The sequence below is a fragment of the Arenibacter sp. S6351L genome, from assembly GCF_023016025.1.
In the GTDB taxonomy this organism is placed as follows: Bacteria; Bacteroidota; Bacteroidia; order Flavobacteriales; family Flavobacteriaceae; genus Arenibacter; species Arenibacter algicola_B.
Window position 1 is genome coordinate 57,672 of sequence record NZ_JALKBB010000010.1, and the last position, 57,671, is coordinate 115,342.

At 40.0% G+C, this 57,671-nt stretch carries 43 protein-coding genes (2 of these 43 cut by a window edge); 11 read left to right on the plus strand and 32 right to left on the minus strand.

Annotation, left to right across the window (positions count from 1 at the left end; translation table 11 throughout):
• The 5 genes from MWU82_RS10430 to MWU82_RS10445 form a co-directional block, all read left to right on the plus strand.
• Positions 1–1,546, plus strand: partial view of a sensor histidine kinase gene (locus MWU82_RS10430; protein ID WP_247096317.1) — the 3' portion only. 1,511 nt of this gene lie to the left of the window's left edge; 1,546 of the gene's 3,057 nt are visible here — the last part of the coding sequence; its start codon lies off the left edge, out of view; it ends in the stop codon at positions 1,544–1,546.
• Between the two features lie 71 nt (positions 1,547–1,617).
• Positions 1,618–2,250 (plus strand): response regulator transcription factor, encoded by a 633-nt coding sequence (locus MWU82_RS10435; RefSeq protein ID WP_215946888.1) that lies wholly within the window; start codon positions 1,618–1,620, stop codon positions 2,248–2,250.
• A 124-nt stretch (positions 2,251–2,374) separates the two neighbouring features.
• The gene (locus MWU82_RS10440; protein ID WP_247096318.1) at positions 2,375–4,456 is read left to right on the plus strand and encodes a hypothetical protein; all 2,082 of its coding nucleotides are present in this window, start codon (positions 2,375–2,377) and stop codon (positions 4,454–4,456) included.
• Between the two features lie 191 nt (positions 4,457–4,647).
• On the plus strand, positions 4,648–4,773 hold the full coding sequence (locus MWU82_RS24275; protein ID WP_281502424.1) for a hypothetical protein: 126 nt from the start codon (positions 4,648–4,650) through the stop codon (positions 4,771–4,773).
• 156 nt (positions 4,774–4,929) lie between these two features.
• A complete protein-coding gene (locus MWU82_RS10445) occupies positions 4,930–5,652 on the plus strand; it encodes a head GIN domain-containing protein (protein ID WP_215946886.1) in 723 nt (240 codons plus the stop codon).
• Between the two features lie 167 nt (positions 5,653–5,819).
• Here the strand turns inward: MWU82_RS10445 and MWU82_RS10450 are convergent, their stop codons facing one another.
• Together MWU82_RS10450 and MWU82_RS10455 are read right to left on the minus strand one after the other, a co-directional pair.
• Positions 5,820–7,058: a PAS domain-containing sensor histidine kinase gene (locus MWU82_RS10450; protein ID WP_247096319.1), complete on the minus strand. Its 1,239-nt coding sequence runs from the start codon at positions 7,056–7,058 to the stop codon at positions 5,820–5,822.
• Positions 7,059–7,712: 654 nt separating this feature from the next.
• A complete protein-coding gene (locus MWU82_RS10455; protein ID WP_215946884.1) occupies positions 7,713–7,970 on the minus strand; it encodes a hypothetical protein in 258 nt (85 codons plus the stop codon).
• 107 nt (positions 7,971–8,077) lie between these two features.
• On the opposite strand from MWU82_RS10455, the gene MWU82_RS10460 reads away from it, so the two are divergent.
• On the plus strand, positions 8,078–8,821 hold the full coding sequence (locus MWU82_RS10460; RefSeq protein ID WP_247096320.1) for an SOS response-associated peptidase family protein: 744 nt from the start codon (positions 8,078–8,080) through the stop codon (positions 8,819–8,821).
• A 3-nt stretch (positions 8,822–8,824) separates the two neighbouring features.
• Here the strand turns inward: MWU82_RS10460 and MWU82_RS10465 are convergent, their stop codons facing one another.
• The 9 genes from MWU82_RS10465 to MWU82_RS10505 form a co-directional block, all read right to left on the minus strand.
• The gene (locus tag MWU82_RS10465; RefSeq protein WP_247096321.1) at positions 8,825–9,832 is read right to left on the minus strand and encodes a phosphotriesterase; all 1,008 of its coding nucleotides are present in this window, start codon (positions 9,830–9,832) and stop codon (positions 8,825–8,827) included.
• 35 nt (positions 9,833–9,867) lie between these two features.
• Positions 9,868–10,725 carry a sugar phosphate isomerase/epimerase gene (locus MWU82_RS10470; protein WP_247096322.1) on the minus strand — a complete coding sequence of 286 codons (858 nt, stop codon included), beginning with the start codon at positions 10,723–10,725 and terminating at the stop codon, positions 9,868–9,870.
• A 62-nt stretch (positions 10,726–10,787) separates the two neighbouring features.
• Positions 10,788–11,321, minus strand: a complete 534-nt coding sequence (locus MWU82_RS10475) for a GNAT family N-acetyltransferase (protein WP_247096323.1) — start codon at positions 11,319–11,321, stop codon at positions 10,788–10,790.
• A gap of 152 nt (positions 11,322–11,473) precedes the next feature.
• A complete protein-coding gene (locus MWU82_RS10480; RefSeq protein WP_247096324.1) occupies positions 11,474–13,696 on the minus strand; it encodes a multicopper oxidase domain-containing protein in 2,223 nt (740 codons plus the stop codon).
• Positions 13,697–13,703: 7 nt separating this feature from the next.
• Positions 13,704–14,555, minus strand: a complete 852-nt coding sequence (locus tag MWU82_RS10485; protein WP_247096325.1) for a DUF3347 domain-containing protein — start codon at positions 14,553–14,555, stop codon at positions 13,704–13,706.
• A gap of 126 nt (positions 14,556–14,681) precedes the next feature.
• The gene (locus MWU82_RS10490; protein ID WP_247096326.1) at positions 14,682–15,053 is read right to left on the minus strand and encodes a hypothetical protein; all 372 of its coding nucleotides are present in this window, start codon (positions 15,051–15,053) and stop codon (positions 14,682–14,684) included.
• A gap of 137 nt (positions 15,054–15,190) precedes the next feature.
• Positions 15,191–15,607, minus strand: a complete 417-nt coding sequence (locus MWU82_RS10495; protein WP_247096327.1) for an SRPBCC family protein — start codon at positions 15,605–15,607, stop codon at positions 15,191–15,193.
• A gap of 221 nt (positions 15,608–15,828) precedes the next feature.
• Entirely contained in the window at positions 15,829–17,328 is a 1,500-nt protein-coding gene (locus MWU82_RS10500; RefSeq protein WP_247096328.1) for a YfcC family protein, read from the minus strand.
• 75 nt (positions 17,329–17,403) lie between these two features.
• Positions 17,404–18,246 carry a class I SAM-dependent methyltransferase gene (locus tag MWU82_RS10505; protein WP_247096329.1) on the minus strand — a complete coding sequence of 281 codons (843 nt, stop codon included), beginning with the start codon at positions 18,244–18,246 and terminating at the stop codon, positions 17,404–17,406.
• A 436-nt stretch (positions 18,247–18,682) separates the two neighbouring features.
• On the opposite strand from MWU82_RS10505, the gene katG reads away from it, so the two are divergent.
• Entirely contained in the window at positions 18,683–20,941 is a 2,259-nt protein-coding gene (katG, locus tag MWU82_RS10510; protein WP_247096330.1) for a catalase/peroxidase HPI, read from the plus strand.
• Positions 20,942–21,080: 139 nt separating this feature from the next.
• Here katG and MWU82_RS10515 read toward each other — a convergent pair whose 3' ends face one another.
• The 7 genes from MWU82_RS10515 to rhaM all read right to left on the minus strand — a co-directional run bounded on the left by MWU82_RS10515 (position 21,081) and on the right by rhaM (position 30,929).
• On the minus strand, positions 21,081–23,609 hold the full coding sequence (locus MWU82_RS10515; protein ID WP_247096331.1) for a phospholipase C, phosphocholine-specific: 2,529 nt from the start codon (positions 23,607–23,609) through the stop codon (positions 21,081–21,083).
• Positions 23,610–23,796: 187 nt separating this feature from the next.
• Complete coding sequence (locus tag MWU82_RS10520) at positions 23,797–26,082, minus strand: glycoside hydrolase family 20 protein (RefSeq protein WP_247096332.1); 2,286 nt, start codon at positions 26,080–26,082, stop codon at positions 23,797–23,799.
• Positions 26,083–26,288: 206 nt separating this feature from the next.
• Positions 26,289–26,969, minus strand: a complete 681-nt coding sequence (locus MWU82_RS10525) for an FAD-binding oxidoreductase (protein WP_215946871.1) — start codon at positions 26,967–26,969, stop codon at positions 26,289–26,291.
• 195 nt (positions 26,970–27,164) lie between these two features.
• Positions 27,165–27,881: a VIT family protein gene (locus MWU82_RS10530; protein WP_215946870.1), complete on the minus strand. Its 717-nt coding sequence runs from the start codon at positions 27,879–27,881 to the stop codon at positions 27,165–27,167.
• Positions 27,882–28,094: 213 nt separating this feature from the next.
• Positions 28,095–29,111 carry an L-glyceraldehyde 3-phosphate reductase gene (gene mgrA / locus MWU82_RS10535; RefSeq protein ID WP_215946869.1) on the minus strand — a complete coding sequence of 339 codons (1,017 nt, stop codon included), beginning with the start codon at positions 29,109–29,111 and terminating at the stop codon, positions 28,095–28,097.
• A gap of 268 nt (positions 29,112–29,379) precedes the next feature.
• Complete coding sequence (fbp, locus tag MWU82_RS10540) at positions 29,380–30,393, minus strand: class 1 fructose-bisphosphatase (protein WP_215946868.1); 1,014 nt, start codon at positions 30,391–30,393, stop codon at positions 29,380–29,382.
• A 221-nt stretch (positions 30,394–30,614) separates the two neighbouring features.
• Positions 30,615–30,929, minus strand: a complete 315-nt coding sequence (rhaM, locus tag MWU82_RS10545) for an L-rhamnose mutarotase (RefSeq protein WP_215946867.1) — start codon at positions 30,927–30,929, stop codon at positions 30,615–30,617.
• Positions 30,930–31,314: 385 nt separating this feature from the next.
• Between rhaM and MWU82_RS10550 the strand changes: the two genes are divergently transcribed.
• A complete protein-coding gene (locus tag MWU82_RS10550) occupies positions 31,315–32,766 on the plus strand; it encodes a sulfatase (protein WP_247096333.1) in 1,452 nt (483 codons plus the stop codon).
• A gap of 126 nt (positions 32,767–32,892) precedes the next feature.
• Here MWU82_RS10550 and MWU82_RS10555 read toward each other — a convergent pair whose 3' ends face one another.
• The 6 genes from MWU82_RS10555 to MWU82_RS10580 all read right to left on the minus strand — a co-directional run bounded on the left by MWU82_RS10555 (position 32,893) and on the right by MWU82_RS10580 (position 42,209).
• On the minus strand, positions 32,893–33,792 hold the full coding sequence (locus MWU82_RS10555; RefSeq protein WP_215946865.1) for a dihydrodipicolinate synthase family protein: 900 nt from the start codon (positions 33,790–33,792) through the stop codon (positions 32,893–32,895).
• A gap of 222 nt (positions 33,793–34,014) precedes the next feature.
• The gene (locus MWU82_RS10560) at positions 34,015–36,006 is read right to left on the minus strand and encodes a beta-galactosidase (protein ID WP_247096334.1); all 1,992 of its coding nucleotides are present in this window, start codon (positions 36,004–36,006) and stop codon (positions 34,015–34,017) included.
• Positions 36,007–36,464: 458 nt separating this feature from the next.
• Complete coding sequence (locus MWU82_RS10565) at positions 36,465–37,865, minus strand: aminopeptidase P family protein (protein ID WP_247096335.1); 1,401 nt, start codon at positions 37,863–37,865, stop codon at positions 36,465–36,467.
• Positions 37,866–37,949: 84 nt separating this feature from the next.
• Positions 37,950–40,187, minus strand: coding sequence for a S9 family peptidase (locus MWU82_RS10570; protein ID WP_247096336.1), 2,238 nt, complete (start codon positions 40,185–40,187; stop codon positions 37,950–37,952).
• A 233-nt stretch (positions 40,188–40,420) separates the two neighbouring features.
• On the minus strand, positions 40,421–41,287 hold the full coding sequence (locus MWU82_RS10575; protein WP_247096337.1) for an AraC family transcriptional regulator: 867 nt from the start codon (positions 41,285–41,287) through the stop codon (positions 40,421–40,423).
• A 40-nt stretch (positions 41,288–41,327) separates the two neighbouring features.
• Complete coding sequence (locus MWU82_RS10580) at positions 41,328–42,209, minus strand: AraC family transcriptional regulator (RefSeq protein WP_247096338.1); 882 nt, start codon at positions 42,207–42,209, stop codon at positions 41,328–41,330.
• A 220-nt stretch (positions 42,210–42,429) separates the two neighbouring features.
• On the opposite strand from MWU82_RS10580, the gene MWU82_RS10585 reads away from it, so the two are divergent.
• Together MWU82_RS10585 and MWU82_RS10590 are read left to right on the plus strand one after the other, a co-directional pair.
• On the plus strand, positions 42,430–44,016 hold the full coding sequence (locus MWU82_RS10585; RefSeq protein WP_247096339.1) for an L-serine ammonia-lyase, iron-sulfur-dependent, subunit alpha: 1,587 nt from the start codon (positions 42,430–42,432) through the stop codon (positions 44,014–44,016).
• A gap of 529 nt (positions 44,017–44,545) precedes the next feature.
• Entirely contained in the window at positions 44,546–45,454 is a 909-nt protein-coding gene (locus MWU82_RS10590) for a carboxypeptidase-like regulatory domain-containing protein (RefSeq protein ID WP_247096340.1), read from the plus strand.
• 92 nt (positions 45,455–45,546) lie between these two features.
• On the opposite strand, the gene MWU82_RS10595 is transcribed toward MWU82_RS10590, so the two are convergent.
• From MWU82_RS10595 to MWU82_RS10610, 4 genes are all read right to left on the minus strand, one after another.
• Positions 45,547–47,400 carry an arylsulfatase gene (locus MWU82_RS10595; protein ID WP_247096341.1) on the minus strand — a complete coding sequence of 618 codons (1,854 nt, stop codon included), beginning with the start codon at positions 47,398–47,400 and terminating at the stop codon, positions 45,547–45,549.
• An 83-nt stretch (positions 47,401–47,483) separates the two neighbouring features.
• Positions 47,484–48,722: an ROK family transcriptional regulator gene (locus MWU82_RS10600; protein ID WP_247096342.1), complete on the minus strand. Its 1,239-nt coding sequence runs from the start codon at positions 48,720–48,722 to the stop codon at positions 47,484–47,486.
• Between the two features lie 534 nt (positions 48,723–49,256).
• Entirely contained in the window at positions 49,257–49,748 is a 492-nt protein-coding gene (locus MWU82_RS10605; protein WP_247096343.1) for a DUF4440 domain-containing protein, read from the minus strand.
• Between the two features lie 234 nt (positions 49,749–49,982).
• Positions 49,983–51,557: a sulfatase gene (locus MWU82_RS10610; protein ID WP_247096344.1), complete on the minus strand. Its 1,575-nt coding sequence runs from the start codon at positions 51,555–51,557 to the stop codon at positions 49,983–49,985.
• 424 nt (positions 51,558–51,981) lie between these two features.
• On the opposite strand from MWU82_RS10610, the gene MWU82_RS10615 reads away from it, so the two are divergent.
• Complete coding sequence (locus tag MWU82_RS10615; protein WP_215946815.1) at positions 51,982–52,704, plus strand: head GIN domain-containing protein; 723 nt, start codon at positions 51,982–51,984, stop codon at positions 52,702–52,704.
• A gap of 169 nt (positions 52,705–52,873) precedes the next feature.
• Here MWU82_RS10615 and MWU82_RS10620 read toward each other — a convergent pair whose 3' ends face one another.
• The 4 genes from MWU82_RS10620 to MWU82_RS10635 form a co-directional block, all read right to left on the minus strand.
• Positions 52,874–54,280, minus strand: coding sequence for a hypothetical protein (locus MWU82_RS10620; RefSeq protein ID WP_247096345.1), 1,407 nt, complete (start codon positions 54,278–54,280; stop codon positions 52,874–52,876).
• 119 nt (positions 54,281–54,399) lie between these two features.
• Complete coding sequence (locus MWU82_RS10625; RefSeq protein WP_215946813.1) at positions 54,400–55,773, minus strand: FGGY family carbohydrate kinase; 1,374 nt, start codon at positions 55,771–55,773, stop codon at positions 54,400–54,402.
• Positions 55,774–55,782: 9 nt separating this feature from the next.
• A complete protein-coding gene (locus MWU82_RS10630; protein WP_247096346.1) occupies positions 55,783–57,063 on the minus strand; it encodes a TIM barrel protein in 1,281 nt (426 codons plus the stop codon).
• 88 nt (positions 57,064–57,151) lie between these two features.
• A protein-coding gene (locus MWU82_RS10635) for a bifunctional aldolase/short-chain dehydrogenase (protein WP_247096347.1) crosses the window boundary here: on the minus strand, positions 57,152–57,671 show its end. Its footprint extends 1,586 nt past the window's final position; the window shows 520 of its 2,106 coding nt (coding positions 1,587–2,106); the start codon falls outside the window, past its right edge; it ends in the stop codon at positions 57,152–57,154.

Here is a 57,671-nt window from a genome sequence, read left to right on the forward strand (position 1 = left end):
CATCATTTACAGACTCTACGTAGATCGGCAGGGACGCTTATGGGTAGGAACCCATAAGCAAGGCGTATATGTCCTTGATGTGGACACCAACGAAATCCTTTTTCATTTCAACACAGAGTTCAGCGACAGTTATGGGATAATGGACAATACCATTTCTGATATCCAGCAATATAACGACAGTATATTTATGGTAGGTACCGAGGCTTTGAACATTCTCAACATCAATACCGCTGAGGTAAAAAAGATAACTTCTTACGAAGGACTCTATGGGTCAAGGGTTTTGCAGTTAATGATGGATAGGGAAGGAATAGCATGGATGATAACCAGCAATGGCCTTAGCAGTTATAATTATGATAAGAACATAATAAGTTCCTATAGCAACCTTCATGGCGTTATCTATGCAGAAAAGACCTATAGCGCCAAATGGATGATGCAAAACGGAGAGATATGGTTTGGCGGTGAGGATGTGGTTTTTGGCTTTTCGCCCGAAAAACTAAATTATAAACAAAAGCCTCCCAAGGTAAATATTACAGATTTTAAGCTCTTCAATACCTATATGCCTCTGGATTCCATTATGGCTCAAAAGGAAATTGTATTCAATCATTATCAAAATTCGTTTACTTTCTATTTTTCCGCCCTGAGCTTTTCCCAACAAAGAAAGTTACAATACTACTATCGCATTCCCGGTGTGAACAAAGACTGGGTAAAAGCCGAAAGGGATATGGCTGCCACCTATACCACAATGCCCTCCGGAAAATATACTTTTCAAGTAAAATGTATGAACCTCCAAGGACTGGAGCCGGACGAAATTACTAGTATCGACTTTAGGATACGCCCCCCCTTCTATCGTACCTGGTGGTTTATTGCATTGGCCTTATGTGCCGGGATAGGCATGGCGTATTTTATCTACAGACTTAAGGTTAATCGCATATTGGCGGTTGAAAATTTGAGGAACAAAGTGGCCAGGGACCTGCATGATGATATGGGCTCTACCCTGAGCACTATAAACATTCTTAGTTCCATGGCCAAGAGCAAAATGAATAGTGATACCGTAACCAGTAGTAACTACCTCTCCAAGATTACCGACAACAGTCAAAGAATGATGGAAGCTATGGATGATATTGTCTGGAGCATTAAACCGGACAACGATAACATGCACAGAGTTATTGCTAGAATGAGGGAATACGCTACCGGCATCTTGGAAGCTAAGGACATAGAGTTCGATTTTCAGGTAGAGGATAAAATAAACGATTTAAAACTGGACATGGAAGCTCGGCGAGACCTCTTTCTTATTTTCAAGGAAGCTATCAATAACGTCGCCAAGTACTCCCGTGCAAAGCGCGCGGAAGTGCAACTAACCCTTAAGGATAAGTGGCTACAAATGCAGATCATGGACAACGGGATTGGGTTTGAGATGGAAAAGGTCGACAACGGCAATGGTCTGGACAATATGGTTAAAAGGGCATCCAAAATGAAAGGAAAACTAAAAATTGACAGTAATCCAGATCTTGGCACCGAAATTTGTTTGACCGTTCCTGTGCGTTAGAGGGCATTTTAACATATTTATGTGATTTTGTCCTATAGATTTCCTGTCTAACTTTACAAAAAGAGACAATTATGATTAGGGTATTAATATATGAGGATAATCCCCAATTTCGAGAAGGACTCACCATGTTGGTCAATGGTAGTGATGGGTTTTCCGTTTTGGCATCGTACAAAAATTGCAACAATGTTTCCGAGGAAGTGGAAAAATGGTCGCCCGATGTCATTTTGATGGATATCAATATGCCAGGAACCGATGGCCTGGAAGGATTAAAGAAAATAAGGGAAGTAAACGCCGAAGTCAAGGTACTGATGCTTACCGTGTTTGACGACAATAAAAATGTTTTTGAGGCACTTAGGAACGGGGCCAATGGATATTTACTCAAGAAGACCCCACCCGCAAAATTATTGGAATACATACAAGATGCCACTTTGGGCGGAGCTCCCATGACCTCCTCCATAGCTACACAAGTGCTTAAAATGTTCCAGGTTATACCCCAGACCAAGAATCAGGACTATTGTTTAAGTGAAAGGGAAACAGAGGTATTGCAACTTCTTGTAGATGGCTATAGCTACAAAATGATTGCATCGGAACTTTTTATAGCTATTGATACCGTTCGATCGCATATCAAAAAAATATACGAAAAACTGCATGTAAACAGCAAGAGCGAAGCCGTTGCCAAGGCCTTTAAGGATAAGTTGCTATAACATATTTCCTTCAAACCCCATAAAAAAATCTTCGAATTTCACATACATATGCGATTGTAGGAACTACGGTAGCACACTTCCTTTGTCCTGAAAAAATTTGAAACTATAACTCAATATCAGGATAATGAAAACAAAACTAATTTTACTTTCAATCTTCTTCTTAATGTTCATTGGATGCTCCGATGACGACTACACAGAAATTCCTTCCAACACTTTGGAGGCAGACGCTTTTAGTGAGAATCAAGGAGATATTTACACCGGTCAAGCTGTTGTCCTCAACGGTTCCAAGTCCATGGACAAGGCAGGAAAACCTTTTCAATACCTATGGAGATTTAAGGCCAAACCCAGTGGTAGTTTAACCGAACTTACGGAAGAAACCACGGCCAAGCCAAAATTTACTCCGGATAAGGCGGGAAACTATTCCGTGGAACTAAAGGTTTTCAATACCGAATTCTATGATACGGACGAATTGACAATTGTGGTAAAGGAGGATGAAAACCCACCTGTGCAAGAAACTATACTCATTTCAGAAAATATCACGGAACGTCGCCACTTGGCCAATGTCTTTGACGACCCTAATAAATTTGATTATTTGGTAACAGGCGATATTCATATAACTGCATTACTTACCATAGATCCAAACGTGGTCATTGCCTTTGATGAAAATACGGCAATTTACATTGACAATCCCGGGGCTATTATGACGACTGCAGCCGCCAGTTCATTTACCACCTTTACGGGTAAGAACAAGGTTCCGGGATATTGGAAGGGATTAATTATAAATTCCAATAATCCTTTGAATAAATTGGACCGGGTAACCATTGAATACGCGGGCGGCGCCATTGCCCAAGGAATGGAAGTTGCTACCAGTTTGGGTATCGCCAATGAGGGGCCCGGCCACCTTAACTTGGTTTCCTCCATTATCCAACATAGTGCTGCCTATGCCATGGCCGTTGAAGTTGGAGCTAAGTGGAATACAGAATCCTTTAATGTATACAGGAACAACAAAAAGATAATTAGAGTACCAGCTTCACAACTTGGAGTGGTATCCAGCTTGTCCGAATTCCACAATAATGAAGTAAACGTAATCGAGGTCATTGGTGACCGAATTTATGATACCGAAGAAACCATTTGGAGCAATTTGTACAATAGTACGGGCGATCTAAAATATATTGTAGAAGGAAAAATAGAGGTTGTTTCCGGCCTTAGGATCTTGGAAGGTCTGGAATTGTACATGGATAGGGATTCGGAGATAAATATCACTAGCAGGGGTTATTTGGTAGCTCTTGGCAGCAATCAATATCCTATTAAATTCCGCGGAAAGGAATCCTTGGACGGAGGGTATTGGAAAGGTATATCCATAATGTCCAACGACATGAAAAACGAATTGGACAATGTTGAAATACACGATGCCGGAAGCGAAATCATGGACGGATTGCAGCACAAGACTGCCATTGGATTGGGAGGGGCCAATGAGGCTAAATTAAAGTTGTTCAGCTCCAAAATTGTGGGCAGTGGTGGCAATGGGATTTACGTTGAAAATGGAGCCGAAATTGTTCATATAGACCAAATTAAGTTTCGCGAAAACCTAGGTCCGGCCATTACTATGGCTGCCAACCAAGTAAAAAAACTAACCAATGCCACAGGGATGGAGTTTATAGGCAATGGCCATAATGGGGTTGAAATTTTTGGATCTGCTTTGTTCGACCCTAATGTTGAGACCACTTGGCCGGCCCTACACTTTAATGCCAGCTATTTGGTGAGCGGTAATTTAGCAATCCAATCGGGATTAAAAATACTTCCTGGAGCGGTTTTCAAATTTGCCGAGGACAAGATGTTTGGAGTCTTTCCCTATGGATATTTAATTGCCCAGGGTACCGCAAATAATAAGATCGTCTTTACCGGAGCCACAACTACCAAAGGATTTTGGAACGGGATCCGAATTCAATCGGATAGCGCTAAAAACCTAATGGACCATACAGAAGTACTTTATGCCGGAAAAACTGAAATTCCAGGGGTTTCCAAAATAGCGAGTATTGGCCTGGATGGGGATTACATGGCAAATTTAACCATTAAAAATTCGAAAATTGCGCATGGTCATGGCTACGGAATTGCGTTTGAAAACCGTAACACCTCCATCAACTCGGATTTTAACATGGTAAACCTTTTTGAAGACCTAAGCCTTGGAGACATTTCCCTGCCCTAGAAGATTAAATTGGGCATAACATATCATTATAATTTTTGTCCATAGTTTATTAAAAAAGAATACTGATCAAAGATGTGATTAAAGGTCTAATCGGAACAGGGGAACCAATCAACTTCCACATAATTATGCGATTGTGGCCAGTTGATCTTCAAACGATCTTTGTTACCATTATTAATCAAAAAAATATAGTCATGAAAGCATTTGATAATTACCGAAGAATACCTTCAGAATCCAATAAACATGTCTTCTTTTCACAAATGAAATATGGAAAAAGAAGTCAATGGCTGGCCTTTAGACGCTTTACGGCAAGCCAATAAAAAAGAATATGCCACGGCATCTTAAAAAATCTCTAAAACAAATGAAAAATGAAAAATCTAGGTATTGAATTTTACAGAAGATGTATATATGTCATCTACACAATTTTTCTCATCTATTTACTATTAACAGCAAACAAATAATTAAACAAAAAAACAATGGGTACAACATCAAAAATAATTTTTCCAATTGCCTTTGCCATATTATTAATGTCCTGCGAAAAGGACACTATAACCGCTTCCGAGGATATAACTACCAAGGACCACGAAATCTCTGGCTACTCTTCCCTAGAGGTAAACGATAATTTTAAGGTCTATATAAACTTCTCGGAGACAGAAGAGAAATTGAGGGTTCAGGCCAACGATAACCTTCATGAGTATATTCTGGTAAACAAGGAAAGCAATAAGTTAACCGTGAAACTGGACAACGTTCGGAGGATCAAAGGACAGGAAACCTTAAATGTGTTTATTACTACCAAAAGTATAGACAATTTTACTATTAAGGGAAATGCCAAATTGGAACTGGAAGACCCCTTGGAAACAGATAACCTAAAAATCTATCTAAGAGGAAATAGTTTCTTTTCCGGTGAATTGGCTGTAGAGAAGCTCGATCTGGTTTCTAGCGGAAACTGTATGATAGATTTCTCGGGCAGTGTAAAAAACATGGACGTGGAACTTGACGGCAACTGTGAACTATCGGATCATGACCTAAGCGTTGACACGCTAAATATTGACCTTTCCGGTAATAGTAATGCCTATCTTACGGTAAACAATTCCATATCCATCGATGCCAGTGGAAATAGTGTGTTGTCCTATAAGGGCAATGCCACCATTGCACATCAAAAACTTTCATCGGGCTCCAAAATTGTGAAAAAAGGGTAATTGGTGGTTGCAATAGAACACCCATAGAGCAATCTACAAAAGGAAGCCTATGCATTTTGCTGATTTCAGCTTAGTGTATAGGCTTTTTCTATGTGGTATTTCCTTTAAAAGAAAGAGTACCTACCCAACACATTACTCCAATTCCACCAAGAACATTTACTTAATAATCAATTGCGCGGTATTGTAAACATGAAATTACTTCCCTTGCCTTGCTCACTTTCCACCCATATTTTCCCGCCAAGTTTTTCCACAAATTCCTTACATAGCACCAATCCAAAACCGGAGCCTTTTTCGTTTAGAGTACCTGGCAATGGAGTGTTGGTAGTTATCCCGAACAAATTCTCAAGTGTTTTGGCATCCATTCCCACACCTGAATCAGAAATTATTATCTTAATTTGATTTTCTTCATCAATTGCGGAGATAGTAATATTACCGCCTGGTTTGCTATATTTTATAGCATTGGAAATAAGATTTCTAAAGACCGTCTTTAATATCTTCTTATCAGAATTCACTTCAATTTCATCTTCTACATTTACCTTTATTGAAATGCCTTTTGTCTGGGCAATGGACATTGAGAGTCCCAATATTTCATGGATAACTGAGGATATTCCGGTTTTTTCGGTTTTAAAACTTATTTGACCGGATTGCGATTTTGCCCAATCCAATAAATTCTCAAGTAGCACCAAAGTGTTTTTGGCAGTAGACTGTATTAGGCCTAAATACACTGGAGCATCTGTATCCTCTAATTTTGTAATTTGTGTCTTTAAGATATCGCACAATACCAAAATATTATTAAATGGACTTCTTAAATCATGGGCAATAATCGAAAATAATTTGTCTTTTGTAGCATTAAGTTCCCTTAATTGAATTTCGCTTTCCCTTAAATCTTCCTCTGCCTTTATACGTTCGGTAATATCCCGTATTACCCCAACCAAAAACTTCTTTCCGTCAGCATCTACAAACCTCGACTTCCTTGTTGAAATAATTTTCTTATGATCGTCACTTACGGTTAGGGGCTCCTCATTAATATTTTCTATACCATCCGATAGTACCTGCTTATCTATCCGCAAGAAATTTTCCCGCTCTTCGGGGGGAACATTTTCAGCAAGGGTTTTGCCTATTATTTTGGTTCTTGGAAGGTTGAACAAATTGCAAAAAGCATCGTTGACCAAGAGTAACCTGCTCCCATTGTCCTTTACAAATACGGCATCGCCCATATTATTGAGAATGGTATTGGCATATTTCTCACTTTCATCCTTTTCCTCTTCACTTTGAAAGGCCAAAAGCGATTTAAGGATATCATTTTGTTTTTGAAGTTCGGCAATTTGATTTTCAAGTTCGCGACGTGTCTTATCCTTAACTTTTTTAATTCGCTTAAACCGGTTATATAAATTATACCAAATCAAATTATTACAATTTTAGGCTAAGGCTGTAAATCTACGATTTTCATAAATTATAATGATACCAAATTATCATAGATTTCTACTTTAACTGTAAAAATAAGTTCAACTCAAAGTTTTGGATGGGGTTATTTCCAGATGGCATTCTTAAATTCAATATAAGGTTCTACTATGGCCAGGCAAATAACAGGGACAAGGTAATCTCTTCGTAAAAGTTCCTTTGACCTAAGGATAGACTGTAAAAGGGATTCGAGAATGTGAGGGGAAATAGCAATGAAGTATTCTCAAAACAAGAATAAACAGATTGCTTCGCTGCGCCTACCTGACGGCCAGGCAGGCTCGCAATGACAGAATAGCAAAAAGTCTATAGTTAAAAGGCTAATTTAAAAATGGGAATTTGGTTGGTGGCGAGTGATGATTTTTAAAGCAGGATTTGTTCCCCCGAGGAGAGGATCTTAAGATGTAATCGTCATTGCGAGAAGTGATAGCGACGAAGCAATCTCATAATAAAACAAGACGATTGCTTCGCTGCGCCTGCCTGACGGCAGGTAAACTCGAAGTGACGACTTTCAACTTTTAAACTTTCAACATAAGTCTTTAATCTAGGCTCTAGGTTCTTTCTTATCTCACTTCTCAATACCATCCAACACCAAAGGAGCATTACTCCAAGGAAACCCGTTCCCATCCGGCTTCTGGGAGTTCATATCGGTCCAATTTCATTACCTTTCTAGTTCCATCGTAATATTTGTAGACTAGGTACACACAGTCATCGGAACTTTCTATATAGAACAGGCCGAGGCGTTTGGGAAAGGGAAGCTTCATCAACTCACATTCCTTGTTCAATTGGTGTGCACCGATCTCCATTAAAAGGCGTTTAATGGCATATCGATCATGATTTCTGTATACAATATTTTTCATTATATGGAAATAATCCTATTTTATGGATTTTTTCCAAATTTACAAATTTTAGATTTTGAAGTCGGTCCAGAAAAGTTAAATTCTTAATTTAGGGTAAAACTATTATTATGTGTTTCGGTACCAGGGTAACCACCTCTGCCAAGGATGTGGAAAAATTTTACAATGTTTCCAAATTAATGGGCAAAACCCCCATTAATGGCGAGCTTACCTATCACCACGCCAACGGATGGGCGCACCCGTTATTATGGATTATACCACAAGAAAGGAGCAACCACATTACCCCTTCTATGTGGGGCATAATGCCACAGAACTCCATTGGGGCCGATTTTAAAAACTACTACAAGGACGCGGCCAAGTTTGGGGCCGGACTCAACGCCCAGTCAGAAAAACTCTTTGATCATTTTATCTATAGGTTCAGTGCAATGACCAAGCGTTGTGTAATTCCCGTAAACGGATTTTACGAGCCGCACACGGCTCGCAATAAGTTTAAGGTTCCATTTTATTTTGAACGAAAAAATGAGGCCCTTATGAGCCTGGCCGGACTCTACACGACTACCAAGGACGGTTACAACACCTTTACCATCTTGACCAAGGCAGCCACTCCCCTCTTCAAGAAAATTCACAACACCAAAAATAGGAGACCCATAATTTTAAGGGACGAGGATGTGGACGTATGGTTGAACAACGACCTCAACGAAGAAGAAATCCGTAATGTCATGGAAGATGATATGGAAGATGCGGCCATAAAGGCCCATCCCATAAGCAAGGATCTTTACAATCCAAAAGTAGATTCCAACAGGGAAGATATTATTGAGGAAGTACAATACGAGGAATTGGAGATAAAGTATTGAAGTTTAATCAACATTTTCAATAGCAAAAGCCTTAGCCGGATTTACAGACAGCAATAATTTAATTTCCTCTTCCGTGAAGCCTTGCGTTCTGAGTTGCGGAAGGAGTTTGGTAAAAATATTTGTATAAGGGGTAATGGTCTGTTGTTGTTTTTGGGGATCGTACCAACCCGCATCATGGGATATGAGGATCCGATCTAAAACGCCGTGTTCTTTGGCAAATAAGAGTTTCTTAAGGTGCCTGTCCAAATCCCAGCCCAATCCGTCCAGACTAATCCAGCAACCCATGGCTGCCGCCTTGAGATATGTATCGTTATCATCTTCTGCTTGGGCATGTATCCATATAAATGAGTTTGGGGAAACCCCTATTTCTTGAAGAATCGTCAATTGCGGCCATAAGCCCACAGATTTACCAGTATGCGAGGCTATGGTTAATCCCGTTTCCAAACTGGTAAGGGCAGCGGCCTTGACTAATTTTTGATGCAGGGTATCCAAGGGGTCGGTAGTATCTACCCCAATCTTGATAAAACCTGGTTTTATAGAAGTACCTTCTATGCCGTTCTTAAACTCATGAATCCACTTTATCGCTAAATCTTCCGCGCTTATTTCTTGTACATATTGGGGAAGGAATTTATTATTTCGCGCACCATACAGTCCGGTATTGGTGATTATCTTCAGTCCTGTTTTAATAGCTAGTTTTTCTAAGAGGAGAACATCCCTACCTAAGTAGAAAGGAGTGGCATCCACAAAATAATTCACTTTAAAGGCTGCCAGTTCATCCAGATAAGGAGATACTTCCGCAATTATGGCATCATGGTTCCAGGAACGGGGCTGAATACTATCGGCCCCAATAAAATCGACCAAAATATGCTCATGGGACAACCAGATTTGGGAGGAGTCTACTGGGCGACTTCCTTGTACATCCTGTATGTATGGTTGTTGCGCGCAAATTGAACCTCCAATAGCTATCACAGCAATTAAAAATAGAATAAAGCTTTTTGGAGGTGCGCCCATCTTTTAAACGATATTTTTTTTACATATCAGTCCACTTATTTCATGGCGTCCAATGCCCCGTTTACATAACCCACGCATTCCGCAAGGCCAGCAAAAACATCATCGGTATCCTTTTCAAATTCCATGGCCATTACACCGGTATAGTTAATACCTTTCAAGGCTTTGAGAACCGCCGGGATATCCAGAACCCCTCTTCCAAACTCAACCGACTTACCATCGGCCTCCGACTTGTCCACATCTTTGAGATGGATATCATATAAGCGGTCTGCATATTTTTTAATGTTCTTTACTGGGTCTAACCCCAATCTTTGTACGTGACCCACATCTATACAAAGTCCAATGCGGGAGTCGAGCATTTTAATTTTATCGTAGACCACTTCAGGTGTTGGGTATACCTCATCTCCTGGTCCATGATTATGTATGGCCAACTTTATATTGGTCTCTTTTACCTTCATTTCCACCAAATGCACCAAGTCGTGATTGGGCACTCCTATGATCACCTTCATGTTGGCAGCTTTAGCATACCTAAAGGCATTTTCTACTTCTTGGGCCGTTTTCATGTATATGACGCCTCCGCCATAAAGGCCTATTCCTGCCTTCTCGAATTTTGTAGTTATATTTTTAATCTCTTCTTCACTACTCTCCAAAGGCATATGCATGCTCTTGAGCGCAATCTGCTTAAGATTTAATCGGTTGGCCATTGCCAGTGTTTCATCCAAACTAAATTTTCGCGTGGAATAGGATGCCAATCCCAGCGCAAGACTTCGTGCTTCCGTGCCTGTATTATTTGCCCCTAACATATCCTTGAACGGACTAGCAGTTAAAACTGAACTGGTAGCCAATAAGCCACCTAGACCAAGGGTTTTTAAAAATGAATTTCTTGAGTATTGCATTGGATGTGGTTTTTAGAACTTTCCCATATATTAACGTAAGATATAAAATCTTTTGTGCTCCTTTAACGATTGGAGTTATCCAGCTCAAAAATAATATTGTCTTCATCATCGGAGTCTTTTCTGCTTTCATTCCACTTAAAATGATTTCTAAGCAGCAATTTTTTGGAGCTTTCATTTTGTTTACTGGTGAACGCTTCCACCATTTCCAACTTCAATTTGTTGAACCCAAAGTGCAGCACTTCTTTCATAGCCTCGTCCATGATGCCCATGCCTTGAAATTCGGGACTTAGGTCGTACCCCACTTCTGCTGTTTTACGATCCTTGGAAAAATTCCAGAGAACAATATTTCCTATCATAGCAGGACGATTTTTAAAGGAAATACACCATTGGAATAGTTGCCCATTCTTTATATCATTGTTGGTCTTGGCAATAAAAGCGAGTGCCTTTTCCTTAGTTTCCGCAGACTGTCTTTTAACAAACTTGTTTACCTCCTTATCCGAACGCAGATAACGGATCATTTCCCAGTCCGTCTCCTCCAACCTACGTAAGAGAAGTCGGTTGGTTTCCAATTCCTGAAATTTATCTACTGTGACCATCTCATAAAGATACAATCTTCTGTTTATGTATAACTAATAGCAAAAGCCCTATTTTGTTAAATGATTTCAAAATAGGGCATTGGTATTCTTTATTTAAACCACTGACTTACGTAATAATCCATAGGCCAGCGTTAGCAATTCAATTTAAGGAATCAATAATTCAAGGTAGCGCCAAATCCAAGTCCCATATCACTATCATAATGGGTGGAAATTCCAAGATTGCGTGTTACGATATACTTGAAACCTGTCATGTATTCCTTATCCGTATTGACCATAAAGGCCCATCGTAACCTAGGGCTAACCGGAATATCCTCCCGCATCAGTTGAAAACGTATATTCCCGTCCGTAAATACTTCTCCTTGTAAGGTTACCAACAGAGGTAAGGTATATTCAGCACCAAGACTTGCTACAGCCCTGGTATCCTTTGTATTTCCTTGCCCAAAAATGTTTTTTTCCACGCTTCCCTCTGATTTTCGATAGCGCCAATCGAACCCGACAAAAGGCATAAACCACTGGTTCTTTCCAATATATCTGCCAATATGGGTTTCACTTTCATAGCCATGGTCATCGTGATATCCTAAACGCCATTCCGTTCCAATACTCCAACGGGTATTTTGCAACATGGCCCTCCCGTCATTACCATTGGATGCAAAATCGTTTTCCGCCATAAAATGGAATTTGTTACTTTCCTTTTGCAACTTTTTGTAGGCCCATTCCTTATTGGGCAGATACGGATTGGGGGCTTGCTCTTCATAGGAAAAAACGCGATTCATTCCTGCCATCATATGGTAAAGAATATGGCAGTGAAAAAACCAATCGCCTTCAGCATTTGCCTGAAACTCTATGGTATCGGTCTCCATGGGCATTATATCCAAGACGTTCTTTAAGGGTGCATATTCCTCCTGTCCGTTCAGCACTCTAAAATCATGCCCGTGCAGGTGCATGGGGTGCCTCATCATGGATCCGTTGTAAAGTGTAATCCTTACATTCTCCCCCTTTTTGATCAAGATCTTATCTGTTTCCGACAGCACTTTATTATCCATACTCCAAACATAACGGTTCATATTGCCCGTAAGCTCAAAGCGCAATTCCCTTACAGGGGCATCTTTAGGCAGGGTGGTAGGATGTGGAGCTTTCAGCATGCCGTAATTTAGGGTAACCAGTTCTGCATTGGCTTCCATGGTATGATTTTCATGGTCCATTTTATGGTCCATTTTCTTATCGCCACTACCGGTAACCTCCGGATACATCACCGTGTTCATATCCATTTTCTGAAGGGACATATCCATACCCATGTCATCCATGGAACCGTCCATATTCATCATCCCATTCATCATTTTCATTCCCTCAAAATACTTCAGTTTTGGCATTCTACTTTTTAATTGTATGGTGCCATTGCCCAAGTAAATTGAGGCCGACTTGGTACGGTCCTCAGGGGTCGCCAAGAATTCATAGGCAGTATCCTCTTGAGGAATATTAACTACCACATCATAAGTTTCCGAAACGCCAATAATTAAGCGGTCAACCTCTACAGGTTCCACATCATTTCCATCATTTGCTACAACAGTTATTTTGCCTCCCGCATAAGAGAGCCAAAAATAGGACGACGCCCCACCATTCGCTATACGCAGTCGCACCTTGTCCCCAGCTTTAAATTGGGAAAGTTGGCTTTCATTCTTACCATTGATAAGAAATTTATCGTAATACACATCACTAACGTCCATGGCCAGCATGCGCTTCCATTCATTTTCCAGTTTAGTTTTGAAATGCCCCGCCTTAATGGCCTCCGAATAACTCTGAACGGTACCTTTTTTAATTCCACCCCAATCATTGGCATTGTGCAACATTCTATGCACATTTTCAGGTTTAATATCGGTCCATTCGCTCAAAATTACAGGCACAGTTGGTAAATCATCAATTCCCTCTCTAAAGGTTGGATCCGTTTCCTTTTTCTTTAGGATCAAGGATCCGTACATTCCTATTTGTTCCTGTAAACCACTATGACTGTGGTACCAATGTGTTCCATTTTGAATAATAGGAAAACGATAGGTATGGGTAGTGTTCGGTGCAATCGGCATTTGGGTCAAAAAAGGTACTCCATCTTCCTTATTGGGCAAATATACCCCGTGCCAATGTAAAGAAGTCCCTTCCTTAAGCCTGTTGTGTACCACAATTTCGGCAATGTCCCCCTCAGTAAAGGTTAGCGTTGGCATAGGGATCTGGCCGTTAACGGCTATTGCTCTTTTTTCCTTGCCCGAAAAATTAACAATGGTGTCCGTCACCGTTAAATCGTATCTAACTACATTTTGGCCATGGCCAAAAAAGTTGGACAGTATTAGTATAAATACTGCCAAACAATACTTGTAATTGGTCATGTCCAAGTTATTTTATGGTTTCCACTGTTTTCCCACAACTTAGCATTTGGGAGCCATAATATGGGTTTTTGATGCCTTCCTCCAAACTAAGCCAATTGGCACCATTTCCACCATCTGCCATAGGGCAAAATTGATAATAAACCGGTGTTTCTAATTTTGAAACCTTTATTAGCTCAAACATATTTTTCGATAAGGACTTAAAATATACCCGTTGGTCACCTACCTCCTTGGTTGCCACAATATTTCCTATATCTACCTTGAGATCTTTTAATACCTTCATCCAAACCATATGGACGTCCATTGGAAGTTTATCCATTTCCACTTCTGAAACCGATTTCAAAAGTTTTTCAGCCTTATTGGAAGCCAAGGAACCATCTGTGCTTACCAGGGCATCCTTAACGGAAAAATAGTTTTCAAAAACACTTGAAAGCGCATTTTTATCCTGAGTCATTACACTATGATGTGAATGGTCTTTGGCCATTTGCATGTCGTGCGACTCCATATTATGGGCCTTTTTTTTAGCTCGTTCATATTGGCAACATTCTGGCAAATTGGCATAGGTATCGTCCGGAGCAAAAAAGAGATCACTATCATAACCTGCCAATGCAATTCTCTTAAGAATTTCTCCTTTTGATGTGGCCAAACTATCATAGGAAATGATTGCCATTTTCGTGTTCTTGTCCCAATCTACGGTGGCTTCCTTGTTTAAATTACCCGCCTTTTCAATGGTTTTCTCACACATGGCACAGTTTCCATAAATTTTTACAGATTCTGACCTAAAGTTTTTTGTCTGGGCATTGCCCGCTGCAAAGGATAGCAATACGGAAATTGCCATCAATATATTTATTGATTTTTTCATCGTATACATATTTTATTACAAGGGATTCTGGAATCCCTTTTCGAATTATAAAAATTAATTATTCTAGGTTATTACATAGATACTGACCGGAAATAATACGACAGACCTATGGCTATTACTAAAAAGTTAACCTATTTTGGGGCGTTGCCAAATGGGGAGATAAACCAATTTAGGAATTTGTTGGATATAAGCCCAATCATTTTCCAATTCAGTATTGATATTTGAGAATTTCACTTCAAATCCGTTTAAATAAACGGGTGTATTTACTACAACTGGACAGTGGCACAAAATATGACTACAAGATCCACTACAGCCCTCATCTTCCTTGTCCGATTCGGAATCGCAACAAGACTTGTCTTCAGAATGACCGTCCATGCTGCAAGAATCTATATTTTCAGATTTTGATTTCTCCTTAGAAGTCCCACAAGCCCATACATTACTGGTCGAAAGAAACAGCAATAAAACAAGGATTGATAATATGTGAGTTCTTTTTTTCATGTTTTCCAATAGCAAAGTTACACAATTATCTTTTTATCAGCTCCAATTTGGCTTGACATCCAATAATATAATACGGCCCAATTTTAATGGAATTTAACTTTTAAACGAAGTCTACGCTAGCCGTAATTTGCATATAACTAATTGGACTCAGTATATTTCTTAAAGTTATCGAGGATGGCCTGCCATCCTCCTCTTTGCATTTCAATGGAATTCTCGGATTCAGCATCAAAGTTTACCTTCACAGTTGTCTTATAATTTAGCTCGAAGAAGGTGACCTTTACCTGCCTCCCATCTGGCATAGTATAGGTAAACTGTTTGTTAGGCTCCACTTCATCATAAACAGCCTCAAAATCGAACCCAAAACTACCGTCCTTAGCTTCCATTCGCGCCGAGTATTTTCCGCCGACGCGCATATCATTGGATGCATGTGGGCAGTGCCAATCGTCCGAAGCAAAATTCCATTTTATTATGTGTTCTGGGTTGGTATAATAATCCCAAACCTTATCCATTCCTTCAGAAATGGTCGCTTGAACCATTATTTTTGTCTTTTCCATTTCCGTTTTATTTTGATTGATGTAATTATTACCCAAAAGAAGGCTTTTGCAATACTTCTATATGGTGCAATCGTGTGTGTATATAATAATATTACACGTCATAAAGGGTCATTGACAACAGCAGGCAAAGCCTAAGCATTACCATTTACTAAAGTTAGTTATTTGCCCTTAATTCTTATAAAAAATTGAAGGTTATTCGTAAAAAGCCATCGGTTATGCATTCAATTCGTATACACTGAAATAGTCAAAAAAATCATCGTAGTGATGACCAATACCAACATAAGGGGAATAACAAACCTCAACCACTTATTGAATCCTATTTTCACTATGGCCAAAGCGGCCAAGATTAAACCTGTGGGATTAATTAAGTAAAACAGGCCCATACCATACAAATAGGTGTCAACAATAATTTCCCTACCTATATTTACCGTATCCGCCAAAGGAGAAAAAATTGGCATGGTCAATACTGCCATGCCTGAAGAAGATGGCATAAAAAAGGATAGTCCCCCATAAATAAAGAGCATAACGTTGGCGAATACTCCTTTGTGCATATCTTCTGTAAGAATACTGGCATAATACAAAACGGTATCACTAATAAGTCCATCCTCCATTAGTATGGTTACCCCCCGTGCAATACCCACAATAAAGGCCACGCTGAGCAAATCGGCAGCTCCCTTGGCAAACACATCCACAAAATCGCTTTCCTTAATTCCGGCAATAAAACCAATGATAATGGCCCCTACCAAAAATGTGGCGGTCATTTCCACAAACCACCAATCCAAAAAGGAAACTCCAATGATCATAACAATGAAACACAATGAAAATACAAGGGTAATAAGTCTTAGTCTATTGGTAAATTTAATTGTGGCATCCACCGTATTTAATCCAAAAAGCTGTTCAATAGCTTCTTTTTGGTCATAAATAATCGACTTTGAAGGGTCGGCTTTTACCCGTTTGGCATACCTAAGAATATAAACAATGGTGATGGTGGTACATAACAACAGCATAATGATACGATTATTGAGTCCAGTGGTCCAATTTATTCCTGCTGCATCAGAGGCTATAATGGTAGCAAACGGATTAATCGTAGAACACATACTGCCAATACCGGACCCCAGAAAAACACAACTTAGGCCCACCATAGCGTCATATTTGGCCGCTAGGAATACGGGGATTAAAATGGGATAGAATGCCATGGTTTCCTCTGCTAATCCAAAGGTGGTACCCCCAAGGGCAATTAATGTTGTAACTACAATTATGAGAATATACTCCCTACCTTTAAGTGTTTTAGCCATCCAGGCAATTCCGGCATCAAAGGCCCCCGTAAGGTTCATAATACCAATTAGGCCTCCAATAATTAGAATCAAAAAAATAATATCGGCGGCTGCAATTATACCTTTTATTGGCGATTGCGCCAAGGCAGCCAAACCTTGGGGTTGTGCCTCCATTTCCCTATAGGTATTGGGAATACCTATGGGTTTATAAATATCGCCATTGGTGAATTTTTCAATTGGTATTTTTATATCCAGCTTTTGCAGGGTTTCCTGGGTCGCCGGTAATTCTACACTTTCCCCAATACTTATTTTGGTAAAACTATTGCTTTGGGCATTGTAAGCCAGACTATCATATTCGCCGGCCGGAACAAGCCAAGTTAATATGGTCACCAATACAGCGATAAGTATAAGAATAGTTTGGGCTGTTGGAAATTTTAGTTTTTTCATGTTTGGCCATGGTCTAAGTTTGGCAACAGGTTAAGGTACATAATTTTCATGTACCCTATTAACAGTGGATACTGTTTAGGGTTTCATTTTCTGCAAGAGATAGAAGTTTTCATTTAAAATAAGTTCCTTTTGTAGACTAATTTTATGATCATAGGTTTTGGAGAGACTAAAATAATCTTGATGGTCTACTAAGCTGTACCCAGATATTTCCCGATAGTACGAATCTTGAATGGTTTGATAATCGCTCGCCTTGGTTTTGGAAACCTTTTCCCCAAAAAAATCAAGTAACCTTTCAAAGGCCAATGTTTGTTTCAAATTATCCCGAAACGATGCACTTCCAATAATATCCCCAGTATCCTGAAGGAGGTTGAACAACTGAAATAGGCTATCCGTTTCCTCCCTGTCCAAAAAGAACAAAACCCCTTCAATAAGTATAAAGCTCTTTTTTTTGTTCTTGATGGAGTTAATGGCTGCCAATAACCCCTCCTTGTAAGCTGTACTAAAATCAACTCCTACAAAATGTAAATTTCGCTTGGGAATTATATCCTCTTTTTGCCATTGTTCTATTTTATTTTTTTTGTACCCCACTATCTCTGGTTTATCTATTTCAATATGGATTATTTTTGGGTCCAACAAAAACGGATACATACTAAAACCAGCCCCAAAATTGATCAAAACTTCGATTCCATTTTTAATGACATTTTCCTTTATTTTATCTAAAAAATATCTATTTCTTAAACAGTGCGTAAATGTTTCCTCAGAGGACACTTTTGTCAGATATTCTTCGACCCATTTTTCTGTTTTCGGATTATTCCATAAATAGGCAAAATGATCCCTACTTAAGCTAACATCAGTAGCACGAAAGGCGGAGGTTACAAATGCCGTCTCATGTATTTCTATATGATCGCTACGTAGCATATTAATCTTTCAAATTAAGATTGTAGTTAAGAATGTGTTGTGAAACATACAACTATTTAAACCCCAAGGTAGAAAATCTTTTATTTCGTCGGGGGAATTGTTTATGGCCGTAACAAAATGAAGGACCATTGATTCCACTATATCCTAGAAATCCTCAATCTTTCATTTAATCAACCAAAATAATTGCTAATAAAATATTTTACTTAAAGCACTTAAAATGACTATTCCCCGGTTGGATTAAATGTTTTTGTAGGGGAACATAATTGCAAATAGGACAAGTTAAATTATTTAAAGCCAGGAATTAGAGCCAATGTATCGGGGCCATAAGTTTTCCCTAACACCCATAAGTTTTATTGATGAACATTTCAAATCCATCAGAAAAAATTATTGTAAATTTAAGGATGAACTAATCTAAAACTTATTTAAACTATATAAAATGGAAGATAAAACACATTCAAGCCAATCATCTAATGGTAAAGTATGGGATGTAAACGGATCAACGGCACAGTGCCCATTTTTAAATGGGGAATTGCATCAAGTTGCTGGCGGAGGTACTAGCAACCGTGAATGGTGGCCAAATCAATTAAAATTAAATATACTGCGTCAAAATTCGTCCTTGGTGGATCCTATGGATCCTGATTTTAATTATGCAGAAGAATTCAAAAAACTGGATCTGGCAGCAGTAAAAAAAGACCTGTACAAATTAATGACTACAAGTCAAGATTGGTGGCCGGCAGATTATGGTCATTATGGCCCTTTCTTTATTCGTATGGCCTGGCATAGTGCCGGAACCTATCGTATACAGGACGGCCGTGGAGGTGCCGGTTCCGGATCACAACGCTTTGCACCATTAAATAGTTGGCCGGACAATGCCAACCTGGATAAGGCTCGTTTATTGTTATGGCCAATAAAAAAGAAATACGGCAAGAAGTTATCTTGGGCGGATCTATTGATATTGGCCGGGAACTGTGCACATGAATCAATGGGATTAAAAATGTTCGGTTTCGCCGGAGGCCGTGAGGATATATGGGAATCCGAACAAGATGTATATTGGGGTTCGGAAAAAGAATGGATGGGCAACAAGGAACGCTATTCCGAAAACGGGGAATTGGAAACCCCTCTAGGTGCCGCCCACATGGGATTGATCTATGTAAACCCTGAAGGACATAATGCCAATCCAGATCCTGTAGAGTCCGCACATTATATACGCGATACTTTTGGCCGTATGGCAATGAACGATTATGAAACCGTTGCACTTATTGCTGGGGGACATACCTTTGGCAAAACCCATGGCGCTGCAGACCCCACTAAATATGTGGAAGCGGAGCCTGCAGCGGCAGGCATTGAAGCCCAAGGTCTTGGTTGGAAGAACAACTATGGAACTGGAGTAGGTGCGGACACCATTACAAGTGGTATAGAAGGTGCATGGACCAATACCCCTACCAAATGGAGTCATACCTTTTTTGAAAATCTATTTGGTTACGAGTGGGAATTGACCAAAAGTCCGGCCGGAGCGCACCAATGGAAGCCCAAAAACAATGCTGGTGCAGGAACGGTACCTGATGCACATAATCCTGACGTGAAGCATGCACCTTTTATGTTGACCACGGACCTTTCACTGCGTATGGATCCAGCTTATGAGAAAATATCAAGGCACTTTTTGGAAAATCCGGAAGAATTTGCAGATGCATATTCACGTGCCTGGTTTAAATTGGTACACCGTGATATGGGACCGATATCACGTTATCTGGGGCCGGAAGTACCTAAGGAAGAATTAATATGGCAAGATCCAGTACCTGCCGTGGATCATGAGTTGATCAATGATAAGGATATTGCAGATCTGAAGGCCAAAATTTTGGCAACGGGCCTCTCCATATCCCAATTGGTTTCTACCGCCTGGGCTTCCGCCTCCACTTTTAGGGGTTCCGACAAGCGAGGTGGTGCCAATGGAGCACGGATTCGCCTGGCACCACAAAAAAATTGGAAGGTAAACAACCCCAAGCAATTGGCCCAAGTTTTGGATAAATTGGAAGCCATCCAAAAGGAATTTAATGCCGCACAATCCGGAAATAAAAAAGTTTCCTTGGCAGACCTTATTGTTTTGGCAGGAAACGCCGCTATTGAGAGTTCGGCAAAAAATGCTGGGAAGAAAGTAACGGTTCCTTTTTCTCCTGGACGCACCGATGCAAGTCAAGAGCAAACCGATGTGGAATCTTTTGAGGTCCTTGAACCACGGGCTGATGGTTTCAGAAATTACGTCAAGGAAACTTACGGCGTAACCGCTGAGGAAATGCTTGTTGACAAGGCTCAATTATTGACCTTGACCGCTCCCGAAATGACAGTACTTCTTGGTGGTATGCGTGTACTTAACACCAACTTTGACGGTTCCCAGCACGGTGTTTTCACTAAACGCCCTGGAGCCTTGACGAACGACTTCTTTTTAAATTTGCTCGATATGGGAACTACTTGGAAAGGTATTTCCGATTCCCAAGACGTCTTTGAAGGACGTAGCCGCAAGACTGGAGAATTTAAATGGACCGGTACCCGTGCCGATCTTATTTTTGGATCCAATTCCGAGCTACGGGCCATTGCAGAAGTTTATGCCTGCGAAGATTCAGAGGACAAGTTTATAAAAGATTTTGTTGCCGCATGGACCAAGGTGATGAATCTTGATAGATTTGACCTTGCAAACTAAGTCAATATATTAAACCAATTATTTCCAAATCGAAACAGTGAGGAGATAGATACAAACAGTGTTATTAATTAAAAAATCCCATCCTGAATTTTAGGATGGGATTTTTCTTTTAAAACTTTAAGTATAAATCATTGATAACCTAAGAAACTACCCTTCCCATAAAAGGATCACTCTTGGACGCTTTCCCGGTTTCTACCCTTCCTGCATATCGCCTTGCAAAACTCGAATTTTTTGGGATTTGCAATGAAAAATCATACCAACCATAACTTTTGGCACAATTGACAATAATGTTCTCTACCGTACCTTTTTTGATCCGAATTTTTTGTTCAGGATTACCATAGGCATGGTCTACCACTGTAATATCAATATCCTTTTTCTTGGAGGTATTGGAAATTTGGATCTCTATGTTGCCCGATAATTTTTTTATAAATCCCCTCTTTTTTTGATAACCACAACTTATTTGTAATTCGGGATCGGACTCCGCACCCATAAATTCCCTATAAAAACCGTTAGGTCCATATACCCGTAAATGGTATCCTTCATCCTCAAAATGATCTAAAGGCCATTCATAATCCAGGCTATTGCCCTTCTCTACGGCAAAGGGCCATGTTTGAACAGGTAAAAAATCTACATCTCTATAGTTTCCAGGGGCATAAACATTAAATGGTGCTCCTTTGGCCGATTCTCCAAAAAAAGCGTCGGCAGCTTTAAACTGAATTCGAAATGAGTTCTTATCCTCATTTAATTCTCCGTCTACATATAACTCGTACGGCAAAGCACAAGAATCCCTAATTCCAGGTTCTTGATGTGGCATAAACGATGTCTTATAGAGGTCTTTTTTCGCATTGGCTATATCTTCACTGCTTAGTGGTTTAAAATCCTTGGGCAATTCCTTAAAGCTGGCATTGTAGACCTCTTGCATAAAATGGTTGCGCTCTATGGCTTTTGGAATAGTGTAGGGCTCCCCGTTATATGGCCTAAAGGCAGAGGTTAGATTGCCACTAATGGCCCTGCGCCAACTACTTATATTGGTTTCCTTAACTACTTTGCCCGTTCTTTTCATTATCAATTCTTCCAAGAACATTAAGGTGGACGTAATGTCGCACACCTCGGAATTGACCCATCCGCCTTTGCTCCAAGGGGAGGCTACGACCATTGGAACCCTATACCCTAGTCCCATTGGGCTTTCCCTAGGGTCCTCCGGATCCATACCTTTTTTTGCCATCTCCTGTTCCAAGCTGGCATATTCCTCTGAGGTATCCAATCCTTTGGTGAAATTCTTGGTATCCTTAGGATTGGGAGCGACAAAAGGAGGAATATGATCAAAATACCCGTCGTTCTCGTCATAGGTAAGCACAAAAATAGTTTTCTTCCATACCTCAGGGTTTTTGGTAAGGATATCCAGAACCTCAGAGACATACCATGCCCCGTACCAGGGAGCGCTCGGGTGATCCGAAAATTTCTGGGGGGCTGCCAACCAGGAAACGGCAGGTAATTTCCCCTGGTCCACGTCTTGCCTAAATTGATGCAGTATATCGCCTTTGGGCACTTTTAAGGAACGCTGAACACCGTTGTCATTGTAGCTAAACTCCTCAACGCTATGGTAATCCGGATCTCCGACATTGGTAGCAAAGGCCTTTTCATGTAGGTTTTTTTGAAACTCCGAAAGTTTTTCAAAATTCTCGGAATTCCAAGTCTGAAGAACCTCCTTAATCTGTTCCAGCTGTTGCTTTTTCTTTTGAAGTACTTTTAAATGTTCCGCTTTCTTTTCCTCGGGCGGTTTGTCCAACCCCTTTTCCAAGTCCTCTATTTCTGAAGGCAATACCTTGAGTCTTCCTTTTATATATTTTTGAAAACCGGCGCTATAGCGAACATTGTATTGGGTAAACCACTCTAGGTTATTATCGGTAAAATTAGCCAACAAGGAAGAATCTTCAACATCTGTCGGCAAACTGATCTCGTTCTGATAAACCTGCCAAGAAATGCCATTTTCTTCCAGTCTTTCCGGAAAGGTTTTCCAACTGGCCTCGCTATTATAGCTTACCTCAGAATTTCTTACACAAGGTCTACTGCCTTGGGTATCGAAAGATTTTCCTGTCCAAAAATAATTTCTGTTGGTAGTTGTTCCTGTCAGAGCCGAGCAAAAATGCTGATCAAATACGGTAAAGGCATCGGCCAGGGCATAATAGTACGGCAGGTCTTCCCGGGTATAATGACCTAAGGTAAGTGGCATATTGCCATATTCCTCATCGGCCTTCTTTGCCTCGAGCCATTGGTCGTATTTTCCGTTATTGCGGGCATCTACCTGACTTTCCCAGTGATGTGGCAAATCTCCCATCCAAGTAGCTTGGGTCTCCCTCATGTTCAATCGGAAAGGCACATAGGTTTCCCCATCCTTATTACTTTGAAGCCATACAGGTATTTTGTTCGGCAATGAAATGGCCCTAGGGTCATTATAACCCCTAACTCCTTGTAAAGTCCCAAAACAGTGATCAAAGGATCGGTTTTCCTGCATAAGAAATACTACATGTTCGGCATCATAAAAAGTAGTTCCAGTTTCAGGGTCAATTTCCAAGGCGCGTTGAATGGATGGAGGCAGACTTGCTGTTAACCCCATTCCTCCTGCCAACATACTTGCCTTCTTTAAAAAATCCCTTCTGGTATCCATAATTTAATCTTGGTTTAAGTTTTTGTATTTAAAAAGAGGATTTAAATATAGTTTTTTTAACTTTTAAATGCCCCAAATAATGTCCAACCTACCCTAATAAAATTAAATAAAGACATTGTTTATATGTCGAATATTTCATGGATATACCTTTAAAATACCATGAACACCTTGTCTTTTCTTTGTTTGATTATTTAACGGAGACCTCATCTACAAATAGCCAAGCAGAGCCTTTTCGCAAATGCCATTCAGGAAGTTCTGATCTATTTTTTGCAGTTATTTTTATAAACGAAACATCCTGCTTTTCAAAATTAGATCCAATATGTTTAATAATGGGTTCTCTTTTTTCTTGGGTAGCTATAGCTTCATCCAATACCGTTTTAAAGTTTTCACCGTCCTTTGAGATGGAAATAATCACCTTGGTAGGCAACATCACCGAGGTAGCACCTATATCCTGAAAAAAGTTTAAGCCAACATAAGAGAGTTCATTAACACTCCCCAAATCAATAAGCACCTCAAAATCCTTTTCTTTTATTCCTTGCCAACTAGGGTCATCGCCGCGGGCAATGGCAAATTTATTATCAAACAATGCCTTATCACCCCCACCGCTATAGGTTTCATTATAGGCATTGCTATAGGTAACCTTACATTGATCTCCAAAACCAGTGGAAAACATTTTTTTCAATGGAAAGCCAATAGGTTCCCCATTTCTAAAACACATCGCATTAAGTTCTATGGCTGTGGTATATTCAATGGGGCCTGAATATAATTCTGACTGCATTGTAGGATTTGAACCGTCCAACGTATATCTAATTTCATACAGGTCCAATTCATTATGTAACCTTAAATTGAATACTTTATTAACCTTATTATAGCTTACGTCATAATCAGGGGTTAAGGAACTTCCTGAATAATTATATCCCATTTCGTCCAATCTATCAAAATGGACATCCAATTTATTTATAAAATGTTCACTGTTCTTTTTCTCCACCTTGGTCCAAATAGCTTCCGAAAGTGCACTAATTCTGGGAAGCATCATATATTGGATATGGCTTAAGCTTTTCACTTGTTCCGTCCAAAGATTAGCTTGCGCACCCAGAATATGATGTTTTTTGTTTGGAGCAATGTCTTTTGGAACGGGGTTAAAATCATATATCTTCAATACATTATTGTATCCGCCCCATGAAGGGGGTTCATATTCACTTTTGCCCTGACTGTGATCCAAATACAGGGGATCGCCCGGAGACATTACCACATCATGCCCGGCATTTGCAGCTTCAATACCCCCCTCAACACCTCGCCATGACATAACCGTTGCCCTTTCTGGCAAACCTCCTTCCAATATCTCATCCCAACCTATAAGTTTTTTGTTTTTGGAATGAATAAATTTCTCCATTCTTTTAACAAAGTAACTTTGCAACTCCTCGGCAGTTTGCAGGTTTTCCTGCTGCATCCTTTTTTTACATTTATCACATTTCAACCAAGACCCCTTCCCTACTTCATCTCCGCCGATATGCACATATTCATTGGGAAATAATTCTACTACCTCACTTATTATATTTTGTAAAAATTGAAAGGTACCATCGTTCCCGGCGCAATAAACTCCGGTAATGACTTCCGTATCGCATGAAAATTCAGGATAACATTGTAATGCAGCCTCGGAATGGCCTGGCATTTCTATTTCGGGAATTACATCTATGTATCGTTCTTTGGCATAGGCAACAATCTCCCTAATGTCTTCCTTGGTGTAAAAACCTCCATAAACTTCACCCTCGGCATCCTTGGAGGTAATCTCAAAATCCTCCCAAGGTTTCTTATCCCCCTTAACCTTCCTCCAGGCACCTTTATTGGTAAGTTCGGGATATGCATCAATTTGAATTCTCCATCCAATACCATCCACTAGATGCCAATGGAATTTATTCATCTTGTGCATTGCAAGGATATCGATGACTTTTTTTACAGAATCTTTAGGAACAAAATGCCGTGATACATCCAACATCATACCTCTCCATTCATATGCCGGTGCATCATTTATTTGCACGTAGTTCAGTACTGGTTCTTTAACCTCCGTTTTAGGAGATAACATTTGTACCAGCGTTTGGATACCATAAAAAATCCCCTGATCTGTACTTGCTTTAATCACAACACCTTCACCCCCTACTGTTAAGCTATATGCGCCATTCCGAGCGACTTCCATTGATTTTACCAAGTGAATGGCATTATCCTGTGTCGACCTTGAAATTTCTAATTGAGTATTGAAATTATCCCTTAAAAATGAATTTATTTCCTCCGTTAGCTGTTTTTCCCCAAAGCTACTATCTACAACAATAACGGTTTTATCATTAATTTTAAAAGTACCTGGATGATAATTTATTTCATTGGGTTGGGGAATGACTCCCATTTTTGTCGGCTCTGTATTGCTACATGCGGTTACTACCAATAAAAGAATTATTTGGGTCAATCTACTAAAGTCCATATTTTTTTGCTTCAACTTTTGTCCATAAAATCATCAAATATAAATGTAAATTACATTTAGCATATTTTAGCTGAAATACATTTACATCTTCTCTTTGGATGACATTGGCCAATAGCACAAGCATCGCTTTACAATTGGGAAGGAAATGGTCCGTTAATCCGACCACTTGTGGCCTGTTCAGAACCATTCCCACGGTTAACCATTATCTAACTTTCAATGATGACCGTTTCGGCCGAGGCACCTAGACTTAATAAGAGATCTGTTATATTAGTTACAAACTTTTTTGGCCCGCATAAATAGAAGTTCTGGCCAAAGTCGGCTATATTTTCGATAAGGAATTTTCGATCTATTCTATTTCCCCTAAATCCCACCACATTCTCGCGGGTAAATATTTTTATAAAATTACCGTCCAGCATCTTTTGCAATTCTTCTTCCATAATAACGTCTTCCGACGTTTTATTGGAATAAATCAATTTATTGCCGTGTAGGTTCTTATGGGTATAGAGATGCCTAAAAATAGAGATAAAGGGTGTAATACCCGCTCCCCCGGCAATAAAAACACCTGGCCCCTTGTATTGTATGGCCCCAAAAACTTCGTGAAGAATAAGTTCCGCCCCGGCGTGGGTCCGTCCCAACATATTGGTCACCCCTTCATGATCATTATAAATCTTGATCATAAATTCCAGGAAGCCATGTTCCATTATGGAGGTGAAGGTAAAAGGCCTTAATTGGTCCTTCCACTCGGGCAAATTAATGGCAACCTCAGTTGCCTGCCCAGGAATAAAATCATAACCCGCAGGTCTTTCCACTACAAAACGTTTCACATCATGGGTAATATAATGTGTCTCCAATATCTTAACAATATGTTGCTTATTAGCTTTTGGCATAATGGTACTTAATTTGAATATATCAAGATAATAAATTATCTGTTAATTCCTATTCCGCTAACTTAAGGACAAAGCCCAAGTCTCTGTAATATTTGGCAGATCAGCGCTTAACATTACACCAACATTCATGATATAAGGTTGAAGGTGGTTACAAGTGCTCGTTTTAATGGAGCTTATAAGGTGTGATGTTTTTCTTTATCCAATATTCACGTTGAACAAATATCCCACCATAGCGGTCAATCCCATTGCCACAGTTCCCCAGAATGTAATTCGGATAATTGCTTTTTTTATACTAGAGCCTCCGGTTTTCGCGGCCAATGCACCTAAGAAAATCAGGAAGAAAAGCGCAAAACCATATAGAGAATATTCCATATTTTCCAATGGTAAAAAGAGGGTTACAATAAGTGGCAAAATGCCTCCGATAGTAAAAGCGGCCCCAGAAGCAAAAGCAGCTTGCATTGGTTTGGCTTTACTTATTTCATTTAGTCCCAACTCATCCCTAACGTGTGCGGCTAATGCATCTTTAGCTGTTAATTCTTTTGCAACTGTTAAGGCCGTTTCTTTTTTAAGTCCTCTTTTTTCATAAATCGCAGCCAATAATTGCAATTCAATTTCGGGCGTTTCTTTTAATTCTATAATCTCCCGGTCAATATCGGCCTTTTCCACATCCGTCTGAGAACTTACGGAAACGTATTCACCAGCTGCCATTGACAAGGCACCAGCTACTAATCCCGCTAAAGTTGCCAACACAATTGGTTCCCTGATATCACTTGCAGCTGCAACTCCTATTGCAAGACTCGCTGTTGAAAGAATTCCATCATTGGCACCGAGAACTGCCGCTCTTAACCAATTACTTCGGTGGATGTAATGATTGTCCAAATAATTATCAATATTCTTTATAGTTTCACTCATCTTGGTGGTTTAACGCAATTACACTCAACAATTGATCAATAACCATGGCAACAAATAGCCTTTTAGGGTATTATTTTTAATATATATAATTTTCAGTATTCCGCTTAAACAATATAACATGCACCGCTATGGTTTATTTATACCCTTCGCGGTGCATGTTACAATCATATTTAATAATTTTCTGGAGTGTTTGATAGGGTTGTAAATGACCCACTATTTTAAAATACTTTCTATCTCCTTTAGTTCCGCTCCACTAAAACTAAGGTTCTTGAGAGCCTCCAAATTGTCCAGTAGTTGCTCTGTTCGACTAACACCAACAAGTACTGTAGAAATGCGTTGGTCTTTCAGTAACCATGCAATGGCCATTTGGGCCAGACTTTGGCCACGATTTTCAGCCAGCTTATTTAGTCGACCCACCTTGTCCAAAACCTCTGGTGTAATTTGGTCTTCCTTCAAGTAACGGCCATCCTTGCTTGCCCTACTATCATCAGGAATACCTTTTAAATATTTTTTGGTCAATACGCCTTGTGCCAATGGGGAGAAAGCAATGGAGCCTATCCCCTCTTCTTTCAACACATCCAGCAATCCATCTTCCACCCAACGATCGAACATATTATATCTAGGTTGATGGATCAATAGGGGCGTACCCAAATCCTTCATGATTTTTGAAGCCTTGGCAGTAAGCTCTGCCGGATACTGGGAAATACCTGCATATAGTGCCTTACCTCTTTGTACCAGATGATGCAATGCTCCCATGGTTTCTTCCAAGGGCGTGTCCGGATCGGGTCTATGATGGTAAAAAATATCAACATAATCCAGCCCCATTCTTTTTAGGCTTTGATCAGCTGAGGCAATCAAATATTTGCGTGACCCAAAATTACCATAAGGCCCGGGCCACATATCCCACCCTGCTTTACTGGAAATAATAAGTTCGTCACGATAAGCCTTAAAATCCTTTTTAAAAATACGTCCAAAATTTTCTTCGGCAGCACCGTAAGGCGGACCATAATTATTGGCCAGATCAAAATGGGTAATCCCGTTATCGAAGGCACAGCGCAACAGATTTCGGCCCATCTCCAGATTATCGGTATGACCAAAATTGTGCCAAAGCCCCAATGAAATTAATGGCAAAAGAATACCACTATTCCCACAGCGACGGTATTGCATGGTATCATAACGTTTATCATTGGCTTGATAATGGCCAGGATCGAAAGAGTCGTTTATTTTCATTTTTACTATTATTATCTAATTAATTTGAACAAACCCCTAAGTTAGCAAATCTTTTAAGTTTAGGAAGGCCTTGAAGAGCATATGCGCATTATACCAAGCTTAGGCATACTTTTTGGCAGGAAAAAACTCAAGCTAAAACCAGGCAAGATATGGTATGCCCACTATAGCTTTATGTAAACAGCGTCATTAAATTTTATTCTTGGTTTGGGTACATTGGCCCTGCCTATATGCAACCAAAATAATTTTATAAAAACTTTTGGTTCAATTCTTAGTCTTCCTTCAAAATAAACTCCTCCAATTTCTCGACCATTTTCATGCTTCCGCAAAAAATTGCTTCCCGTTGGTGTAATTCGGTAGGTTCTATATCCAGAATTCTTTTAGTCCCTGTGGTAGCTTTACCCTTGGCTTGTTCCGTAAGAAAAGCTATAGGGTTACATTCATATGTCAGACGTAATTTACCATTTTGCTTAGGTCCGATCCTTGGATACATATAGATACCGCCCTTTATTAAATTTCTATGGAAATCTGCCACCATTGCCCCTATGTACCTTGACGTGTAGGGCCTATCCCCTTCCTCCTTTTGGCAATATTTTATGTAAGCTTTTACCCCCTTGGAAAAATGAACGTAGTTTCCCTCGTTTACGGAATAGATCTTTCCGGTTTCCGGGAATTGCATATTGGGATGGGAATGATAAAAGGTGCCCAGAGCGGGGTTTAAGGTAAACCCGTTTACCCCGTTACCCGTCGTAAACACCAACATGGTTGAAGTACCGTACATAACATACCCCGCAGCTACCTGGTCTTTTCCAGGTTGCAAAAAGTCCCTCAACTCTACTGGACTGCCCAATGGGGATATCCTCCTATAAATTGAAAATATGGTACCTACAGAGGCGTTTACATCAATATTGGAAGAGCCGTCCAAGGGGTCGATGAGTACAACGTATTTATTATTATTATTACCGTCAATACTATTCACGGCAATAAAATCTTCCTCCTCTTCCGAGGCAATACCACATACTATACCTCGCTGTATAAGGGTCTGAATAAACTTTTCATTGGCATAGACATCCAGCTTTTGTTGGTCTTCCCCTTGAACATTGGTATTACCGGCGTCACCCAAAATATCCACTAGACCGGCTTTGTTTACTTCATGGTTCGTAATTTTGGCAGCGAGCCTTATGGCATTTATCAGTTTTGACAATTCTCCAGTGGAATATGGAAAGGAGGATTGATTGTCAAAAATAAACTCTCCAAGTGTTCTTTTTTGATTTGTGTTGGTCATAGGATAGAATTAATCGTTCTAGAATTAGTGTTTTTAATGGGGCAGAAGGTCATATTTCTTTTTCATTGACCAAGAGGTCCTAATCTTAAAAATAGGCTATGACCGCTAAAATCCCCATAATTGCTTCTACAACATTTTGAGTTGATGCTTGTTCAGTAATAAGGTAGTGACTTTTTTAACGCCATCAAAGTATTCCTTGCTTGATTGAAGTCTTTTAAACTTTATTTCAAATAAAAGACCTCCTTTAATTCTAACGAAACCGGACTGTTATCCGCATTGGTCTCCATTAGGTCTGCCATATGTGCCCACCAATCCCTACAAATTTGGGTATCGGCAATGGCGTTCCATTTTTCTTCCGATTCCAATTCCGCGTAACCAAACAATATATGGGTTTCAGGATCGAAAAATATGCTATAATTGTGAACCCCATGCATTTTCAGCACCTCTTCCAACTCCTTCCATATTGGATTATGTCTTTGCGTATATACTTCTATACTGTTAGGATAGACCTTCATTTTAAATGCTTTTCTTATCATATCTATTTTTTATATGGGTTAGTGAAATAAAATTAAACCAGGCATGAACCATTCTTCACAAATTTAAGCCATGGGGTAAATTCATGTATCCTGCACAATGCTGCTATTGGCGTTCGTTATGCCTCCCAAAACTCTAAACCCAAGCTGAAACAGTATAGTACAGGATGCAATAGAAAACAATATTTTTTAAACTTGTTTTTCAATATTATAACAATCCTACTATACCAATGAATGTAGTGTCCGGAAAAACCAGGCAGAATTAATTATAAAAATAACTTTGGCACAGAAAGCGCTCTAGAAAAATGGAATTGGAAGAATAGCATCGTAAATTGTCTCAGATTTCACTCTTAATAACTTGAGTATCCTCTAATCAAGAATCATACGCATGAAAAAAAATAACCATATCATTGTCCTATTTGGTATTATCCTAATGACTTCTTGTGGATATAAAAAGACAAAAATTGAACCTAAAGAAAAGGATAAACCCAACGTTTTGTTTATCGCCATAGACGACCTCAACGATTGGATCGGAGTTTTAGGGGGACATCCCCAGGCCAAAACACCCCATATGGACCGGCTGGCCCAACGTGGCGTTCTTTTTAGCAATGCGCACTGTCAGGCTCCGGTATGCAATCCCAGTAGGGCAAGCGTTATGACCTCCCTGTACCCAAGTACCTCCGGTATTTACTTTTTAAATCCAGATATAATAGAATCTCCTGTGGCAAGCAAAAACATAGTAATGCCAAAGCGGTTTCAGCAAGAAGGCTATAATGTCTTTGCTGCAGGAAAGATCTTTCATAATGGGAAAGGAATCAACGAAACCCATATTCCAAATTATGCAGGGCAATTTGGAGGGTTTGGCCCTATGCCCGAACAAAAAATAAGCACATATCCCGGACATCCTTTATGGGATTGGGGCGTTTACCCGGAAAGTGATGATCAGATGCCCGATTATAAAATTGCAAGCTGGGCGGAGAAAAAATTGACAAAAAAGCAGGACCAGCCCTTCTGGATGGGCGTTGGATTCTACCGGCCACATGTGCCGCAGTTTGCTCCCCAAAAGTGGTTCGATATGTATCCCTTGGAATCTTTGCAACTGCCAAAAACAATTTCTGATGACCTAGATGATATTCCCCCGTACGGCATCGATATCACACGCTTGAAACATGTGTCCCCAACTTTTGAATGGGTCACTGAAAATGAGGAGTGGAAACCACTTGTACAGTCTTATTTGGCCTGTGTAAGTTTTGTGGATGATCAGGTAGGCCGGGTGCTCGACGCATTGGATAATGGCGATTATGGAGACAATACTTATGTTGTATTGTTCAGCGATCACGGATTTCATTTGGGTGAAAAAGAACGCTTTGCCAAACGTAGCCTATGGGAAGACGGGGCACGAGTGCCAATGATCATTGTAGGGCCCGATATTCCTAAAGGGAAAGTTATTAATAAGCCTGTACAATTACTTGACATCTACCCTACCTTGCTGGAATTATGCCATCTAAAAACCGATCCAAAGCACGAAGGCAATTCCTTAGTACCCCTATTAAAAAATATGGACCCCGAATGGCCGCATTATGCCCGAACCTGTTTTGGGCCTGGTAACTATGCCATCATATCGGAACAGTATCGTTTTATACAGTACAACGATGGGTCCGAGGAGTTTTATGATCATAAAAATGACCCGCAAGAGTGGAATAACGTGATATCCAGCCCGGAATATGCCGAAGTTATTGGGAAGCACAGAAATCAAGTGCCCACGAACAGGCATCATATCCTCGGCAATGGTTCCACAGGTCACGAGTCCTATGAGGCAACCGAAATAGAGAACCATTAGACTTGATGTTGTTCTACATTTACCGAGTTTTCTACAAACATAAAAGGCTTCCAAGAGATTGGAAGCCTTTTATTTACTATTGATCTTATTAGGATTACCTGCCATAGACCTTGCTTATCAAGCTTTTTAAGCTGGCAAGATTGGCCTATTTTTCATGGCGGTATCTATTATTTTTAAAACACGTTCTCTTTCAGCTCCTTGTAAAGGCAATCTTGGAGCTCTGACGTTTTCGGTTCCAATACCGGTCGCTACTTCCGCCAATTTAATGTTTTGTACCAATTGCGGGCTAATATCCAACTCCAATAGAGGCATAAACCAGCGATAGATTTCCATAGCTTCATCAACCTTAGCGGCTTTTACCAAATTATAAATAGCAACTGTTTCTGCGGGATAGGCACAAACCAATCCGGCTACCCATCCGTCTGCACCTGTTACCAAACTTTCCAAGGCAAGTGTATCCACACCGGTCAAAACTTTTAAGCGATCGCCAAAACGGTTCTTAAGTCGTATTACATTGGTAATATCCCTTGTAGATTCCTTAACTGCCTGAATATTATCACACTTAATCAACTCCTCGAACATATCCAGAGTTACCTCTATTTTATAATCCACAGGGTTGTTGTAGATCATTATCGGCAAGGAAGTACTTTTGGCTATCGCCGTAAAATAAGTTACGGTCTCAAAATCCGTGGCCTTATATCTCATGGGAGGCAAAAGCATTAATCCATTGGCCCCAATAGATTCTGCATGTTGGGCCACGGCAATAGCACCTTCGGTTGTTTGCTCAGCGATATTGATAATTACCGGAATTTTATTATCCGTAATAGACAAGGTAGTCTTGATAAGAATTTCCTTTTCCTCGGGTTTTAGAGTGCTGGCCTCTCCTAGGGTTCCACCTAGGATAATCCCGTTAACACCAGCTTCCATTTGAGCTTTTATATTTTTTTCAAACATCACAAGATCTAGCTGATCATCCTCAGTGAACTTGGTTGTTACTGCTGGCATTACGCCTTCCCATTTTATCATGTTATTCATTATTTTAAAACAAAAATAGATGATATCATTAGAAAAAGTATTTCAAAAATTAGCAGGTCATCATACTATATTATCTTAAAAATATTCAGAAGTTTTTCCCATTAAATTTTTGGAACTAGAAATTCAAATTAGATTAAACCAAGAATCTAGAAGAGCAAGTTGCAGGGTTCCTATAAATAGACCTAAACCCAAAGATATTTTCATCCTTATATTTTAATTCTCTAAAGGGTTAACCCTTAATAGTACCGTTGATTTTGGTTTCAATGTCAATTTTAACTGTCTGGTGGAATCGTACAAGATTGTATTTTCCAATGGATCTATCACCTGGGCGTTAAATGGAAAATTGATGGTCCGTTCCCCGCCTTCTATGGTATGTATACCCATCCAGTTTCGGCCTATATAGAATACATCCTCTGTCTCAATATACCTATGTACACCAGCCTGTTCCCATGTCTCCCCCAATTCCGAGGCCGACCATTTAAGTTTTCCGTCCCTAAACAATTCCCCTCCATTGGGATCGAAGATTTTGGTTCCTTTACCACTGGTCCATAGAACGGTTATTCCCTGTTTGTTCCATTTTTTAATTCTAGACTCCTCCTTGGAAGTGAGTTCAAGAAACCCCATTAGCCAAACTACCTTGTATTGCGATGTTGGCATACTTTTTAAATCCGTTCGAAGAAATAGGTCGTATGAAGTCCCTGTTTTTGCCAGTGGATAACGGTTAGATAAAATATTCTCTGTAAGATGGCCATAGGTTGGGTCCCAAAAAGAGATTTCTTCATCTACCACTACCCCTACCTGTGGTTTCATCTTTTCTCCCTGTGAAGGGGGAAAGGTGCTGTGAAATTGCTGTGTCTTCTTTAATACATTCAATAGTTCAGGATCACTAAACCACCCGCCCCACATATCGAACCACCAGCCTCCATACCCATAGGCCAGCATTCTTGCCGTGTTTTTCCATAAAAATGCTACCGAGGTGTCCATATCTTCGGGGCCTAGCCATACCCCGCTCTCATACTGTCCTGGAGGTGCTATGCCTTTTGAACGGTCTTTCAACAAGGTGGTTATGGACGTTCGCGTATCGTTTTCCGTAAGCCATAATTTGCCATGGAGGTGAACCGAATTTACCGCTGCCATTGCCGGCCAGTCCTCCCCTATCACTCGATTGTACACATTTGGGCTCGACAGATAATCCAGATCCGGACAATCCAACAACTTTGCCAGGGCACCGTGTCCGCGCCTGGCGTCCCCCACAAAATAATGGTATCCGGAAAAGGCTCCCGTCAAAAGCTTGCCGTGGCTCTTTTCTTTGACAATTTTGCAGAAATAGGCAATGTTATCTACTAAGACCTCTGCCTGGAAGCGATAGGTATCAATATAGTTTTGATCCTTATCGGGATTCCTCCATTCCCTGCATTTTACAGGTTCATCTATATTGGCCAAATGGGCATTGTCAAAAGTAAGTGAAGGGTTGTTCCATGCCTTTCTCAAGGCATCATTGTTCTTGTAACTTTCCTTTAACCATTGCCTAAAAGCCAGTAAACGGGCAGGGTTTTGATCCTGATATTGTTTGGGATGATAAAACCATTCCTCTGTTAGGCCACTTGCAACATGTATTCCCGCCAAATATTGGGAGTATTTGGAAGCTAAAAGCCAATCCAAACAGTCACGGAATACCTCCGCCGTTTTTTCCCTCCATACTTCCGAGGCAAAACACTGACGAAAAGTAGTGCCATCCGGGACATGTGCTGAGGCTTCCGGGTATAATTGCGTCCACCATTCCGGGGGATCCAGATAAAAACGGATAATAACCTTTGCCTTGGGATCCGCTTCTATAATCTTTTCAAAATCCTTTACCAAGCTGGTAAAATCATATTCACCTTCCCCTAACCAAATGGGTGATCTAAAAGCACCTATACCAGAAATGGTATTTATTCCTCCTTCTCCCAGATAGGCCGGAATGTTATAAATATGGATACCCGTTGCCGCTATTTCCTTGTAATATTGTTCCTCTCCTAAATAGGACATGTAGGCATATGGCGGATAGGTTTCTCCGTCAATTACCAGGGAGGGATTACCTTCTGTCCATTTTATTGCTGCCTTGGATTGTGCTTTGACCTTCATATTCCCAATGAAAAACAGTGCCATTAGGAGAAAAAAATGATAGGGTTTATTAAATAAGCACCAGGTAAAATCTCTTTTCATTTAAACTTATATAATCCTTAAGTGGATAGGATTAGGTAAAAATAATAATCTAACCTAACTCTCCAAGCCGTACTTTCAAAAATCAAAAAAAACAAGTAGCTGCCCCAGTTACAGTTTACACCAATATAAGACCAGGTTCAGAGATTCCAACAAATAATAGGACCATCAACTATTCCCTTTAAATCTCCTGGATTCTTGAACACAAATTGAATGTGTAGAAAACAAACCCAAACGGTATTTTAGTAAAAACGAATTAAAGCTTTGCCCAATTGCAGAACTGGGACCTTTTCGCAATTTTAATAAAACTAAAAAGGCTTCCAATATCTTGGAAGCCTTGTATTTGTTGTTGTAATCGTAAGCAGATTAGCAGTGATGGTACTTTCCCATATATGATTTAAGTTCAGGACCAATACAAATCACCCGCAATCCATTGATTATAGTCCATTGTTCAAATAGCCCTAAAGACGGGTTTTGGAAATTCTAAAATCTTCTATTTCCATAGAGGTAGTAGGGAGTTTGGCCCCTAACAAACGGCTACCATTTTGGGTTATTAGGAAATCGTCCTCTACACGTATTCCTCCAAAGCTTTTGTATTCTTCCAATTTATCGTAGTTGACGAATTCAAAGTATTTATTTTCACTCTTTCTCAGTTCTATAAGTTCTGGGATGAAGTAAATTCCTGGTTCTATGGTTAAGACCATTCCCTCTTCCAAGGCCCTTCCCAAGCGAAGGGATTTAAACCCAAACTCTTTGCTTTGATGTATGTCATCGGTATATCCAACATATTGCTCTCCCAAATTTTCCATATCATGGACATCCAGTCCCATCATATGCCCCAATCCACATTGAAAGAACAAGGTATGGGCGCCTGCCTCCACGGCCTTATCCGCATCCCCTTTCATTAACCCTACATCAATTAGACCTAGCACTATTTCTTTACTAGCAGCAAGATGCACATCTCTAAATAGCTGTTTGGGTTTTAGCATCCCAACAGCGGTTTTATAAGAGCTATAGACTATATCATAAATTTCTTTCTGTTTAGGACTGAAGGTGTTGTTCACGGGAAAAGTCCGTGTAAGGTCGCCTGCATATCCTGAAAAATTCTCCGCTCCACAATCGCACAGCACCATATCACCCTCTTTTAAAAGGTTTCCCCTAAAATGATTATGAAGTATTTGTCCGTCTATAGTTACTATGGAAGGAAAAGAGGTATTATTCCCGTTGGCCATTGCAATATTTTGAACCGCTCCGAACAAATCTGCCTCGGTCATTCCCGCTTCTGCGATCTCCATGGCCTTATATTGCATTTCCACGGTTGTATTTACCGCTTTTTCAATTTCTTCGATCTCGGCACTGGACTTTATAGACCTCAGTTTTACTACGGCCTTTATCAAATTGGTAGAAACCTTTTTTGAAACCTCAGTAGCTGGTAAATTAAACAGTTCCGATAATTTTAAATTATGTTCTGGGCGATAGGGCGGTAGATAATGAACCTGTCTCCCTTTGGCCATTGCACTTTTTATATAACCTTCAAGACTTTTAGAGGGGCTTACATTGGCTACCCCTACTTTATGGGCCTGCTCTTCCAAAGAATCGATGGGCCCCGTAAAGACAATATCATCAATGGATAAATTATCTCCAAAAACAATCTCACTGTCTTCATCCAAATCCATTATAGCATTCAATCCAGGTATTTGAAGTCCAAAGAAATAAATAAAGGAACTATCCTGCCTATAGGGATAGGTGTTATGTTCAAAATTTATTCCACTTTCGTCATTTCCAAGGAAAAGAATCAATCCATCGCCCAGCAATTCCCTTAACTTTTTCCTTCGTTTTATATATTCCTCCTTTGCAAACATAGATTTGATGATTTATATCGAAACAGATAATTCCCTATAGAATACCAATGATATCCCCTTATAATTTGTAATAAACTCTTGTGATTATTTACCTCCGGCAGGTAAGTTCTTTTTCCAAAAAACTTCCATTGTTTCCCTTAGGTGATATGAGGTATTTTCCCGTTCATAAATTGAATGTGCCCTCATTGGATAAGACATCATATTAAAGATCTTATTGTGCTCTATCAATTTGTTGACCAACATCTCAAAACTCTGATAATGTACGTTATCGTCCGCAGTACCGTGTATGATCATTAAATTTCCCTCTAAGTGCTGTGCGAAATTAATTGGAGATCCATCGTGATATCCCTTGGCATTATCTTCCAACAGCCCCATATATCTCTCCTGGTAGGTAGCATCATAAAGTCTTTGGTCTGACACAAAGGAAACGGCCAATCCTGAGGAATAGATTTCGGGATACCTAAACATACAGTTCAGTGTCATTTGGCCTCCACCACTCCAGCCCCAAATTCCAACTCTGGACGGGTCCAAGAAATCATAGGTATTTAAAATTTCCTTAGCAGCCTTGCTCTGGTCTTCCGATGCAAGAATCCCTATTTGCCCATAAATGGATTTACGCCATTTATTACCTCTAGGGGTTTTAGTTCCGCGATTGTCCACACTCATTACAATGTACCCCTGTTGGGCCATATACTGGTCCCAAAGACTGCCGCCACCCCAATTGTCCTGAACGGTAGCACCTGCAGGCTCTCCATAGACATAAAACAACAAAGGATATTTTTTTGTAGCATCAAAATCCTTTGGCTTAATCATCCAAGCATCCAAAACCTCATCTCCAATATCTACCTTTACAAACTCTTTAGGATTCAATTTCAAGGCATCAAATTTGGCCTTTAGTTCCTTGTTATCCTCCAAAACTCTTTTTACCCTGTGGTTGGGAAGACTTATCAAGGAATATACGGGAGGGGTAACCGCATTCTGAAATACCTGGATTCCCCATTTGGCGTCATTGGATATTTGATAAGAGCTCTGCCCTGCATTTGAGCTCGGAGTTATCCTTTCGGCTTCGCCTTTTCCATCTATACGGCTCCTGTACAAATACCTTTGGGTGAAATTATCCGGGGAAGCAATATAATACACATACCCTCCCTTTGGATCTATACAGTTAATCTCCACCACGTCAAAATCTCCTTTAGTGATAGGCTGTACCACACTTCCATCCCTTGATACCTTATAAAGGTGCAACCATCCATCCCTCTCACTGGACCAAGTAAAGTACTTTTCATTGTCCAACCACCGTACATCATCATGAATATCCAAAAAAGCATCATCCTTTTCTGTCAATATATTAGTGAGTTCCATAGTCTGGATATCCCCAATAAAGACTTTATTGGTGTTTTGTCTACGATTTAATTGTTGGATCATTACCTCATTTGAATTGGGAATAAAATCCATACGTGCCAAATAATTGTTCTTTGGATCACCTGGAACCTTGAACCATTTTGAAATACCATTTTCCACAGATACCACCCCAACTTTTACAGTTGAAAGTTCCGTGCCTACCTTTGGATAAGGCATTGGAATAGGTTTGGAGTATATGGAATCTACATTGTTGATCATGTAAAAGGTCCCTACATCCTTGGTATTCGATTGCCAATAGGCAATATTTTTACCGTCAGGGCTCCACCTGAAGCCATCCCTACAATTTAATTCCTCTTCATAGACCCAATCGAAAGTACCATTTACAATATTATCACCTCCATCCTTAGTGAGCTGATCTATCTTATGATTTTCCAGATTTTCCGAATATATATTCAATTCACTCACATAAGCCACTTTGGAAGCGTCTGGTGAAAATTTAGCAAACATCAAGGTCGCCGAAGGCAAAGATTGTCCCAGCCTTGCCAATTTATTGGTCTTCAGATCCAACACCCAATAATCGCCACGTGTGTGATACCTCCAAACTTTACGTGTATTGGTAAATAGAAGAAGTTTGTTGTTATCCAGGGACCATTGGTAATCCGAAATGGTAATAGGTTTACTTTCTCCCTTAGGAATTAATTGGGTAGCAGAGACCAAAACCGATCTTGCACCACTTTTTGCATCATACTTAACAATATCCCTACCCCCGATTTCTTTATTGGCCTCTAGAGTAGAATATCCTTTATTGTCCTTCATCCAGCGCACCGGACCAAAACCCTTTTGACCGTATATACCATTCTTATAAATATCATTTAATTGTAAGGTCGATCCATCTTGTGCCAGACCGTTACCAATAAAAAACAAAAAGCACAGTATGCTTCCTAAAATCCCTTTTTTCATAACTATTATTATATTCTAAATACCATTATTCAGTAACCCGAACCAAAAGTAACACTTCCCAAAAAAATCTTACATGTATCGGAACAACAATATTACAAAGTCCATCGGCAGGGCATATTGCCCAAATTAGCAAATAGTGATACTATTTTAGAAGTCGATTTTAAGAAATTATTGAACAGCCCTATAGTTTAGGAAGAAATAAACCGCTTGGTCGCCAGTTATACCAATACCTTCTAGTCATTATTTAGATTTGACCGATATTCCATAGGGGACATCCCTGTGTATTTTTTAAAATGCTTATGAAAATTGGATAAATTGTTGAATCCACTTCCATACCCACAATCCGAAATACTATAATTGTCATTATGCAGTAGTTCACAGGCACTACCAATTCTAACCTCTGCCAAATATTGGGAAAATGTTTTCTTCGTCTTGGTTTTGAAAAACCTACAAAAACCCGTTGGGGACATATGGGCCAAATCGGCAATTTCAGAAAGCGTAATTAAATCCCTATAGTTTTCTTTTACGAAAGCACAGATCTTTGCGATTTTCGGGTCATTTTCAACACCAATTTTACTGGGTGCCGCCTTAGGTGATAATATCATTACATTATTATCCCTAGAGGCCACATTGAGCAACTTCAAAAACAATAAAAATTTATTTAGACCTGTACTCGTGGTAAGCTCCTCAATATAATCTGTTAAATATGTTGCACTATCCCTGTTCACCTTTATCCCATAGTGTGAAGATTCTATCAATTTATTAATTCTGTAAGCCTCGGGCACATTTCTCAAGGATTCCTTGATTTTATCTTGATCAAAAAACAGTGAAATGGCCTTGGAACCATTATCAGAATTCTCTATGGAATCATTAGTGGTCTTTAAGGCATGAGGCAAATTCCTACCAAAGAAATACACATCACCCTTTTCATAAGGAACTACCTTGTCCGAGACAAAAAGAAATCCACTTCCCTCTTGAATCATGGTAATTTGAAATTCCTTGTGATAATGAATCTGCTGATAAAATTTATTTACATTCCACTTTTCCACGACTGGCGTACCGCTTTCCGGTAACAAAACATTATAAGGCTGTGCGTTCATATTCTATGGATTATAAAAATTATCTGTAAAAAATATTTATCTAATTGAAATTGGATGAAACACGCAACTTATATTCCGTAGGCGTCATACCCTTAATAGTTTTAAAATGCCGGTGAAAACTTGAGATATTGGTAAATCCGGAATTAAAACAACTTTCAGTTGTATTATGGGTTCCGGCCCTAATAAACTCACAAGCCTTGGTGATCCGCAATTCAATAAGAAATTGTATGTAGGTTTTTTGTGTTCTGGACTTAAAAAATCTACTAAATGTAGGCGGAGTCATTTTAAAATGACCAGCTACATCGGCCAACGAAATTCTTTCTTTAAAATTGGATTCGGTATAAGCAAATACCTCATTGATCATATGAATGTCCTCATCGACCAAATCGGCCTCTATTTCCTCACGAGCCGAAAGATAATCACCTTGATTGCCATTGGAAATAAAATCCAATATATCCAGTAGTTCAAGAACCTTATCAAAATCGTCCATATTCCGCAACCGTCGGATTTTGGAAAGAATTTCCGGAGAATTGCCAGCACCCAACTTATAACCCAAGGAGGCATTATCCAATAAATTCTTAATAGTGCTTGTTTCAGGGTTTTGCTCGAATAGAGATTCAAAAACATTCCTATTAAAAAAAATACTGATCCTTCTAGCACCGGATCCCATGTCGTCTGCTTCAATTTTATCCTCGGTTTTAAATCCATGAGGCAAATTACTGCCAAACAGATACACCTCGCCCGGCTCAAAACAATAGGTTTCTGAACCGGCCAAGAGATAACCACTACCCTCCACTATACAGGTGAGTTGACATTCCTCGTGAAAATGGACCAGATCGTAAACATGATCGTCATCGCATTCTTCTACGCGAATCGACATATTTTTCTGCATTGGCACCTTAAAAGCAATTACATTTGACATAAAATCACTTTCTAATATTAAATTAAAAAGTTAATTTACAAAAAAAGTCTTAACTTCAGCTATAATATTATATAAAAATATGACGGTGAATGCATAGATTTGAACAATAGATAAATAACTATGACCGCGTTTAGCAAATTATAAATTTCGGATTTATAAACTAAGAATATAAAAAAGCATAAAATTACCATTCACATTAAGATCTTATATAATTATATCTATGAAAACATATCCCAGTATTTTTAATGACGTAATAGGCCCGGTAATGAGGGGGCCATCCAGTTCGCATTGTGCAGCAGCACTAAGGATAGGACGAATTTGCCGGGATTTAATGAACAATATCATTGAAGAGGTATATATAGAATTTGACCCCAATGGATCTTTGGCCACGACCCACTCCGGACAAGGCTCTGATATGGGGCTTTTTGGCGGACTATTGGGCTGGGATGCCGACGATGAGCGGCTTAAGGATTATGAAATGCACATTAAGAATGCCGGAATCAAAATAGATATAGACATTCACCCCATAGGTGCCGACCATCCCAACACCTATAAAATCACCTTAAAAAACAAGACCGAGACACACCAAGTTATTGGCCTCTCTACCGGTGGCGGTATGATCGAAATTATTGAAATAGACCAAAGTCCGGCATCCCTGATGGGCGATTTTAACCTGACCTTGATTTATAGTGATTCCGCTCCAGACCTTTTGGAGTCCATTTCAAAAATGAATCTAGGAGAAGCATCGCTACATTCCGGTTCCGCTAAATTCATCTTGGTCCAATCCAACGAAGTGGATCAACAAAAACTTCTACAAGAAGTCTCCAAGTTGGAAGTACCTTTAAAAATACGGACCCTTGACCCTGTACTCCCAATAAAATCAAGAAAAAACCTTTCTGTACCATTTATTACAGTGGAAGAGCTATTGGAATACAACAAGGACAAAAACCTTAATCTTTGGGAGTTGGCTGCCGACTATGAAAGCCAAAGGGGGAACATCACCAAGGAGGCGGTTATGGACAAAATGGGACGCATAGTGGACATCATGGAAAATTCCATTAAACTTGGCCTTAAAGGAACCCATTACAAAGACCGTATATTAGGAAGTCAATCCCTCATCTTCAAAAAAAATAAGGAAGAAAAGAAACTTATTCCAGGTGATGTTTTGAACAACTCTATTATGTTCACCTCATCCATGATGGAAATAAAAAGCTCCATGGGCGTTATAGTGGCAGCCCCTACCGCAGGCTCCTGCGGTGCCTTGCCCGGAACTATTATAGGCACCGCTACTACTTTAGGATTTTCCAGGGACCAAATGATACAAGCCATGCTGGCCGCAGGATTAATTGGAGTATTCATAACGGCCCACGCCACATTTTCGGCCGAAGTTGGGGGTTGTATGGGGGAATGCGGATCTGCCTCAGGAATGGCGGCCGCTGGAGTAGTAGTTTTAAAGGACGGAACCCTATCCCAGTCCCTTGCAGCCGCCTCCATGGCTCTACAAAGTTCCTTAGGTTTAATTTGCGACACCGTAGCCGACAGGGTTGAAGCTCCATGCCTGAACAGAAACGTGATGGCCTCCTCAACAGCAATCTCTTGCGCCAACATGGCACTATCCGATTACGACCAGGTTATTCCGCTTGATGAAGTAATAGAAACCATGAAAAGAGTTGGAGATGCCATTCCACACACCTTGAGATGCACCGGACTAGGAGGTTTGGCCATAACAAAGACAGCCAAAAAAATTGAAGCTGCCCTTCAGCACAACAAATCGGTTCCCAGAAAAGTATCCTATAAATCCTGCTGATATAGCATTCACACTGCTGTCAGAATTCTCGGCACAGACCAACAACCGTTTACTCTCATAAATTTGCAAGGGGCAAAACTTTTTACATTATTCAAAGTTTTGCCCCAATAAATTTTACATAAAGCAAATATTGAAAGTTAAGTTTCGATATTCCAAAATATACGCTATTTCCAGGTACTTTACACCACACAGCACCTTCTTAACCTTTTGTTAATATAGTACACCAATACGCTAAGATACCGCCTATTTTGTGTGCATATATAATTTAAATTTACACTATTATTAACACAGGTTTAATAAGGTTTTAATTTTTATTGACACCAAACTGCAATAAGGAGCAATAACGGTTTAATTTGTTCCCTCTTATAAAGGTAATATGACCTTCCACCTTAAAGGACGTATTAAGCCATAACTCTTAAACATTGGCCCAAGTATTTAACTAAAACCCCATTAAACCCAAACAATGCTGTAATGCAGCGAATCTAACTGACAACAACAGAACATTATCTAACATTAAACATTTTATGGTATGACAAAAAAAACCAAGCTTAGGCAAGAATTACCCCGGAAGTTTAAATTTGACATGGTCATAAAGCCGTCCTTAACTCTTTTGCTAGGTGCAATGGTGGCTTTTCCCAGTAGCAATTACGCTTCGGAAACAAACGTTCTCAACGCGGCAACAAGCCTCAAGACCTCAACCTATTCCAGTGAACAGAGCAACCCCCAACAACAAATTACAGGGGTAGTTTTAGATAATAATGGCCTTCCTTTACCTGGAGCCAACATATTGGAAAAAGGAACCACCAACGGTACCCAAACGGATTTTGATGGGGAGTTCTCAATTTCTGTATCCAATCCAAACGCAGTATTGGTAGTTTCATATTTAGGATTCGTCAACAAGGAAATAAGTGTATCCGGACAATCCAGCATTTCCGTGACCCTAGAAGAGGATGCTTCCCAATTGGAAGAAGTAGTAGTAACGGCGCTAGGTATTACAAGGGAGAAAAAGGCTCTTGGATATGCGGTTCAGGAACTTTCCGGTGACGACATTAAAAACACCTCTGAAACCAATGTCATTAACGCTTTGGCCGGAAAGTCGGCCGGGGTTTTAATTAACAATTCAAATGGTAACGTAGGAGCTTCTTCGAGAATAACGATTCGAGGAAACCAATCCCTTACAGGTAATAACCAACCCCTGTTCGTTGTAGATGGAATACCAATAGACAATACCATTGTATCCAGTACACGTGGAGGTTACGACTTTACGGATATGGGTAACGGTGCGGCGGACATCAACCCCTCAGATATTGCCGAAATGACCATTCTAAAAGGTGGAAACGCTGCTGCACTTTACGGTTCCAGAGGAGCCAATGGAGTTGTATTGATTTGGCTTTTTCTTTACAACTACTTCTTGCTTCTGCGCCCCTTCTTTACATGACGACACAAGTACCAACAATAGAACTACAGAAACCACTTTTATTAATTTTCTCATTTTACTACAATAAAATCCAACTACCTTAAACATTCATTTTAATCGAAAAGCACCACTTTCTGCTCATACCCCTTCCTTAAGAGGTCATCGGGAACAGAAGGCACATATTCACTGATTTTTTGGGCATCTCCGGCGCCTACATAATCCACATATACAAAGCCTGCACCACTAACCTTATCATTCCCTTTAAACTTAAATGACGACTGAAAACAGGTAACCCCTGCTTTAAGGTCCACTACAAACTTAGCAGATGTCATTTTACTATCCACTTGCACCGTTTGCTCTATATTACCAACTTTCAGGGAAGCACTTTCTATTCTACCCTCCAAAGCACCCTTACTGTTCTCCCCAATTCTTTTGCCCGACTCATTGGGCCACCTGTTTACTGACACCTCGTACCTACCGTCTCGAGCTACGTTTACCGTCCATATCTTTTCTCCATTCCTTGTATGTACATCATGGGAATACAGCGTAACCGGATTCTCATGCTCAGACCCTACATACATTGTGGCATATTGATCAAAACCTACAGAAACATCCTGCCACCAATCCTCATATCTTTTGTAAAGCTCTTCAACTACTTCGGGGTTTTCTTCCACCACATTATTCTTTTGCCCCCCATCTTTCTTGATATTGTACAATTCCTTTTCCTCCCTATTCACCAACCTCCAATCTTTGGTTATTACCTGGTATTCCTTATCTTTTACAGGGTATTCCACACGCTGGTTGTGGACTATTACCGCTCTATCGTCGTTCCATGTCTTAATTTCCCCGTTTAATAGTGGCGTTAAACTCCTACCATCAAACTTTAAACTATCCGCGGCCTTAAGCCCGCAAAGTTCTATAAGCGTGGGAAGTACGTCTATATGTGCAGAAAGTGCATCTATATCCTTTCCACCCTGAATTCCTCCTTTTGGCCAACGAATAAAAAACGGCACTCGGTGGGCATTCTCATAACCCCATATTTTCGCCCCTCGCATACCTGCAGTATAGCCTTCCTCCACAAAACCTGTTTCAAAATCCATCTCAACCCCTCCAAACCATGGACATGGACCATTATCCGTCATAAAAATGACAATGGTATTCTCATCCAATCCCAGCTCGGTGATCTTTTGAAATAAGGTAGCAACATCTTCATCTATTTTTTCCACCATCCCGTAATACTTTGCCAAACGTTCCGAAACCTTACCCCTAAAAGGCGCTACATATTTTTCGTCCACGTTCAAGGGCGCATGGGGCAAGTTGGTGGGTATATAGCAAAAAAATGGTTCGTCCTTATTTTTTTCTATATAATCAATAGCCTCGTTAAACCAAACCGTATTACAATAGCCCTCATATTTCTCAAATTTACCATTGTGCTTATAGGTATCATCATAATAGTCGTTTCCCCAAAAATCCGGAGATTGACCTATTCCTCCTCCCCCATGCACCAAGGCTTCCTGAAATCCCCGATCGTTAGGCCTAAAGGGATAATTTTCCCCAAGGTGCCATTTTCCAAAGACGCCTGTCTTATAACCATTATCAGTAAAAACATCTGCCATGGTAGTCATCCCCTCCTTCAACAGGGACCTCCCTCCTATGGTATGCCACACTCCTGCCCGGGCAGAGTAATTACCGGTCAGCAGGGCCGATCTTGTAGGAGAACAGGAAGGGTCTACATGAAAGTCGGTAAAACGCACACTCTCATTATAGAATTTATCCAAATTAGGAGTTTTAACATATGGGCTTCCAAGACTGGCCAAATCACCATATCCCTGGTCATCGGTCATAATAAGAATAACATTGGGTTTCTTATGTCCTGATTTTGTTACATCACTTTTCGCGACCTCCTTACAACTAAATACAACTAGCCCAAATGACAGGACTATAAGAATACGTTTTAATTTCCCCATTTAAATTTTTATTGATTGTGTGCCAGAAGCAGAAAAAAGATAAGTCGAACCTACCAACAAGTGAGATCTGGCTAATTACATTTTTAATTATTATGCTTGATCCCGGACAATTCCAAGTTTAAAATTTTCTCCAAGACCACGGAAACCGCACCAATGGAAGTTGCCTGATCACCAAAGGTGGAAGGTCTAATTTTAACCCTGGCGTTTCCAGGCAACAAATATTTGTCCCTTTTCTTTTCTATTAAATCGAAAAGTAGATCACCGTTCAAGGAAATTCCTCCTCCTATATACACGGTTTCCGGATTTAATAAATTTGCAATGGTTCCTATTCCCTTACAGAGATACTCGGCCACATCATCATATATCTTCATAGATGCAGGGTCACCCTTTTTTGCGGCCCGTGCTACCAACTCGGCGGTAATCAAGTCTTCATTACCATTACATAACTCCTTCAACATTTCCGATTTATTCTCTGCCAAGACCTGTTGGCCCAGGGAAGCTATTCTATGACCCGAAGCCAAAGCTTCGAGACAACCGTACATGCCGCATTTACATTGCACAGCGCTGTCCGTATCTACCGAAATATGTCCAAACTCCCCAGCAAATCCGGAAAAGCCCTTTAAAAGATTACCTTCAACCACCAAACCGGAAGCTATTCCGTAACCAATATTTATTACGGCAAAATTTTTCTGATTTTCCTTCACTCCCATCTTCAACTCTCCCAAAGCCATCAATCGCGTGGAATTATCATAGAAAAAAGGCAAATCCAAATGCTTTTCCAACTCCTTCCTCAAATCAATGTTTGTCCAACCGAAATCCGGGGAGGATTCAATAATTCCCGTTTCACTGTTGACCAAACCGGCAACTCCAATCCCAACTCCCCATATTTTGGCAGTGGCTTCTTTTCTGCTTTGAAGTTTATGGATCATCTTGATCACCTTATCAACAATACTGGAAAATCCCTTTTCCAATTCGGTAGGGACCTGTATCTCGGAAATAAAATTTGCATTAAGATCAACCATGCACCCTCTAATATAGGTGGCACCCAAATCTATACCGATTATATAGTTATTGTCGTTCTTAAACTTAACTATCATGGGAGGCCTACCACCACTGGAGTTACCTACTCCAAGACTTTCAACCAAACCGTCCACGTTTATCAATTCATCCACTATACGAGTTATGGATGGAGGGGTTAGTCCAGACTCCTTGGCTAAGGCAGAGCGACTAATTTGACTATTATGCTTAAAAAGTTTTAAAACAACTTTTTTATTGGCCAGATGCAAAGAGGCTGCATCCATTTTTGTATATTCTTTTTTCATTCAATTGAAGATTGTCTAAACCAAAGATATTAAAATACCTTTCATAAATGGTTTTTCATGAAAAATTTTTAAAAGATTATATCCATTTTAAATAGCAAATACAACATATAGACTAGTTAATTATAAATAAACCCATTAACAATCCAATGTGTGTAAATTTTCACTAAAAAAACAAACTTATGATATATGTATTAAAAAGAATGTTAAGGTAGACCATAGTGGGATGATGAAGGAATTCGAGCTTGGTGTATGGCAAATTATTTGGAACAATCTATTTAGAGCACTTGGCAACCTTAGTTGTAATTAGAAAAAAGTCAATCCGGATTTCTTGGCAACTTCAGCCATAAGAATGCACTAGCCGTGCATGCCAATAAATCTCAAAACAGAAGTCCATGGTGGCTAATAAAACAAGACTACTGTTTGCTTTTTAATCGCTTTTAAATTCGAATATAATTCATTACAATCTTGCCATATCCTTGCCAACAAAAGGCGAAACCACAAACAGATTGAGTAGAAATAAAAACAAATCCACTATTACATTTTAGACATGCTTAGCCATTCTTCTTTGGTTGCAGGTAATTTTTGATGCTCGAGCATTAACAGCCATTTTCCATTCTTCTTCGTCAAGAGTGCATCAAAGTGGATAAACCTTTCAGCTCGTTCCCCATTTTCATCCAGTAAATCATGCCTAAATATGCCCCTTTCAAAAGCCGTAGTAATATCACCTGTCCGCTCTGAAAATCGAAAATCCAAATTTACCTTGGTTATACCCTTATTAGTTTTTTCCAGTCCGTCTTTCCATTTTTCCAATGCCTCCCGTAAGGAATAACATACCTTGCCCCTATCCGAGACCAATATTCCATCTTCATGGAATGTTGCCCCATATCCCGCAACATCACCGGCTTCCACTTTTTCCTTTACTACATTCCAATACGCATTTAATTCGGTTATTCTGTTCTGTGCAAAAACATTACTGCTGAACAACAATCCTATGAACGCTACTTTGAATAATGCCTTGATTTCCATTTAATTCTACTTTTAATTATCAGTTCTAAAATATATCAATACTTGGTTTTCAAATCAAAGTACACAAAATAATTCGCACTTTGTGAATAATCCAACAAATTCAAAGACCCCTTTGGGATTGCAAAAGCCCTATTTAAAAGTACTTAAGCCCTAGGTCCGGGCTATAAATTGGAAACCACACTAAACGATTAGGATATTTACCCCAAAGCATCCAAACATTCCCATCCCAAACAATTACTTAGAACTGTTAAATCGCTCCATCCGCTGTTTCCTATCCGCACTTTCATAATGTTCTTTGGACCTGATAGGTGGTATGTGGTGTTCTCCTAGTGGGATCAACGAACTCTCTGGAAATGAAACAGGGTTGGACGGGATATGGGACCTCAACTTCGACTTTACCGACTGTAGGCTATCCACCTTATCCAAATTGTACCATTCTTCCGGATCATTCTCAAGGTTGTAAAGTTCACTGTACCCATCAATATAATCTATCAAATGCCAATTTTGGTAGCGTACGGAATAACTGCCGTAATCATAGGTGGTGATAATGGGTCTTATTACCTCCTTTTCGGGATCTTGCAGAATTGGCCGCAGGCTCACCCCATCCATATCCTCCTTTTCCGGCAGATTACAGAGATCTACCAATGTAGGGTAAATATCCATAAGGGAGGTAAGATTGGTGGTGGCTATACCATTCTTGGATCCGTTTGGCATCTTTTCAAGATTCTTGGGCACCTTTACCATCAGGACAGAACGGATAACGTTTTCCCACAAAGCAAATTTTCGCCAATGGTTTTTTTCTCCCAATTGCCACCCATGATCGGACCACAGGACCACTATGGTGTTATCTGCGTATGGACTTTGTTCCAAGGCTTCCAAAAGTCGCCCTACCATGGCATCTGAAAAAGCAATGGAAGCAAGGTAACCTTGGATGGCCTTTTTCCATTGGTCCGCCGCTGTTACATGTTTATGATAATTTCCTCCACGGGAAATCAATTCCTTTGCAAAGGGACCCAAATCTGTGATATCGCCTTCCATAAGGTTTGGCAACTCTATCTCATCCAAAGGAAACATATCAAAATACTTTTGGGGAACGTACCAAGGAAGGTGCGGCCGATAGATTCCTGCTGCAAAAAAGAAAGGCTTGTCATGTTCCTTTCGCAATTGATCGGAAATAAAATCTACGGTCTTATAATCGCCCATTTCTTTATCTTCAACGGAAAGCCCACTCCAGTCGAACATACTGTACATATGTTTAAAAGGCTTCATATTTGCCGGAGTCTTCTCCGGAAAAGGATCGTCTGGCATGGGCTTTTTTATGGACGGATAGTAGTCATCCCACCCCAGGGTGTCCACTTGCTGATAGTGGAATATTTTTCCGGCCCCTACCGTAAGGTAGCCGTTATTCTTAAAATGTTGTCCTATAGTAAGTGTATTGGAAAGCCTGGGAACCTTCCGCCAGTCCTGATAATTGGAATACATGCCCGAATTATAGGTATGCACCCCTGTAAGAACGGCCGATCTTGAAGGGTTGCAACCGGGACTTGGGCAGTAATTCTTGGTAAAATTCACCGAGTTCTTGGCAAATTTGTCCAGATTGGGGGTTATGGTCTGGGAACTGCCGGCAAGTGGCCGTATCCAATCGTTCATGTCATCCAGGGAAATAAACAGTACGTTGGGGTGGGCTACCAATTCCTTTTCTTTATCCTTTTCATCATTCTTACAGCCAACTATTAAAAAAACAAATACAACTACGGTCAGTTTAAAAGCTTTCCCGAAAAAAGAGGGGCTACATACAGTACAGTTCATGTTAGGGATTTAATATATTATAATTTCTTTATCACGTATCAATCACTTTTGCCAGTTTTCCGTCAGCCACAACAAAAGGAGTTATCTGGATTTCCTACAGTCGCCGTTGATAACCATAAAAATCTCCACAACCCAACCTTACAAAAGAATCTTTTTAGGTGATTTTAGAATTCTATCCGGATACACCTTAAGGTCGACAATATTGTTGCCAAAGTAAAAAAATACCAACAACAAGAAGTAGATAATTTTAACAGATGAATGGCATATATAAACAATTCTTCCAGTACTTATTTACACAAAACAAAACTTCAAGATTTCCCTCATAGAAAAAAAGTGCCTCCTATAAAAAAATAAATAATCTAAAAAATGCAACCTTTTATCTGTTTGGTTGTCTTTAAAACATCAATCATAAAATCTTGAGTAAATGAAAACAAAATCTTTTTACATAAGTCTTATTTTATTATTCGGTCTTATTTCATCCTGTGACCATGAAATAATTAGGGCACGGGGAGAAATTACCACTAGGGAAGTGAATATTACCGGCTACTCCGCTTTAAAAGTCTCGGATGCCTTCAGCATTTATGTCCGATTTTCGGATACGGAAGAAAAGATAGAGATTGAGGCAAATGAGAATCTACATGATAAGATTGTAGTTGAAATGACAAATGGTACCTTAGGTATCAGGTTAAGGAACCTAACAAGCATAAGGGGAAACCCAACCTTGAATGCGTACATTGTTACCAAAAGGATTACCGATTTTGATTTATCCGGTGCTTCCAAGGTTAGCTTGGAATCTGAATTGGTGGCTTCAGATGTCTCCATTGAACTAACGGGGGCTTCCGAATTTACCGGGGAATTGGATTCGGAACAACTGGAATTGGAAGCAGGTGGAGCAGCCGATATAGACCTCTTTGGAAAAGTTGACAAACTGGACGTTTCCCTATCGGGGGCAAGCACACTCAAGAACTACGATTTATTGGTCAAGGCATTGGATATCCGATTATCCGGGGCAAGTGATGCTTATCTTTCGGTTTCCGAAACCATAGATATCGATGCTTCAGGTGCCAGCAAATTGAGATATAAAGGGAGTCCCGTCATCCATAAAATAAAACTGTCCGGAGCTTCGGAAATTATTAAGAAACTATAGAAAAGCTATTGGTCAAGGTGTGAAACAACACTCTTAGCCAATAGCTCTTTTTTATACAAACACCACTTCAAGCAAACATCTTGGTAATGCCTTAAGAGGGAGATTTAAATTTATAATCGAATTCCTCGACTAGGCTCCCCAAGTTATTTGGAACCCCTATAGCATTAATTCAACTCTTTTGCATCCTTTTGCTAAAGACCAAAAACAGCACACCGCAAAGGAGCCATGCCGGTAAGGTAACAAAGGATAGAAATACATCAAATTGAACGGATATAAAATAGAACAGTCCAAAGCTTATAGCCCACGCAAAAAACACGGCTTTATTAAATTTTAAATTTGCCACTTCGGCATAATTCTTAACGATTCCTGCCTGCTTATGGAAAAAATGTTCGAACACGATAATGGCACCGAAAGGAGCCAATATAAACCCGTATAGGGCTACAAAACCAAGTAATTTCATCGCAAAGGCCGGAAAAAGGCCAGCTACTGTAGCCAAGGTCCCGGCAATTATGGTAACCCAAAAAGTGGATAGTTTAGGTACTATGGCCTGAAATGCCAGTCCTGCCCTGTATATAGTTGGGTTGGCTGTAGTCCATCCTGCCAAGACCACAGCAATTATTCCAAAGACACCTATGGCATTGTAAGCCAATGGTCCCGGCGCAACCGTGGGTGCCTCTCCATTTGCTAGGAGCCCCTGGGCTTCTGGTGATTTTAAATAAACGGCATATAACAGCGCTGCTGCTATCCAAGCCATATAATGCCCTACATACATACCCGCTGCCGTGGTCCATCCACTACTTGCCTTTTTCGCAAACCTGAATACCGATAGGTCGGACATTCCCACGTGCATGGCTGCATTGGCGAACCAGGACCAAATAACAACATGCCAGAAGGTATATTTGATCTGCCCTGGAAAAGGATCGGAACCCTCACCCCATATATTCCAAAATTCCGATATACTACCTACCCCCAACTGATTTAAAGCCACAATCCCACAGGCCAAAAATGCCAGTACTATCACAGGGGACATCCAGTTTGCGGCTTTGGAAACAGTTTCGTAGCCTTTGGAGGCTATCAATGAAATTACCGCACCAAGGGCAATAACAATAATAACCCACGTCATACCATTGGGCATGGTATCCGTAAGCTTGGGCATTTCCATATTAAAAGGAATTCCCACAGCTGTAGCCGAAACCGTGATCATGGAACCTGCCAAAAAACAGAAAAGCACTCCATTGGCCAAATTATAACCCGTAACCAAATTTTTGCCACAGATCTTTTCCAATTGGCAATACAAGGTCAACCTGTACTTTACGGCAATTTCTGCTGTCAGAAAACGCCAACTGAGTACGGCCAAGAGATTCCCTAACAGAAGTCCTACAATAAGATCGAAGGCACTTACCCCTGTTGTCAGGAACAAAGGTCCAATTACAAATTCGGTTCCTGCGGCATGTTCCCCTGCATACATCCCAAGAAAACTCTTCCAACTTTTCAGTTTGGATGTGGGTACTGGTACGCGCTCAAATTCTCCGCCTGCTATATCCTCTATTTCTTCTTCTATATTAAATTGGCTCATAGTGGTTGGTTATTATTTTAGGTTATGGTGGTTGGTTAAATATACTATTATGATTAACTTCTTAAGGTCAAAAAAAAATAAGTAGGTTCATCATCTTTTAAATTTCTTTATGCTACTAATTATTGAATTATAAAGGGCACATGTTTCTTTAATGCGTAGTTCTTTCTAAGGAATTTGGAGTTCAATCTTACGTCCGATATACATAGTGCCGCACCTAGAGCAGATCCCAAAGAGGAATCCGTAGTGCTTAGCTTCATATTTCTTAGATAGTGCGATATCAGTTGAATGTAAACGTCATTATCCGAAAACCCTCCATCTATATATAACTTCTCAATGTTATCCTTCCCACTAACTGTTTTAATACATTCCACTTGCAGCAAAACAAGTTCCACCATTAGTTGATGATAGGCGTGTGCATAGTTTTCGTATGGTATTTTGGTCTTTGGCGGCATATTCCTATCCACAATGCTAGTCCATTTGAACATATGCTCAAAGTTTTCAAGGATCTCCAGGTATATATCGTGATCAAAAGGGACAGTTTTATGAAAATCCACTGGAACCTGAAAATGTTCGGACAGCTTTTTAACTTGCTCCTTGTATTCATTACCAAGAAACAAACTTGAGGCTTTCACTGCCTTACCATTGATCCGCATATAATTGATACAATTTTTATCAATATCCGAATCTTTCAGCGCTTCTTCCGAAAAGGGGTTCATAGCAATGCTCCAGGTGCCTGTGGAAACCAATATAAACTTCTTTTTAACACTGCGTATATAGGGCAATAATGCCGCAGAGCTATCATGTATCCCCACACCTATCTTAATTCGTTTGCCGTTATAGTTCATATTGATACTGGTCTCGGTAGAAACGATCCTGGGTAATATTTTGTCGATCCCTTCTTGATAGACCCAATCGTGATAATCTTTTTTAGTATAATCCCATAGCGCCGTGTGGCAGCCAATGCTGGTATGTTCACTTACCGGTATACCCGTGAAGACAAAACTTAAATATTGGGGCAAATGTAGGGAGTACTTGATTCTTTTATAGATTTCGGGTTTTGTATGTTTCAGCCAGTACAGCTGAATTCCCGAATTCAACAGTCCGGAAACTGGGGAACCCGTAGCTACGGCAAAATCCAGTTCCGGACCATATTTTTCATTAAATGAGTCTATAATATCATGAGGAATCTCCTTGGTATAATTATAAAGTGGTGTTAACACCTCATCATTTTCATCCAAATGCACCAAGCTGGCACCATAGGTCGAAAAATTTATGGAGGTAATATCATACTTTTGGGCATCCAATATCCTGTCAAAAACCTCCTTCAACCATGTTTTTAATCGCTCCAAATCCTCAGTTGGGTAACCATCCTCATCATTAATATTCTCAAAGCGCGTATATTCCCTATACACTTCCTGAAAATCCTTATCGAATAGAAAGAATTTTTTATTGGTCTTTCCTATATCGAATACAGCCGTTACTTTCTCTTTCATTTGATTATATTATAATCCGGAAGCTATGCTGTTTTTACCTCTTACGTTGATCAAATTTTCCCTCACCTTAAGTGAACGATAGGCATTTAAGGGAGAAAGTGCACCACCGCTCTTACGTCTTGCTTCCTGCAACAAAGGCCTTACATCTGTACGATAGGCATTCTGAAGTATCTCCTGACAGCGAACTACGTCATTTTCCATTTGTGCCGTTCTCAATTGGTCCTGATCTATCAAAAGTGCCTTGGCATATGCTTCCTGGATGGCTTCCAAAGATTGGATCAGATCCTCCAAGGGGTCTTTTATATTATGACTGGCATCTATCATCCATGCCGGGTATGGATTTTGGGGATTATTGTTCATCCCATAGACCAATTCGTTAAAAATTAAAAAGAGGGCATAAGGTTTAATACTGCCTACGGTAATATCATCATCCCCGTATTTGCTATCATTAAAATGAAAACCGCCCAATTTGCCTTTCATCATCAAAGTGGCAACGATCTGCTCAATATTGGTATTGGGCAAATGATGTCCCAAATCGACCAAGGTATATGCCTTATCGCCACATTCGTTGGCCAACATGAAGGAGGTTCCCCAATCCTGGATTACGGTACTGTAAAAATTTGGCTCATAGGGTTTGTATTCAATGAACAACTTCCAATCCTCCGGCAAGGCCCTATAGATATCCTTTAGACTGTCCTGGGTATTTTGCAAAGCATTTTGAAAATTGTTCTGTCCCGGAAAATTGGATCCATCGGCCAACCATACCGTAAGACTTTTAGAACCCAATTTGTTGCCTATATCAATAACATCCAAATTGTGCCGGACCGCCTGTTCCCTTATCGCCTTCTCCCTATTGCTCAGCGAACCGAACTTATAGCTTTCCTTTGCGTTTTTTTGATCTTGAAAGGTATTGGAGTTTACCGCATCAAAAACGATGTTGTGTGAAGTGGCCAACTGTTTTATGGCTTCATAATCCTGTGGTATGTCCCAAGGAATATGCAGGGAAATGGCACCGGCCGTCTGGGTGAGGGCATGTAAAATACCCACGTCATCTATTTTTTGCTCCAATGTGGACGGTTCCCCCTGAAAAGAAAACCTCCCAAATCTGGTTCCACCTGCGCCCAGGGCCCAACTTGGAATTGCTACTTGAAATTCCGCTAATTTATTGATAATATCATGGACATTACAACCATCCTTTACAAGAACATTCGACAAGAAATCGAATTTTTCCTGGTGCGATTTTAAATCCTTTTGGTTCTTTTCCTGTATTTTTTCTTTATCTATTCTCATTATATTCCCAATTAGAATTAGACCTGTCAGAAATTGGTACTCTACCCTGACAGGTCTTAAAAAAAACTAACTCAAACTAACTTACTAACTATCTTACAAATGCATTGGCCATACCGCCATCAACATTTATTATATTGCCCGTAGTCTTATCCAGGATTGCAACACAGGCGAAAACACCGTTGGCAATATCCTCTGGGTAAATAATTTCGTTCAATAAATTTCTTTTGGCGTAATGTGCAGGAAGTTCGTCCACGGTAATACCGTAGGCTTTGGCCCTACCTTCGGCCCAATCGCCTTCCCAAATCTTACTGCCCACGATAACCCCGTCCGGGTTTACTGTGTTGACACGGATTTTGTCTCCGCCCAATTCAGCGGCCAATAAGCGGGCCATATGTTGTTGTGCTGCCTTGGCGGTCCCGTATCCCACATTGTTTGGACCGGAAACCAGACCGTTCTTACTGGCTATACTTATAAAATCTCCTCCCAAACCTTGTTTGCGCAATATGGCAACTGCCTGTTTGGCAAGTTCAAACTGACCTTTCACCAAAACATTCTGTAAAATATCCCAATCCTTTTCGGTGGTCTCTTCCAATGGTTTGGAAATGGCA

Bases quoted from the DNA above. Each gene is read 5' to 3' on its own strand.
- mgrA (WP_215946869.1), bottom strand. From the start codon at position 29,111: ATGAAAATAAACGACTCTTTCGATCCTGGCCATTATCAAGCCAATGAT.
- MWU82_RS10550 (WP_247096333.1), top strand. From the start codon at position 31,315: ATGAAAAAAAATAACCATATCATTGTCCTATTTGGTATTATCCTAATG.
- MWU82_RS10615 (WP_215946815.1), top strand. From the start codon at position 51,982: ATGAAAACAAAATCTTTTTACATAAGTCTTATTTTATTATTCGGTCTT.
- MWU82_RS10490 (WP_247096326.1), bottom strand. From the start codon at position 15,053: ATGAAAAAAAGAACTCACATATTATCAATCCTTGTTTTATTGCTGTTT.
- MWU82_RS10480 (WP_247096324.1), bottom strand. From the start codon at position 13,696: ATGACCAATTACAAGTATTGTTTGGCAGTATTTATACTAATACTGTCC.
- MWU82_RS10560 (WP_247096334.1), bottom strand. From the start codon at position 36,006: ATGAAAAGAGATTTTACCTGGTGCTTATTTAATAAACCCTATCATTTT.
- MWU82_RS10445 (WP_215946886.1), top strand. From the start codon at position 4,930: ATGGGTACAACATCAAAAATAATTTTTCCAATTGCCTTTGCCATATTA.
- MWU82_RS10435 (WP_215946888.1), top strand. From the start codon at position 1,618: ATGATTAGGGTATTAATATATGAGGATAATCCCCAATTTCGAGAAGGA.
- MWU82_RS10495 (WP_247096327.1), bottom strand. From the start codon at position 15,607: ATGGAAAAGACAAAAATAATGGTTCAAGCGACCATTTCTGAAGGAATG.
- MWU82_RS10505 (WP_247096329.1), bottom strand. From the start codon at position 18,246: ATGCTACGTAGCGATCATATAGAAATACATGAGACGGCATTTGTAACC.
- MWU82_RS24275 (WP_281502424.1), top strand. From the start codon at position 4,648: ATGAAAGCATTTGATAATTACCGAAGAATACCTTCAGAATCCAATAAA.
- MWU82_RS10530 (WP_215946870.1), bottom strand. From the start codon at position 27,881: ATGAGTGAAACTATAAAGAATATTGATAATTATTTGGACAATCATTAC.
- MWU82_RS10455 (WP_215946884.1), bottom strand. From the start codon at position 7,970: ATGAAAAATATTGTATACAGAAATCATGATCGATATGCCATTAAACGC.
- MWU82_RS10625 (WP_215946813.1), bottom strand. From the start codon at position 55,773: ATGAAAGAGAAAGTAACGGCTGTATTCGATATAGGAAAGACCAATAAA.
- fbp (WP_215946868.1), bottom strand. From the start codon at position 30,393: ATGACCAACACAAATCAAAAAAGAACACTTGGAGAGTTTATTTTTGAC.
- MWU82_RS10475 (WP_247096323.1), bottom strand. From the start codon at position 11,321: ATGGTCACAGTAGATAAATTTCAGGAATTGGAAACCAACCGACTTCTC.
- MWU82_RS10485 (WP_247096325.1), bottom strand. From the start codon at position 14,555: ATGAAAAAATCAATAAATATATTGATGGCAATTTCCGTATTGCTATCC.
- MWU82_RS10630 (WP_247096346.1), bottom strand. From the start codon at position 57,063: ATGAGAATAGATAAAGAAAAAATACAGGAAAAGAACCAAAAGGATTTA.
- MWU82_RS10570 (WP_247096336.1), bottom strand. From the start codon at position 40,187: ATGAAAAAAGGGATTTTAGGAAGCATACTGTGCTTTTTGTTTTTTATT.
- MWU82_RS10465 (WP_247096321.1), bottom strand. From the start codon at position 9,832: ATGGGCGCACCTCCAAAAAGCTTTATTCTATTTTTAATTGCTGTGATA.
- MWU82_RS10590 (WP_247096340.1), top strand. From the start codon at position 44,546: ATGACAAAAAAAACCAAGCTTAGGCAAGAATTACCCCGGAAGTTTAAA.
- MWU82_RS10580 (WP_247096338.1), bottom strand. From the start codon at position 42,209: ATGTCAAATGTAATTGCTTTTAAGGTGCCAATGCAGAAAAATATGTCG.
- MWU82_RS10500 (WP_247096328.1), bottom strand. From the start codon at position 17,328: ATGAAAAAACTAAAATTTCCAACAGCCCAAACTATTCTTATACTTATC.
- MWU82_RS10595 (WP_247096341.1), bottom strand. From the start codon at position 47,400: ATGGGGAAATTAAAACGTATTCTTATAGTCCTGTCATTTGGGCTAGTT.
- MWU82_RS10565 (WP_247096335.1), bottom strand. From the start codon at position 37,865: ATGTTTGCAAAGGAGGAATATATAAAACGAAGGAAAAAGTTAAGGGAA.
- MWU82_RS10460 (WP_247096320.1), top strand. From the start codon at position 8,078: ATGTGTTTCGGTACCAGGGTAACCACCTCTGCCAAGGATGTGGAAAAA.
- MWU82_RS10515 (WP_247096331.1), bottom strand. From the start codon at position 23,609: ATGGATACCAGAAGGGATTTTTTAAAGAAGGCAAGTATGTTGGCAGGA.
- MWU82_RS10575 (WP_247096337.1), bottom strand. From the start codon at position 41,287: ATGAACGCACAGCCTTATAATGTTTTGTTACCGGAAAGCGGTACGCCA.
- MWU82_RS10470 (WP_247096322.1), bottom strand. From the start codon at position 10,725: ATGCAATACTCAAGAAATTCATTTTTAAAAACCCTTGGTCTAGGTGGC.
- MWU82_RS10520 (WP_247096332.1), bottom strand. From the start codon at position 26,082: ATGGACTTTAGTAGATTGACCCAAATAATTCTTTTATTGGTAGTAACC.
- MWU82_RS10605 (WP_247096343.1), bottom strand. From the start codon at position 49,748: ATGGAAATCAAGGCATTATTCAAAGTAGCGTTCATAGGATTGTTGTTC.
- MWU82_RS10555 (WP_215946865.1), bottom strand. From the start codon at position 33,792: ATGATAAAATGGGAAGGCGTAATGCCAGCAGTAACAACCAAGTTCACT.
- MWU82_RS10610 (WP_247096344.1), bottom strand. From the start codon at position 51,557: ATGAACTGTACTGTATGTAGCCCCTCTTTTTTCGGGAAAGCTTTTAAA.
- MWU82_RS10525 (WP_215946871.1), bottom strand. From the start codon at position 26,969: ATGCCAAAAGCTAATAAGCAACATATTGTTAAGATATTGGAGACACAT.
- MWU82_RS10600 (WP_247096342.1), bottom strand. From the start codon at position 48,722: ATGAAAAAAGAATATACAAAAATGGATGCAGCCTCTTTGCATCTGGCC.
- rhaM (WP_215946867.1), bottom strand. From the start codon at position 30,929: ATGATAAGAAAAGCATTTAAAATGAAGGTCTATCCTAACAGTATAGAA.
- MWU82_RS10585 (WP_247096339.1), top strand. From the start codon at position 42,430: ATGAAAACATATCCCAGTATTTTTAATGACGTAATAGGCCCGGTAATG.
- MWU82_RS10440 (WP_247096318.1), top strand. From the start codon at position 2,375: ATGAAAACAAAACTAATTTTACTTTCAATCTTCTTCTTAATGTTCATT.
- katG (WP_247096330.1), top strand. From the start codon at position 18,683: ATGGAAGATAAAACACATTCAAGCCAATCATCTAATGGTAAAGTATGG.
- MWU82_RS10620 (WP_247096345.1), bottom strand. From the start codon at position 54,280: ATGAGCCAATTTAATATAGAAGAAGAAATAGAGGATATAGCAGGCGGA.